The following is a 57,671-nucleotide window of genomic DNA, read 5'->3' on the forward strand; positions in this document are numbered from 1 at the left end:
TCAGCAGCCCGATGCGGCGGGCGGCGCAGACCGCATCGGTCACCGCGGCAGCGCTGTCGCATGAGATCTCCTTCGACGACCGACTCGTCGAACTCGATCACGGGTGGACGACGTACGGAGTCGTGCACACCTACACCGACCGCGCGACCCTCCTCACAGACATGAACGCCGGTCGCCTGGGAGACAACAGCTTCGACCTCGACGATTTCCGCAGTCGCGTTGTCGACGGGATCGAATCTCTGATCGTCGACGACGAGCGGACCGTCGCTGTGGTCTGTCACGGCGGGGTGATCAACGCCTACCTTTCGCACATCATCGGCGCCGAGCGCATGTTCTTCACCGAACCCTTCTACACTTCGGTGTCGCGGGTGATCGCGCTGCCGGGCGGCTACCGCCAGGTGATGTCGCTCAACGAAACCGACCACCTGCGGTAGGTGCCGGGAGCGCCGTATCCGCCAGCGGTGCCAGCGGATCGTCGCGTCAATTATTGTTCCGGGACCTCGCTGTAACCGCCGCTGTATCGGCGGTCAGTCGGGCCCGGCGGTGATGGTCAGCCAGATGGTGCGGGACAGCGCGGCGACCACCCGATCGTCGTCGGAGACGTCGCTGTCTGCGGAGATGATGTGCTGGGCGATGCTGCGTTCCACCATCCAGGTCACCGCTGCCACCGACTCGGCGGTCACCACGGCGTCGACGCGGCCCTGCGTCTGCCAGCGCGCCACCCGATCGGCGGCGAAGTCGATGAACTCGTGGGTGCGTCCGAACCAGAACTCGGCGACTTCGGTGTCGTAGGCGGCGGCCTCGCCCAGCGCGCGCATCAACGGCCAGTGCTTGCGGAACTCCGCGAACATCTCGGCGATGGCCCGCTGCACCCCGGCCACCCCGGCATCGAGCGAGGCGTCGTCAGCGAACCACGACGTCGGGGCCGCAAAGAATTCCTTCGACGCGATCTCCGCGACCTCGATCAACACCTGACTCTTGTTCGGGAAGTATTGATAGAAGTTGGTGCGCGACATGCCCGATCGCTCGGCGATCCGTTGCACCGGTAGCTCGGTGAAGCGTTCTCCGGCGCCGAGCAGATCTTCCACGGCGCCGAGCACCCGATCGGTGACCTCGGCCCGACGCTGCAGCGTCTGCCCCGTGTGCGCCCGCGTCACCGACCCCATGCGCCTGATGCTACGCCACCCTTGACACCCGGGTTGTGCAGGCATAACGTCAGCCTGACACTGTGTCGGACTGCATGTCGGGGGCCGGCCGGGAGGAGCGAGGTCATGAGCTCAACCGTCGAACAGTTCGACGCGGTGATCGTCGGGGCCCGCATCGCCGGATCGGCCACCGCGATCACGCTGGCCGAACGGGGATTGCGGGTCCTCGCGATCGATTCCGCGCGATTCCCGTCGGACACCCTGTCCACCCATCTGTTGTGGCCGACCACCATGGCCGAGATCCAGACGCTGGGCGCGCTCCCGGCGGTCGAGGCGATCGGTGCGCCCAGGATGCCGATGGCCGAGGCCATCCTCGACGATATCGGCTGGCGCACCACATACTCGCCGGTCGCCGGCATCGACTACGCAATGTGTTTGAGGCGCACCCACCTCGACCACGTCCTCCTCCAGACGGCCAGGGACGCGGGCGCCGATATCCGTGAGCAGTGCACGGCCACCGAACTCATTCGGGTCGACGGGCGGGTGGCAGGCCTGAGTTACACCGACGACGATGACACAACTCACGAGATCCACGCGCCCATCGTGATCGGCGCGGACGGACGCAAGAGTTTCGTCGCCCGTCAGGTCGGAGCGCAGACGCCGACACTTCTCGCGCCCAGCGGACGCGCCTGCTACTACGCGTACTGGTCCGACGACCGTGACGACCTGCGCCACATCGCATCCCAATGGCGAGTCGATCGGCTGCTGGGAACCGCGTTCCCCTGCGACGGTGGCGATCTGCTGTGCCTGCTGCAACCGCCGGTGGACATGATCCCGCAGTTCCGGGGACGCAAGGCCCATGACGCCTATCTGGAGGGAGTGGCGGCGTTGCCGGGGCTGGCGGCCAGGCTGTCCGGGTGTGAACTGACCTCGCGGGTTCGGGCCGGCGTCGGGATCGAGTCCTACTTCCGCCGCTCGAGCGGTCCTGGCTGGGCGTTGCCCGGCGACGCCGGCCACTTCAAGGACCCGGTGACCGCACAGGGCATCCGTGACGGACTGCGCTACGGCCGCCTTCTGGGTGAGGCGATCGCGCCGGTGCTCGGTGCACGAACCGGTGTGGATGCGGCGGAGCTCGACCGCGCGACCGCCGGGTGGGCGGCGCAACGTGACCGCGACTGCATCGACGTGTTCCAGTGGACCAACTTCCTGGCCTCGGGACTGCCGCCGTCGCCGCTGGAGTACGAGCTGTACCGGCGAGCGCAGCGACAGCCCGACTACGCCGCCGTGCTCAGCGACATCTACAACCGTGTGCAGCCGCCGGCGGCCATGATGTCGCCGTCGACGATGGCCAGTGCCGTGGTCAAGGCAGTGCGTAGGCCGGGGGTGCCGACCCGCGAGGTGGTTTCGGATCTACGTTTCCAGCAGCAACGCCTGGTGTCCGGATGGCGGGAGAAGCGACGTTTTCTGCGCGCCGAACCCGACGGAGGTCGGCTGCTCGGCGACGACCTCCCCGCCGAGCAGATACCGGTCACCGTCTGATCGGCCATCGCCAGCAACCTCCCAGCGGGCGTCGAAGGTTTCACCAGCCCTGGCCCGCATTCTCAATGGTGTCAACGAGATCCACCCCGGATCGCACACCGACGAGAAAGGCCGACGATGCCCACTCCGCATAAGACCACCAACAAGAACAAGGCCCCGCAGACCCCCGCCCGCCGCCGCCGTCGCGTGCGTCACTGGGACCAGCGCACCCGTCGCTGGCTCTGGATCTGGCAGTGACCTACCTCCGCCGATAGCTCGGGCTTCGCCCTCCCCCGCAACCCCGTCGTGGACACCACGGCGGGGTTGCCGCCGTCGCCGCCCAGCCAGTGGTCGAGTAGTTTCGAGCCGCGCGAATCTCGGTGGTCGAGTAGTTCGAGCCACCCATTCGGTGGTCGAGTAGTTGAAGCCACCCATTCGGTGGTCGAGTAGTTCGAGCCGCTAGGCGAGGAGCGTATCGAGACCACGGTCAGGCGCGTCTGCTCTACTCTCACTCCGTGAGCCGCGCCGAGCGTCCACCAGTGGCATAGTTGTCGACATATGTGCTGCGGCGTCTGGGGAAGGAGCGGCTGTGAAGCTCGGATTTCTCTATTCCCTGAGCGGCGCGCAGGCGCCGATGGAGCAGTCCATCCTCGACGGCGCGATGCTCGCGGTGCATGAGATCAATGCCGCCGGAGGCGTTGGCGGCTCCGAACTCGAAGTCGCGGTATACGACGACCGGTCGGAAGTGTCGTCGACCGCCCGAGGCGTCGATCACCTCTGCCGCACCGAGAATGTCGACGTGATCGTCGGTGGATACACCTCTGCGACCAGGCTCGCGCTCATTCCGGCAGTGCATGCTAACCGTTCACTGCTGATGTACCCCACTTACTTTGAAGGTGAGGAGACCGACCCGCGAGTCTTCTATTGTGGCGCCACACCGAATCAGTACATCGCCGACTATCTGACATGGATCGCCGAGAATCTCGGGCGACGGGTCTACGTGGTGGGCTCCGACTACATCTATCCGAGGGTCCTCGCGGAGGCGATTCGCAGGCTCGGCGTCCAACTCGACATCGAGATCGTCGGCAGTTGGTACGCGCCTCTGGGTGAGACGCGATTCGAAGCGGTTCTCGAGGACATCGCCCGCACCGCACCGGCGGCCATCATCAGCAACCTCGTCGGCTTGGACTCCACGGCGGCCTTCTACACCCAGTACCACGCAGCAGGGTTCGGTCCGCAGACATTACCGATCGCCGCGACGGTGACGACAGAGGTCGACCTCGCACAGATGCCCGCAACCGTGGGCGACGGTCACTTCATGGTCGCCACCTACTTCTCGGATCTGGACACACAGGTCAACCGCGAGTACCGCAACGCACTCGCTGAGGTGCGCGGACAGCAGTGGAGCCACGCCGCGCAAGTCGGCGCGTACAACGCTGTGCACGCGCTGGCGCTGGCTGCCGAGCAGACTCCCTCGCTGGACGTCGCCGACTTGTCTCGCGCACTGATCGGCGTCCGATTCGATCACAACCCGGAAGGCTTGCCGTTCTACTTTCGGGCCAATCATTACAGTTCCCATCCGGCATACGTCGGTCGCGCGGCCGGCGGTCGCTATCAGGTGATCGGCGAGTTCTCGCCACGCGCGCCGGAACCCTGGTGGTCAGGGAGTCGGCCACTCATCGCCTCCGGGTGACTCGCTCACGCACAACGCGAGATAGTAGTCGCACCGATCAGCGGTCGATTGAAACCCTCGTCCGGTCAGTCGCTCCACCCGGGACAGCCGGTATCGCAGGGTGTTGCTGTGGATTCCGAGTTCATTGGCTGTTGCCCCCCAGTGCCCGTCGAGCGCGAAGAAGGTGCGTAGCGTCTCGATGAGAGTGGTGCCCTTCTCTGCGTCGTAGTCGATGATCGGCGTCAGCAGCGACCGCTGAAGAACCTCGGCCAATCGTGCGTCGGAACCGAGCAGTGTTGCCGCCAGCGGTACCGGAAGCGCGATCTGCGGTACCTCCTGTGCGACAGATCGGGACTGTCGTTCGGCAAGTTGACGCGCGTTGATCAGTCCGCGCATGAGGTCGTCGCTGCTACGGATGACGTAGGAACTCACCCCGACAGCCGGCCGGACGCCGCCGCGGCGTGCCAACAACTCGACCATCTCGGTCAGACGGTCGTCGAACACTCTGTTCTCCAACGGGTTCTGCAGCTCAGAGGCGCCTGTCTTGATCAGTGCGTAGGCGGTCTGTCCATGAGCAGCGGCCACGGATGAGCTGCCGGCGACCAGGCCCAAATCTTGCAGGGCCGACACGATGCCATCGGCGTACTGTTCGGTCGATTCGATGGTTGCAGCTACCGCGCGCACTCGATCCCCTGGTACCAACCCGAACGAGGCCACCCACGGGTCGAGGGCCGCGGAGGGGACCTGCGTCGCGATCAACTCACGGATCAGTGCACGTTCGAGGTCACGCCGAGTCGCACGTTGCATCGTGACAGCGTGGACCGAGGCGTCGAGTTGGTGAACGAACTCCCGAATCCGCCCACTGTCCATCGGCCGTCGAGAATGGTTGACGATGGCGAGCGTCGCGGACGTCCGTGGGAGGGTGAGTTGCAGTGCCGGGCTCTTGCTCGAGATCGCTTCTAAGGGAGTCGGTACGAGCGCCAGCGTCTTCGCCAGCAGCTCGAAGTCCACGGCCTCCGCGTTGGTCAGTACGCAACCGTCGAGCACCAGCCACACTGTTGTTCCCGTGGTCTGGGCGAAGGCGATGATGTCGTCGACAATGGGCTGCATCAGTTCGTGCGGGCGGCCCGGGGCACTCGCCGGCTGGGCCGGCGCGAGTAGCGCGCGCAGGTCGGACACCGACGCCGAGCGCGTCAACATGTAGATCGGTAGTGACTGTGCGACGCACGCAGCCACGAACTCCGCCGACAGGCGTGCATCGTCGGTGTCGACTATGACCGCGACTGTGCCCTTGGCGCGCAGCATTCCGGGGAGCTTCTCCAGGTCGACCACAAAGGCCCAGGCCGCCGTCGGCACATAGACGATACAACCCGGTGTAGGCGTTACCGGGGTCGAAGTCACCTCGTACAGGGCGGTGACATCTGCGCGGCGCGCGCGTTCTGCAGGGGCCGGGGTGAGCGTGAGGAGACCGCCGCGGTCGACGAGTTCGCCCACCGTGGCCATGTGGTTCCTTTCGCCGTGAAGCGTCCGAGTGCCCTGCTCGATTATCGGTCGACATGCCGCGCGCAGCCACCCGAATCGTCCACCGCGGCTGTCGGCGGACTGTTTCGGTTACGTGACAGTGCGTTTCGGCACGATGTCCGAAACGCGGACGTTACTTCGCGGCCGATACATATCGGCGCTGGTAGATGCCGTACTCGTCCTTCGAGAGTGTTGCAACATCCAGCCGATGACGGTCCGCCATTGGTTGATGAGCCAATTGTTCGGCGATCAGAACCGCGGTTTCGTATGTCTCGTCCACACAACTTCGAGTGAAGCCTGAGGAAGACGACATGACCGAAGCCATCAGTCGGCCGGACAAGGTCCGGACCGCCGTCGACATCGGCGGCACGTTCACCGACGTGTTCATCCAGCGCGGCGACGGTGAGATCGTCACAGCCAAGTACCCGACGCAGAGTAACCCCATCGAGGGTGTGCTGGCCGGCATGCACCAGGCCGGCGTCAGCTGGCAGGACGTTGAGTTCTTCTCGCACGGGACGACGATCGCCACCAACGCGCTGATCACCCGCAAGTTCCCCAAGATCGCGTTGGTTACCACCGAAGGCTTCCGGGACGTCATCGAGATCCGTCGTGGTGACCGCGAGTCCTGGGACCCCTATCAGGAGGTGGCGCCGCCCTTCGTTCCCCGACGTCATCGGCTCACCGTCTCCGAACGCATCGGCTACGACGGCACCGTGCTGGAACCGCTGGATGAAGCCGGCGCTCGCGAGGTGGCCCGAGTCCTTCGTCGGCGTGAGATCGAAACCGTCGCAGTGTGTTTCATCAACTCGTTCACGAATCCGGCACACGAGGTGCGGATGGCGGAGATCCTGTCGGAGGAACTGCCCGGGGTGGCCATCACCACGTCGAGTGACGTGCTTCCGGAAATCTTTGAGTACGAACGATTTTCCACCACCGTGGCCAACGCGGCGCTCGTCCCGATCATCGGACCCTACGCGCGTACGCTCGAGGGCCGGCTCGCCGAGAACGGCTACGACAACGACGTGCTGCTACTTCACTCGGGGGGTGGCGTGATGACCCCGTCGATGGCTGAAAAGTATGGTGCGCGACTGGCCGCCTCCGGCATCGCCGCCGGTGCGATCGCCAGCAGGCACATCGCTCGGCAGTGTGGCTACGAGAACTCCATCGGATTCGACATGGGGGGCACCTCCACGGACGTCTCGCTTACCGACAACGGTGTCTTGGGCACCACCAATACATGGAGCGTCGAGTTCGGATACCCCATCTGTTTCCCCAGCATCGAGGTGCTGACCATCGGTGCCGGTGGCGGATCCATCGCCTGGCTCGACGACGCCGGGTCGTTGCGCAACGGTCCGCAGTCAGCGGGTTCGGAACCCGGACCCGCTTGCTATGGGGCCTCGGAGCTGGCCACCAACACCGACGCGAACCTGGTGCTCGGCACGGTCGGCAAGAAGCTGGCCGGCGGGGTCAAGGAACTCGATGAGACACGCGCACACGCCGCGATCGAAAAGGTGGCGGAACCACTGGGTCTCGATGTCGAGACGGCTGCGCAGTCGATCATCAAGGTAGCCAATGCGAACATGGCCGACGCGATCCGACTGATCTCGATCCGCAAGGGTCATGATCCGCGCGACTTCGCCCTGGTCGGGTTCGGCGGTGCCGGTCCGCTGCACGCGGCGTACTTGGGCAAGGACCTCGGTATCCCGACTGTCATCATCCCACCGCACCCCGGGGTCACCTCGGCGATGGGTTGCATGCTCGTCGACATCCAGCACGACATCACCAAGATGTACCTGGCTGATACTGCCGAGGCCGACCTCGCGCACCTCGCCGATTCATTCAAGGAACTGCAGGAGGAGGGCCGCGCCCGCCTCGAGGCCGAACATGTCACCGCCGAGGACATGGCGTTCGAGTACTACCTGGACATGCGTTACCTGGGTCAGTGGCGGGCAATTGCGGTGCCGGTGACGATGCCGCTGACGAACCTCGATGACGTGGTGGCGACCTTCCACGCCACCCATCTCAAGGAGCACAACTTCTCCGCCGAGGACACCGGAGTGGAGATCTACCGGATCTCGGTGCGCGCCATCGGCCTGACACCCCGCGCCGATGTAGTGCCCGCCACCCTCATCGATCCCGCCGGGTTCTCCCCCGAGCCGGTCGAGGTCCGCGACGTGCTGTTCCCCGACGAGATCGCCCGTGTGCAGACCCCCGTCTACGACCGGTCGACGCTGCCGGCCGGCGCGGTGATATCCGGTCCGTGCATTGTCGACCAACTCGACTCCACCACCGTGGTTCCGCCGCACACCACCGCGACGGTCGACGAGTGGGGAAACCTCATCCTGACCACCGCCCAGTGACCGCCCCCCCGACCCTGACAGACACGAGGTAACCACCATGGCAACATCATTGGACCCAGTGACCTTCGAGGTCCTGAAGAACGCGTTCATCAACACCGTCGACCAGATGGCCGAACAGATCCTGCGGACCTGCTACTCGTTCGTCATCTACTCACGTGACTTCTCGTCGGCGCTCTGCGACACCGAGGGCAACACCGTGATGCAGGGCACCGGCGACATCGCCGCCCACGTCGGCACTCTGCACTACACGGCGAAGGCCGTCATCCGGCAGTTCGAGGGTGACATTCACCCCGGCGACGTCTTTGTCATCAACGACGTCTACGAGGGGGGCAGCCACTTCAACGACACCCGGATCATTCGTCCCATCTACTACGAGGGTGAACTGCTCGGCTACGCCCAGGCCAACGGGCACTGGGCTGACGTCGGCGGCGCAACACCGGGATCGTTCAACGTGAAGGCGCTCGACCACATGGGGGAGGGGCTGCGGATTCCGCCCACCCGCCTGTGGAGCAAGGACGAGTTCCTCGAGGACGTCGCCTATCTGATCGCGAAGAACACCCGCAACCCGCGCGACATCATCGGCGACATGCAGGCACAGGCGGAGTCCACGCGCGTTGCCGAACGCGAGATCCAACGCCTGTGCGACAAGTACGGCGTCGAGACCATCAAGACCGCGATGGCCGAGGTGCAGGACTACGTCGAAGATCTCACCCGCGCGAAGATCGCCGAGCTTCCCGATGGAGTCTGGTACACCGAGGATTACATCGATCAGGACCCGGCGCTCGGCGAGGGACTGATCCCGATCACGATGCGCATGACCATCGACGGCGACACCGTGCACTACGACCTGAGCGATTCGCACGCGTCCATTTCGTCGATGCTCAACGCCGGCTTCGGCGGATCGTTCGCCGGGATCGTCGCGGGCACCAAGATGCAGTTTCCCGACATTCCGCTGAACTCGGGCTTCTACCGGGTGGTCACTGCCGACCTGGGTCCGATCGGGACTGTAGTGAACGCGGAATGGCCACGGCCGTGTGCCGGATTCTGTTCCGGGCCTTTCGAGAAGATCATGAACTCGGTGTTCGAGATCTGGTCGGACATCCAACCTGAACGCGCGATGGCATGCGCTTTCAATCTGGAGTACCTCCTGGTCGGCGGCAAGGATCAGCGGCTCGAGGGCAGCCCGAACTTCATGTGGTACGACTGGATGATGGGCGGCTGGGGTGCCCGCAATGGTGCCAACGGCTACAATGCTTCCGCACCGATCTTCGGAGTGCAGTACGGCACACAGCCTTTCGAAGGCCAGGAACGACTGGCGCCGGTGCTCACGACCTGTCACGACCTGGTGCCCGACTCCGGTGGCCCGGGTAAGACCCGCGGCGGCCTTGGTGCCGAGAAGGGCGGTAAGTTGTGGGCCAGTGACAACACCGTCATGTCCTACTGCTGTGATCGCGAACGTTCGGTGACCTGGGGACTGTGGGGCGGTCTGCCCTCGATCCCGCATGGCGTGTGGCTCAACAAGGGCACCGACGACGAGCAGTACCTCGGTTCCATCTTCGCTGCTGTCCCGATCAAGTCCGGTGACGAGTTCACCCGGCCGTCGGCGGGCGGCGGTGGTCTCGGCGACCCGTTGCAACGTGACGTCGAGTCGGTACTCGAGGACGTGATCGACGGGTACGTGACCATCGGTCGGGCCGAGAAGGATTACGGCGTCGTGATCAAGGAGATCGACCCCGAGGTGTGCGAGTACGAGATCGACGGCGAGGCCACCGTCCGCGCGCGACAGTACATCCGCGACAACCGGCATGACTGGATGCAACGCGATCCGCACGCTGTGGCCGAGGAGTACAAGTCCGGACTGGTCAACGAGATGGATTGCGTCCGACAGTACGGTGTCATCCTGGACTGGGGTAGCGGGGAAGTACTGACCGATACCACCGAGCAGTTCCGTGCAATGCTCCAGCGCCGCACCATCGTTCACTGGACCGACGACCCGACCATCGACTTCGTTCCTGGCACGCTGACCGTGTCGGAAGTGGCCGCGGTCTGAACCCCACCCGAGCACCATCGAACACCACCCAACGGCGGGTCGTGGCACTGACGCCATCGGCCCGCCGTTTGGGTATCCACCCGAGACCACAGAAAGATCACCATGACCACTGCAGCGCAGTCCAATCAGACGAGCGGGATACCCCCACTCGACGTCACATTCACCGACGACCCGCACGTGCTCGCCCGCGCAGCAGCGGAAGACTACTCCCTGCACATCGTCCCACGCTCATGGCGGACATCGCGGACATCGGTGTCGATGGCCTGGTTCGGCCTGATGAGCGCGATGTTCTTTGTCGTCGTCGGCGCAACCGTCGCGCTGACTGTCGGTACCATCGATTCACTGATCGGCATCGGCCTGTCGGTGATCGCCTACGGCGTGATCAACTCCATCGCCGCCAAGTTCGCGAACGAAACCGGCACGAGCGTCTCACAGTTCTCTCGCGTGCTGTTCGGCCGCGCCGGTTCTGCTTTCGCGGCAGCACTGTTCGGCATCACGATCGCCTACTACGTGGTCGCCGAGGGATCGATCGTCGCGTCGGCGCTACACGCCTACTTCGGCACCCTGCCGATGGCGTTCTGGTCGTTGGTGGTGGTGCTCTATCAGGCGCCGCTGGCCTGGCGCGGCGTCACCACCTGGCTCGACAAACTCAACGGATATCTGCTCCCGCTCTACATCGTCGGACTGATCGGGTCGGTTGTATGGGCGATCGCTGAGTACGGATACAGCAACGACTGGCTGACACATGCGCCGGAGTCGGCGGCCGACCTGGGTGTTCCGGGATGGTGGTACGCCTTCGTCATCTACATGGGTGTGTGGGTCGTGACGATGATGGCCTGGGACTATGCCCGGTTCGGACGTCCGGCCGACGCGACGTTCAACGCTCAGGTCAGCTTCGGGACGCCGTTCTACGTGGTCACGCTGCTGATCAACGCGGCCGTCGGCATGTTCCTCGCGCAGACCATCTCGATCTCAGGTGCCTTGTCGGAGGAGTCGGCGATCCTCGGCATCGTCGCCATGATGGGCTTCTGGGGTCTGCTGTGGGTCTTCGTCAGCCAGACGCGGGTGAACAGCGGCAATTTCTACTTGTCGTCCACCAACTTCCAGAACTTCTTCGCACGCACCCTCAAGTTCTCGATGCCCCGGACCTTCTGGGTCGCGGTGGTGGCCGTCCTCGTCTATCTGATGATGCTCACCGATGTGCTGTCCTGGATCACCACGTCGCTGCAGTACCAGGGTGTGCTCATCGTCGGATGGGTGGCCATCGCGCTGGCGCACATCGGGTGGATGCGTGTGAGCAAGCTGCCGGCGGATTCGCTCGAGTTCCGGCCGGGACGGGTGCCGGCCATCAATCCGGCAGGCGTCGGTGCGTGGGGCGTCGCATCGATCGTCGGCATCGTGATGGTCGCGGCGGGCGGGCCGGGCGGTGCGGTGTGGGCCCCGCCGGTGTCGTTCCTGATTGCCGGCGCCATCTACTGCGCCGCCCTGGCCTTCCGGCGCGATGGTTGGTTCACCATGGACCGCCCGCACGATCCGCGCGACGAGGTCGATGACATGTGGGAGGCCCGAGTGGAGTGCCACCGGTGCGAGGACAGTTACATCGCATACGAGATGGATCGTGATCCGTCGGCGGGCCATCGACCGATCTGCCTGGCGTGTGCGTCGGACGACCTCGAGTTCCAGCGCGCTGCTGACCGGGAGGCTGCGGCCCTGCGCTGACAACGAAGACACAACGTGGCCCGGGTCGAATCGACTCGGGCCACGCTGTTGTGGTTCCACGGGCCCGTCGTGAAGCAGTCACGGAACGAGGGTCTCGATACACCCTCGGCTAGCGCCTCGGGCTACTCGACCACCGGAGCGAAGCCCATGTTAACGAAACCCGCGTCGCAATTATTCTCCCGGTAACCACCACGCAATAGATCGGGCGTGAACTGAATGTTGTAGCCGCCCGACGGCCACACACCCCAGATCTTCGGATCGAATCCTCTTGTGAGGCAGCGTCGCCTCGACTTCCGCAACCCGGGTCGACGGCCGTGAACCGTCGCGCCTCATTCTAGGAGACTCCGTGCCTACTTTCGACGAGACCATCACCGAGAACATCGCCACGTCGCTCGGTGAGATCCCGCACCCCTCGCTGCCGAAGGGTTCCAACATCTACGGCGGCACCAAGATCTTCCCCGACTACCAGGCCGAGGACGGCGAAACCTACTTCACCCTCGTGCACGGCATCGCCCATGAATCGTCGGTGTCGTTCGTCGCGGTTCTGCAGGCCACCCGCGCACTGCGCAAGGGCTTCGAATCGGCCATCTACTTCTACGGCCCGGGCGCCATCAATTGCCTTGCCACCCGCGGCTTCCCGAAGACCGGCGATTCCGGCTTCCCCGGTGAGCAGAACATCAACGACTCGCTGGCGACCTTCATCTCCGAGGGTGGCACCGTGTTCTGCTGCCGCTTCGGCCTGGCCCTGCACGGCGGCCGCGAGGAGGATCTCATCGAAGGTGTGATCCCCGCCCACCCGCTCGACGTCCAGGACGCGATCATCCACTACGCGCGCAAGGGCGCGATCATCAACTCCACCTACATGGTGTGACCGAGCCCGAGGCAAACCTCATGACCACCATCGCCGCGGTCGCGGCCAATTTCACCCGCGACCTCGAACAAAACTACGCAACCATCGCCGACTACGTGGTGCAGGCCCGCGAGCGGGGCGTCGACTTCCTGGTCTTCCCCGAAGCGGCCATCGGCGGCTACCTCTCGTCACTCGGCAATCACGGTGACACCGTCAAGAACGCCAATCGGTCGCTGCCGCCGGCGATCAGCCTGGATGGGCCGGAAATTCAACGCGTGCAATCGATCATCGGTGACATGGTGATCGCCATCGGCTTCTGCGAGATCGCCGACGACGGGGAGACCCGCTACAACGCGGCGGCTGTGCTCGACGGCTCGCAGATCTACGGCAGCTATCGCAAGGTGCACCAGCCGCTGGGCGAGAACATGTCGTATTCGTCGGGCACCGACTACGGCGTGTTCGACACCCCGGTCGGACGGGTCGGACTCCAGATCTGTTACGACAAAGCGTTTCCCGAAGCCGCCCGGGTGATGGCACTGAATGGTGCCGAGATCATCGCGAGCCTGTCGGCGTGGCCGGCCGCCCGCACGGCCACCGCCGAGAACCTGCAGGACGACCGGTGGACCTATCGGTTCAACCTGTTCGACACGGCCCGCGCCCTCGACAACCAGGTGTTCTGGATCGCGTCCAACCAATCCGGCACCTTCGGTTCGCTGCGCTACGTCGGCAACGCGAAGATCGTCGACCCCGGCGGCAACATTCTCGACACCACCTTGCTCGGCAGCGGCATGGCTGTCGCCGACGTCGACATCGCCGGCACCTTCACCGCCATGCGTGGCGGCATGTTCCACCTGCGAGATCGTCGGCCCGACGCCTACGGCGTGCTCACCGAACTCGACGCGACCGGAACAGCACCATGGCGGGATCTGTCGCATGCCTGAGATGACGTTCACCGTCCGCTGGCCCGACGGTCAAGTGCAGGAATGCTATTCACCGAGCCTGGTGATGCACGACCACCTTGTCGTCGGGCAACACTATACGGTCGACGAGTTCACCAGCCGCGCCACCACGGCACTCGGTGAGGCCGCCGAGCGGGTGCGGGCGAAGTTCGGTTTCGCCTGTACGTCGGCCGCCGCCTCCGCCGACGACATCATCCGAACCGCGCAACACCACGAACCAGACGCCTCCGTCGAAGTCGTCCGCATGTACCCGCCCCTGCCCATTCCACTGGAGACATCATGAGCGCTCCCGCTCATCACCCCGTCGTGATCATCGGCGCCGGCCAGGCCGGACTCTCGGTCAGCTGGTACCTCGGTAACGCCGGCATCGACCACCTTGTCGTCGAAGCAGAGACCCCCACCCACGCCTGGGCCGACTCACGCTGGGACAACTTCACTCTCGTCACCCCCAACTGGCATTGCCGACTACCCGGCTACACCTACGACGGCCCTGACCCGGACGGCTTCATGACCCGCGACGAGGTGGTCGATTGGCTCGCGGGCTGGCTCGACACCTTCGATCCGCCGGTACGCACCCACACCAGGGTCACCCGGCTGCGCCGGCCCGGCCATAGCGGCTTCGAACTCACCCTGGCCGGCTCCGACGGTGTGGAACTGGTGACCTGTGACCAGGTGGTGATCGCCACCGGCGGCTACCCACTGCCGGTCATCCCGCCCTACGCGTCGTCACTCGACCAGTCGATCACCCAGATCCACTCCGAGCAGTACTTCAATTCCGAGCAGCTCCCCGACGGTGCGGTGCTCGTCGTCGGCTCCGGCCAGTCCGGGGCGCAGATCGCCGAAGACCTGCACCTGGCCGGCCGGCAGGTACACCTGGCCATCGGCAACGCGCCGCGCGTGGCCCGCTTCTACCGGGGCCGCGACTGCATGACCTGGCTCGCCGACATGGGACTCTACGACACACCCGCCCAAGAGTATCCGGGAGGCAAAGCCGCGCAGGAGAAAACGAACCACTATGTGACCGGCCGCGACGGTGGCCGGGATGTGGATCTGCGCCAGTTCGCCGCCGAGGGCATGCAGCTTTACGGCACCCTGACCGACGGCAAGGACACAGCGCTGCGGTTCGCCCCGACTCTGACCACAGCCCTGGACAAGGCCGATTCCGTCTACAACTCCATCTGCGCCGACATCGACCGCCACATCGATGCGGCCGGCATCGACGCCCCACCACCGACTCGCTACGAACCGGTGTGGACACCCGAGGCCGATCCCACCGAGCTCGACCTCACCGATGCCGGCATCACCAGCATCGTGTGGGCCATCGGGTTTCGACCCGACTACCGGTGGATCGAGGTCAGCGCGTTCGACGGCGGCGGTCGGCCCATGCAGACCCGCGGCGTCACCCAGGTGCCCGGTCTGAGCTTCATCGGTCTGCCGTGGATGCACACCTGGGGTTCGGGCCGGTTTCTGGGCATCGACCGCGACGCCCGACATGTCGCCGACACCATCATCGACGGCCTGCGCGCCACTGCTCCGCGCCTTGCCGCTGTCCGGTAGGCAGGCTATCCGATGGCACGCCAACCGATCTCTCACCTACCTGACCGCACAAGTCTGGCCCATCGACCACTCCGCAACGACGCGGGCAAGATCCGCCGGCGGTCGCTGACCGGCTGCAGCCCGGAACTGGCGACCCTGCACGTGAACGGAGTACCCGCATGACCGTGTCCACCCGAGTCGACCTCGCCCTGCTCGGTATCCGCGGCACCCCGCCGGTCAATCGCACCGGCGGCGCCGGACCGTCCGACGACGGTCACTTGCTGATCGATGGCCTCAATGCCGCGATACCACGAAACCCGAATAGTCCATTCATCTTCGACGGCGACCGCGTTCTATTCGACGGTGTCGACGCGGGTGTCGAGGTGGCGACGATCGGGCGGCCCCGATTCTACGATCTCACCACCGACGACGGGGTGCCGTATGAGCAGATCGCCAAACTGCACGGCGCCGACGTGCTGGCCACGACCGTGGTACAGACCTGCATCCGCTACGCCGAAGACCAGCGCTGCCGCTTCTGCTCCATCGAGGAATCGCTGCGGTCCGGGGCGACAGTGGCGGTGAAGAAACCCGAGCAGCTCGCCGACGTCGCCCGCGCCGCCGTCGAACTCGACGGGATCACCCAGATGGTGATGACCACCGGGACGTCGAACGGTAAGGACCGCGGCGCCAAGCATCTCGCCCGCTGCGTGCGGGCGGTGAAGGCGGCCGTGCCGGATCTCCCCATCCAGGTGCAGTGTGAACCGCCCGCCGACCTCGGCACCATCACCGACCTCCGGGACGCCGGCGCCGGCGCGATCGGCATCCACGTCGAATCCCTCGACGACGACGTACGCCGACGCTGGATGCCCGGCAAGGCGACGGTGCCCCTGGACGATTACCGCGCCGCTTGGGCCGAGGCGGTGCGGGTGTTCGGCCGCAACCAGGTGTCCACGTACCTGCTTGTTGGTCTGGGCGAGAACCCCGACGAGATGATCGCCGGCGCCAAAGAACTCGCCGACACCGGCGTCTACCCGTTCATCGTGCCGTTCCGGCCGCACGCAGGCACCCTCGCGGTCGACGTGGACCATGCTGCCGGGCCCGACCCGGCCATCGTCGAGAAGATCAGTCGCGAGGTCGCCGCGCACCTGCAGTGGATCGGGATGACCGGCTCGGAGCAACGTGCCGGCTGTGCCGCGTGCGGGGCCTGCAGCGTCCTGCAGAACGTGGGAGGCTGACCGATGCTGGACGGCACCCACACGATGATCCCGGCTCTGCGGCCATCCGGCGACCTGTCGATCTTGGCCGGCACCCGAGTCCGCCCCATGCCGCCGTACCTGATCCAAGTGGTCGACACACCCGACGAGTTGTCCTCGTATCACGCGCTGCGCCACCGCGAATTCGTCGAGCGACAGGGGCTTTTCGACCGCACCGATCGTGACGACACCGACGACGATCCACGTGCTGTGGTGCTCGCCGCCGTGACCGGCGACGGCACGCTGATCGGGGGCGTGCGGGTGGCGCCGTGCACCGCCACCGACATCGGCTGGTGGTCGGGCAGCCGACTCGTTGTCGCCGACCCGGCGCACGCCGCCGGTATCGGCGCCGCGCTGGTTCGCGCCGCATGCGCCTACGTGGAGTCCGTTGGGGTGGTGCGGTTCGACGCGACCGTGCAGGACCGCTACGCGGGGATGTTCCGCACCCTCGGCTGGGAGGACCGCGCTGCGGGCCCGACACTCGCCGGACGTGCCCACCGCGAGATGCGGTGGCCCATCGGGCACATCCAGCAGACCGCCGACTCCACCAAAGCCATTCTCGCCGACGTTCTCGCTCCACTCGGTCGGCAGCCGGGAGGATTGGGTCCCAGTGGCTTCCGCGGCGACGACGGTGTGCCGGTACCCAAGTCCGACGTGATCGCTGCCTGCGACGCCATCCTGCCGGCCATGGTCGACCGCGACCCGGAATGGGCGGGCTGGTGTTCGGTGCTGGTCAACCTCAACGATCTCACCGCGATGGGTGCCGCACCCCTGGGCTTGCTCGATGCCGTTGCCGCGCCGACCCGATCACATCTGACCCGCATCATGCGAGGTGTCGCCTCGGCCGCGCAGGCGTGGCGGGCGCCCGTGCTCGGTGGGCACACCCAGGTGGGTGTGCACGCGTCGCTGTCGGTCACGGCGCTGGGTCGCACCGCGAGTCCGGTCCCGGCGGGCGGCGGCCGGGTCGGCGACACCGTCTCGCTGATCGCCGACCTCGGCGGCGGCTGGCGACCCGGCTACCACGGACGGCAATGGGACTCCAGCAGCGCACGATCCGCCGACGAACTCGCCGACATGGCCGGACTGATCCGACGACTGCAGCCGGCCGCGGCCAAGGACGTCAGCATGGCCGGCGTTGCCGGGACTCTCGGCATGCTGGCCGAGGCGTCCGGGACGGGCGCCGAACTCGATGTCGCCGCGATCCCGCGGCCCACCGACGCGAGTATGGGTAACTGGCTCACCTGCTTCCCCGGTTACGCGATGCTGGTGGCAGATCGGCATGCGCTCGACACCGTTCCCGGGCCCACCGTCGGCGCATCGTGCGGACGGCTGACCGGTGACCCGGGTGTGCGACTACGCTGGCCCGACGGTGAGGTCACGGTCGCCGTCGCATCCACGGTCACCGGATTGGGCGCCGCGTGAGTAGAGTCCGATGACATGACCACGGTCACGCTGGGCGCCCTCGCGGCGCATTTCGGACGCGATGTCGACCGCGGCGTATCCAAAGCGGTGGGCATCATCGAAGCCGCCAGGCGAGATGGGGTCGATCTGCTCGTCTTCCCGGACGCCTCGATCGGCGGCTACATCGGCGACCTGCGTCGGCCCGACACCACCGAGTTGCCGCCGACACTGGATCCCGACGGTCCCGAACTCGCGGCCATCGCCGCAGCCGCCGGTGCGATGACAGTCTGCATCGGGTATACCGAAGCGGCAGAAGGCAAGCGCTACAACAGTGGCGTGTGCCTGTCCGGCGACGGCGTTCTCGGCAGGCATCGCAAGGTGCATCAGCCGGCGGGAGAGTCGCTCGCCTACGCTGCCGGAGAGTCGTTCTGCGCCTTCGATACCCCGGTGGGTCGAATGGGCATGCTGATCGACTACGACAAGACCTTCCCGGAATCGGCCCGCACGCTCGCCCTGGATGGTGCGCGGATCATCGCCACCCTCAACGCCTGGCCGGCCAGTGTCACCGACCGGGCGGCACGACTGCCCGCCGACCGTCAGTCACGGTTGTTCGACCTGTACGACTGTGCGCGCGCCGCCGAGAACCAGGTGTTTGTGGTGTCGTCGAACCTGACCGGTGTCACCGGCTCCCTGCGATTCCTGGGGCAGGCCAAGGTCGTCGGGCCGGGCGGCGATGTCCTGGCCAATACCCGATCCAAGGGCGGCCTGGCCAAGGTGGACGTGGATGTGACCGCCGAGATCACTCGCGCCCGCAAGGTTCTCAACCACCTCGCGGAACTCAAGAGCGAAGCCTACGGACGCCGATGACCATGCGTATCGCCCTGCTCACGTACTCCACCAAGCCGCGCGGCGGCGTCGTTCATACGCTCAACCTCGCCGAGGCGCTGAGCCGCCACGGCGCCGAGGTCACAGTGTGGAGTCTCGCCCGCGGCGGCGACGACGGCTTTTTCCGCCAGATCGACCCGACGGTGACGCAGCGGCTCATCCCGTTCGCCGACGTTGCCGACAAGACCATCACCGAGCGGATCGTGCGCTCCATCGAGACCCTGCGTCACGCGTTCGACCCGAGCGCCTACGACATCGTGCACGCGCAAGATTGCATCAGCGCCAACGCTGTCGGAACATGCATCCGCACCATTCATCATCTCGACCAGTTCACCACCCCGATCCTGGTGGAATGCCACGAGAAGGCCGTCGTCAACCCGTACGCGCACATCTGTGTGTCCCGGGCGGTCGCCCACGAGGTGCACGGCGGTTGGGGATTATCGCCGACGGTGATACCGAATGGCGTTGACTACCAGCGGTTCCACGATGCGGCTGCTCCCGCCGCTACGGAGGATCGTCGACGATGGCGCGAGCGGCTCGGGCCGTATGTGCTCGCGGTCGGCGGTATCGAACCGCGCAAGGGCAGCATCGATCTTCTGGAGGCCTACGCCGCGCTGCGGCAGCAGGATCCCGATCTGGCTTTGGTTTTCGCGGGTGGTGAAACGCTGTTCGACTACCGTGACTATCGGGCCGAGTTCGAGCGTCGGCAAGCCGAACTCGGGGTGGAGCCGGTCGTGCTGGGCCCGGTGGCCGACGACGCCCTGCCCGCCCTGGTCGCCGGGTGCGAGGTCTTCGCATTCCCGTCGACTAAGGAAGGTTTCGGTCTCGCGGCCATGGAGGCGCTGGCCGCAGGTCGTCCGGTGGTCGCCCGCGAACTCCCCATCCTGCGCGAGGTGTTCGGCGACACCGTCACCTATGCCGCCGACCTCGACGCGCTGGCCACGCAGCTACACGCGGCGCGCACCTCCCATCCCGGCCGGCGCGCAGCCGGTGAAGCGCTGGCCAGGTCGCTCACCTGGGACAACGCCGCCCAAGCGCACCTCGAGTTCTATGCGGCGCATCCCTACCCTGTCGGTGGCCGTGGTCTCGATACAGTCCTCGCCTAGCGGCTCGTCCCTACTCGACCACCGAATGGGTGAGTCACTTCCGTCGGTGGTCGATCTCGATACGCCGCTCACTACGGTCGCGGCGTCTCGAACCGTTCTCGTCGGTGGTCGAGTAGTGTCGAGCCGCTAGGCGAGAGACGTATCGAGACCACGTGAGCCACCTCCGAGATCACCCCTGCGCCAACAACACCGGCACCAGCTGCTCGGCAGCGGTCCACGCCCCGTGGTGGCCGACCATGTTCACCTCGAGCTCGGGATCGGTCAGGCTGCGGGTGAGGATCGTCGTACCGCGCGCCACCGCCACCAGGTCACCGATCCGTTCGGCCACGGCGTCGGTCACCTCCACCCCGAACCACTCCTCGTCAAGCACCTGCTCACGCGCCACCACATGCGCATCGTCGCCCAGCGCGTCGGTCCAGAACGACTGCACATCGTCGCGGGCGCCCGGCCGGGTGTACACCTGACGCACCCGCATCTCGCCCGCGACGGCCTCCACGCCCTTCAACATCTCGTCGGTGGTGTCGATGTCGAATCTGTTGTCCGCCTGGATCATCCCGTGATCACCGGTGACGACCAGCGTGGCGTCGCGGCCGAGCGCGGCGGCCAGGTCGGCCACCATGCGGTCGGCCACAGCCAACGCCTTGACCCACTGCGGAGATCCGGGTCCGAAGAGGTGGCCGGCGGCGTCGAGGTCGGGCCAGTACGCGTACACGAACCGGTGCCGTGGACTCTGCGGCGCGAGCGCCTCACCCACCCCGGCGAGGATCTCGGCCGGGTTCTGCGCCGGCCGATAGGTGCCCTCTACTCGAAATGCTGCCCGACTGAAACCGGATCCGCGGTAGAGCCCCGGCATCACATAGGTGACCTCGACGCCACGCGCCGCCATCTCCGGCAACAATCCCTCGATGGGTTGGATCTGTTCGGGTACATAGGTTCCCAACGCCGAGCGGCCGTCGGAGCGGTCCAGGGTCCAGCGTAAGGCGTTGAGCAGCTGCCGGTTCGGTGCCCGGGTGGCCGCACGGTCGGTGCGAAACGAGTAACCGATCACGCCGTGACTGCCGCACGAAGCCCCGGACATGAGGCTGGTGATGCTGGACGCGGTGGTGGCCGGGAAGCCGGCGCGGATGGTGGTCGAGCGCAGCGACGTGAGGGTCGGCGCCACATCGGCGTGCGCGGTGAGCAGACTGTCACCGAGGCCGTCGATCAGCAGCAGCACCACATCCTTGCTCCCCGGCACCGGTACCGCCGCCGACAGCTGACCGTTCAGCGAGTCGTCAATCGCGGGCAGGACGTCGGCCAGCGTGGCATAGCTGCTCCAGCGCCACGGGTGGAGCTCGTCGATCACTTCATTCACAGACGACACGGTAACCACAGATCCTGTGCACAACGCACGCTCATCACGAATTTCGTCGTCGTCGAGTCCTACGCTGGGGGCCATGTCCGGCTATCAACCCATCGGCACCAACGGGGCTGACCACCTCACTGCCTTCGACGAGCGCACTGTCGATCGCGGCTCCGCCTATGCCGACCAGGGGCGCATCGCCGGTATGAGCTGGTCCGACGACGAGCTGGTGCTGTCCGGGTTGTGTCAAGGATCGGGCGGCCACAGCTATCACACCACCATCGAGTTCACCTCCCACGAGCGCACCCGCCGACTCGACACAACCGAGTGCAGCTGCCCGGTCGGGTTCTTCTGCAAGCACGCGGTCGCGTTGCTGTTGACGGCCTTCGACGAAGAGCGACGGACCGCACACCCACCTACGCCAGTGGCGCCTGCGTCGGTTGCGCACCTGCCGGCGCAGTGGCGGACCACGCTGAGCGCACTTGTCCCGGTCGAGCCGGAGCAGACCGAACCCGACCCGCTAGGCATCCTCGTGGAACTGCCGCCCACCCATCGGTATGCGCCCAATCCGGCGCCCACTCTGCGGCTGGTTCGGCGCGGCACCAGCGGAAAGTGGGTTCGGACCGGCATCAACTGGCGCACGGTGTCGGGCGCCGCATCGGGCGCATTCAGCGCGAGGTCGCCGGCCGGCTATGACCCCGCCCAGCATCGGGCCGTAGTCGCGATCGCGCGTGCCGTCGCCGAGGGCGGGATGAACGTCGACACATTGTCGCTGACGTGGGCGCCCGCCGACATCTGGACGATGCTCGCCGAGGCACAGGCCGCCGGGGTGGCACTGGTCGCGGATCGGTCAACGGGCGCCGACCGGGTCGAGGTATTCGCGGGTGCGCGCATCGCGTTACGCATCACCGCCGTCGACGACGGTGCGTTGGTTTCCCCGTATCTGCAGGTCGACCACGAGCAGTGGGACCAGTCGCCAGTGGGGCTCATCGGTTCTCCGATGCCGCACAGTGCGTTCACCGTCGCTGACGGTGTGTTGCTGATGGGACCGTTCGAATGCCCCACCCACCGTGGCGCCCTGGACAGTCTGGTTGCTTCCGGTGGTATCACCATTCCCTACGACGACATCGACGAGTTCGCAGCCGAGCTGCTACCCGAACTGTCGGCGCATGTACCGGTCGACATCGTCGACGACGCCATCGCCGCCCCGGTCATCGACGGTCCCACACCCCTGTTGACGGTTCAGGTCGGCGACGAGTCGGCGCTCGTGCATTGGAGCATCCGCTACACGATCAACGGGCGGCCGCGCGACTTCGAGGAGCGGGAGTCGCCGGCGGCCAGCACCTTGCGTGATGTCGATGCCGAAGCGCAGGCCTGGAGGGATGCGCGCGCTGCGCTGGAGCTCGTTGCGATGCGCTGCTCACGGTGGTTGCCGCAGGCCACGCGATGGGTACACAGCGATCTGCGTGGTGGCGCCGGCGTCGACGCCGATCTCGACGCCGTGGTGGCCGAGGACACCGAGACCGCTGTCCAGAAGGCCAGCACCCGGCTGCTTCGGCGAACCTTCACCTACTCGATGCTCGACACAGCCGTCCTGATCGGTGAGCTCATCCCAGAGCTGGGCGACAACATCGCCGTCGAGATCACCGGCAACGCCACCGATTTCCGGCCCGCCGAGAACGAACCGGAGATCGCGATCTCCGAGGAGGAGACCACCGCCGGCAACGACTGGCTGAATCTCGCGATCACCGTCACCGTCGACGGGCACGACGTCCCGCTGGGTGTGGTGATCCGGGCCATCGCCGCGCGTGCCACCCACCTGCTGTTGGCGGATGGCACCTACTTTCCGCTCGACGACCCAGGCCTGCGGCGGCTCGCCGAACTGATGGACGAGGCCCACGAACTCGGCGAGGTCGACAACGGGCACGTGCGCCGCGACACCTATCACGCCAGCCTCTGGGACGAACTGCTCAGCCTCGGTGTGGTCGATGATCAGCTCGCCGAATGGCATGAGCGCGTGCGTAAACTGGCCACCGCCACCCTGCCCGGTCCAGGTGGACCACCCGCCGGTCTGAACGCTGAGCTGCGCGACTACCAGGCCGACGGCCTCGACTGGCTCCGCTTCCTCTGGCACAACCGGCTCGGTGGCATCCTCGCCGACGACATGGGACTGGGCAAGACGGTGCAGGCACTCGCACTGATCGCCGAGGCCTCCGCCGAGGTCCCCACCGGCAGCTTCCTGGTGATCGCGCCGACAAGTGTGGTGGGGAACTGGGTCAGTGAGGCACAGCGGTTCGTGCCCGATCTGCGGGCTGTCGCGGTCACCGCCACCGAAGCCAAGAGCGGAGTGAGCTTTGCCGAACAGGTCGACGGCGCACACATCGTGGTCACCTCGTACACACTGCTGCGCTTGCAGTTCCAGCAGATCAGCCAATTCCAATGGACGGGCGTCATCTTCGACGAGGCGCAGTTCGTCAAGAACCACAACAGCAAAACCCATCAATGTGCACGTCGGCTTGGGGCCGAGATGAAGCTGGCCATCACCGGCACCCCGATGGAGAACAACCTGATGGAGCTGTGGTCGTTGCTGTCGCTGACCGCGCCCGGGTTGTTCCCGTCGCCGAAGGTGTTCGGCGACTATTTCCGCAAACCCATCGAGTCCGGACAGAACCCGGGCCGGCTCGAGCAACTGCGGCAGCGTATCCGGCCGGTCATGTTGCGCCGCACCAAGGATCAGGTGGTCGGCGACCTACCGGCGAAACAGGAGCAGGTGCTCGCCGTGGGGTTGGCCGCCAAACACGACAAGATCTATCAGACTCGCCTCAACCGGGAGCGGCAACGGGTGCTCGGTCTGCTCGGGGATTGGGAGGAGAACCGGTTCGCGATCTTCCGGTCGCTGACCATGCTGCGACAGCTGAGCCTGCACGCTGGGCTGGTGGAGGACAAGCATCGCGACGTGGCGTCGGCGAAGATCGACTACCTCGCCGAACAACTGCCCGAGTTGATCGCCGAAGGCCATGCGTCGCTGGTGTTCAGCCAGTTCACCGGCTTCCTCAGGCTGATCCGTGAGCGGCTCGACGACCTCGGCATCGCCTACAGCTACCTCGACGGCTCGATGTCGGCGGCCCAGCGCACGGCCCAGATCGACGCCTTCACCGACGGCACCGCGAAGGTGTTCCTGATCAGCCTCAAGGCCGGCGGTTTCGGCCTCAACCTCACCGAAGCCGACTACTGCTTCGTGTGCGATCCGTGGTGGAACCCGGCCGCCGAGGCCCAGGCCGTCGACCGCGCCCACCGCATCGGGCAGACCCGACCGGTCACCGTCTACCGCCTGGTGTCCAAGGGCACCATCGAGGAGAAAGTGGTGGAGTTGCAGGACCGCAAGCGCGCCCTGTTCGACGCCGTCGTCGACGAGGGCGACCTATTCGGCACCGTCATCAGCGCCGCCGACGTCCGTGCCCTCGTCGGCGACGACGCATCTGTGGGCGACCCTTCGTGACGGACCTCCGCAGGCTCCGGTCCTCCTCAGGTATCGGGGGTTGCGCCAACCCCGCCCCACCGAACCACCCTGCCGCCACCCGGTATTCAAGCTCCACCAGATGGTGTGCGGGCACATGAATCGCACATTGCGCGACCCGGCTCCGCCGTCGTCCGCGCCGCAGATAGATCAGAACCTGACGATGTCCGGCCGGCAGCGGAAGCTCGATGCGCCCCCACCGTCCCTGCAGCAATTCGTGACCGTCGACCACCACATGAGCACCGCCCAGCGGCGCGGGAAGATGTGCAGCCGCCAGCCGGCATGTGATCGCCACACCCTGATGCAACTGTCGCGGTGCCCGACCGGGCCGACGCACCGGTTGGGACGAGGCGACGTGCGGTCGACGCGCCCACGCGCGGGTGGGGAGCGGTCGTCGACCGAGGTCGGCGGCAGGTCCCGTCGTCGGTGGCGGGGCGTACGGATGGGCGGTCATGTCGCGCAGCACCGTACGGGACCGCTGCGCGGCACCGTGGGAGGCCCGCCGTCACGTCGGTCGCACGAATGATGTCCACCGACGAACTGCCAGCTCCCGACTATGCGGGCCCCAGATCCCCGCGCCACTGCCCGGTGATCTCATCCACCTTCGCCCCGGTGGTCGGTGCGAATCGACTCTCGTCGAAGCGCGGCTCGCCATGCAACGTGAGGTCGTAGTGGGCGAGTTGGTCGCGTACGGGGTCCTTCATCTCGGCGAAGACCAGGGTGATGTCCTGTGCGCGCAGGAAGTCGTCGAGCTCCACGATTTCGTCGACCGCGGTCGCGTCGATCTCGGTGATGGGTTCGGCGGCGATGATGACGGTTTGCAGGTCGCGGTGCGCGCGCATCACTTCAGTGCGCACGTAGTCATCGAAGATCCCGCCGTTGGCGAAGAACAGCGGCGCGTCGAACCGCAGTATCAGTACACCCTCGATGCGTTCGGCACTGGGGTGGCGGCTCACGTCGTGGTATCCGCGGACGCCCGGCACCCGTCCGAGTTCGGTGCGATAGGGCCGCCACGCCTGGTTGATGAACGCCAGGAACGACAGTCCGATGGCCACCAGAATGCCCTGCAGCACGCCGATCAGCGCGACACCGAGGAACGCCGCAACCGACAAGGCCCCCTCGATCCAGTGCATCCGGAACAGCGTCACCACCCCGCGGATGTCGACCAGCGTCAGCGCAGCCGAGATCACCACTGCGGCCAACGCCGACGACGGCAGGTACTCGGTGATATTCGGGGCGGCAAAGATGAATACCACGATCATCAACGCGCCGACCAAAGGCGCCAGCTGTGTTCGGGCACCAGATGATTCGGCCACCGGTGTCCGCGACGACGATGCCGAGATGGCGAAGCCGCTCAGGAAGCCGGTGGCGATGTTGGCGGTACCGATGGCGGCCATCTCCTGACTGCCGTTGACCGTGGTGCCCGCGCGCGCCGCGAAGGTCCGTGACAGCACACTGGTGTCGGCGAACGCGATCAGCGCGATGCCGATGGCCGGCCCGATCAGGTTGATCACGTCGTCGAGGGTGACACCACCGAGCGCGGGGGTGGGCAGACCTCGTGGCATCGCTCCGACCACCGGGACGTCGTCGGACCAGCCGAACACGGCGACCACCACGATCGCACCGATGACGGCGATCAAAACTCCCGGAAAAGCTCTGCGCCACAGCTTGAGCAGCAGGATCACCCCCAGGCAGGACACACCGATCGCGGTCGACAGCCCGTCGACCTCGCCGTCAGCGATGCCGGTGACGAAGTCGACGGCTTCTTCCAGCGCCGAGTCGCCCTCGATGGAGAAACCGAGCAGCTTGGGCAGCTGACTCAACAACACCACCAACGCGATGCCGTTGAGATAGCCGATCCGGATTGGTTTGGACAGCAGATCGGTGACGAACCCGACGCGCAACAGCCCGCCGATCACCAGCACGATGCCGACCTCGATGGCCAACACGCCGGCAAGGGCCACGCGTTCTGCGTCGAAGGCGGCCAACGGGATGATGGCGGCGGCGATGATCGGTGCGAGAGAGGAATCCGGGCCCAGCACCAGGATGCGCGACGGACCGACGATCGCGTAGGCGATGAGTGGGATGATGGTGGCGTACAGGCCGGTCACCGGCGGCAGGCCGGCCACCTCGGCGTACCCCATGCCGGCCGGGATCAGCAGGGCGGTGAGCACCACGCCGGCGACGAGATCGCCGCGCAGCCAGGAACGGTCGTACGACTTGAGGGTGGCCAGTCCGGGTAGGTAGCGGTCGAGTCGCGAGGACGCCATGGCAGGCATTATCGCCTACCGCGCACCTGCGGCGGACAACATCGTCAACCGGTCGCGATCAGCGTCACCGACAGCTCTTCGGCGACTCGGAAAGCATCGTCGAGGACGCCCATCCCGTTGGTGACCAGTGCGCCCTCATGGATGAGCAGCAGCCGCTCGCCGACGTCCGCCGACGACCCGATCCCGGCGTCGACGGCGACTTGCGTGAACAGGTCGAGCATCCAGTGCTTCTGGCCGATGATGATCGAATACGCGGGATGCTCGGGGTCGCTGATCTCGGCATGAGCGTTGATCATGCTGCAGCCCTTTGGGCTTCGGTCGACAGCCCAGTCCCGGGTGGCGCCGTAGATCACCCGGAGGCGTGTCCCCGGCGCGTCGCCGGCCTGCGCGAGACGTTCATTGACCAGTTCTCGCCACGCGAGGTCCCGCGCCCGTAGGTACTCGACAACGAGTTGCTCCTTGGACCCGAACCGGTCGTACAGGGTGCGTTTGGTGACGCCGGCACGCGAGGCTATCGCCTCGACCCCCACGGCGTGAATGCCCTGTTCATAGAACAGTTCGGAAGCGGCGTCGAGGATCATCCGCGCCTTTGGTGTCCAGTCGACCTCGATACTCACCTTGCACATACTACACCGATCGGTAAAGTCGCGAACATGATGACTTCACCGATCGGTAAAGCTGCTTCGTGGGTGACACCGGCCCTTTCGGTGCTCTTCGTTCTCTGTTGGTCGTCGGGATTCATCGGCGCCAAGCTCGGCGCCGCCGATGCGCAGATGACCACCGTCTTGGCATGGCGGTTTGTGGTGGTCAGCGTACTTCTCGTGGTGGTGGGCGCCCTGGTGCGACGTGGGGCAGCACCACCTCGCCGTGCGGCGCGCGTCTACGGCCATCAGGTCGTCATCGGCGCGCTCTCACTGTTCGGCTACGCCGCAACCGTGTTCTGGGCCATCGGGCTGGGCGTCAGCACCGGGACCACTGCGCTCATCGACGGCGTGCAGCCGCTGGTGGTCGCCGCACTGGCCGGGCCGGTCCTCGGCACCGCCGCGACAGGACGGCAGTGGTGGGGTTTGCTCGTCGGAGCCGCGGGCGTGGTGATCGTGACGTGGACCGATGCGGCGAGTGCGGCCACCGACGCGCCGTGGTGGGCTTATCTGGTGCCGCTCATCGGTATGGGGTGTCTCGTTGCGGCAACCTTTTTGGAGCGGCGAATCGACTCGCCGATGTCGGTGTGGGAGGCGTTCACCGTGCATTGTGTGACATCGGCGGCGTTGTTCGCCGCGTTGGCGATCGCGACCGGCGCCGTGGTTCCGCCGATGCAGTTGGACTTCTGGCTCGCAATCGGGTGGCTGGTGGTGTTCTCGACCTTGGGCGGCTTCGGCATGTACTGGGTGCTCGTTCGCCGGGTCGGCGTGACATCGACGAACACCCTGATGTTCCTCATGCCGCCGGTGACGGCGGTCTGGGGAGCGGCGATGTACAGCGAACCACTCACGTGGACAACCATCCTCGGGCTGAGTATGGCACTCGGTGCCACCTGGGTGGTCAATCGCGGCGGCCGATGCGGTGGTGAACGGTCGGATGCCGAACCGTCTGACACGGCAGCGCCTTACGACGCCGCCGCGTCGAATGCGTCGATGAGCTCGGCCGATAGCCGCCCGCGTGTCGACACCTCGTAGCCTTTCTCCTGTGCCCACAGCCGGATGGCCCGATTCCGTTGCCGCACCTCGGCGCGTGTGGACACCCTGGTCGGACCATCGGTGGCCGGTACGCGCGCAGCCATCTGGACGTACTCCGCGATACCCACCTCGAACTTGGCGACATTCGCGGAGCGGAGGTCCAAACGGTAGCGAACCGGCCGACGGCCGGGTAGCTTCACCTCGAACTCGACACGGTTGAAGTCATCGGGATCGATCGGTTCTCCATCCATGTCGTCGACGATCTCGATGCGTTGTATGCGGACCAATGTGGCGACCGCCTCCCCAGTGTCATACTTGATCGCTGATTCAGGATAGTACACATCTGCGAGGCGGGAGAGTCCGCTGCCGCGAATACGGATGTCCACAGCGGCGACGGGGCTCGAGTGACATGATGCGAGAGTCCGTCACCCAAGACCCCACCGGGAAGGTGAGAATGCCGCCTCAACTGCACCTGAGCAGCATGCGACCGCGCGACCCGGCCGAACCCGGCCGCTCCGCCAGTCCGCTCGAGTTGTTCTTCGACCTCGTGTTCGTGGTGGCAGTGGCCACCGCGGCTGTGCAACTGCATCATGCGTTGACAGAGAATCACGTGGCCGACGGCCTCGTGTCCTACGCGATCGTGTTCTTCGGGATCTGGTGGGCGTGGATGAACTTCACGTGGTTCGCCACCTCATTCGGTACCGACGACTGGCTCTACCGAGTACTGACGTTCGTGCAGATGGCAGGTGTGTTGGTGCTCGCGGCGGGAATCGAGCCGACCTTCACCGACCGCGATTTCACGCTTCTGGTGGTCGGCTACGTGATCATGCGATTCGCGATGGTGGCCCAGTGGCTACGGGCGTCGCGCACGTCGGTCGAGTTCCGGCGGACCTGCCGGCGTTATGCCGCGGGCATTGCAGTCGTGCAGTTTCTGTGGATTCTCTGGCTCTTCATTCCTGAAGGTCCGGTGGCCTCGGTCGTCTTGGTGTTGTTGATCGCCGGCGAACTCGCCGTGCCCGTCGTCGCCGAACGGGCGGGCAACACGCCGTGGCATCCGCATCACATCACCGAACGCTACGGCCTGTTCACCCTGATCCTGTTGGGCGAGAGCCTGTTGGCCTCGGCCAACGCGATCATCGAGGCGCTGCACGGTGAAGAAGAACTCGCGCCACTGATCTCGCTGGCGATTCTGACCTTCATCGTCACTGCTTCGCTGTTCTGGATCTACTTCTGGCCGCCGCACCATCGCGCCATCGGCTCACTTTCGCAGTCGATCCGGTACGGCTATGTGCACTACTTCGTGTTTGCGGCGGCGGGTGCGTTCTCGGCGGGTATCGAGGTGGAGATCGACGTGCTGACCCATCACAGCGAACTCACCGAGACCCAGGCGTCGTTCACCGTCACCGTCCCGATCGCCATCTTCATTCTCGGCATCTGGTGGATAGCGTTGCGAGCCAACGCCGACCGTGTCGTCAACACGGTGGTCCCGGTGGGTGCGCTGCTGGTGCTGTTCGACCCGTTCATCCCGGTACCGGTGACCCTGACCGCGGTGCTGCTGATCGCCATCGTCGTCGTGCTGGTGCTGCACCCACCGGTGGGCGAGTGCAATTCGGAACGAGCAGAGCAACACTGACGACAAACAAATCACCGCAGAGGCGGTCGCGGTGGTAGAAGCTGAACAGGAGCCCGCGTGCGGCGATTCAATAAGTCCACGATGACCGGAGTGGTCGGGGCGATGGTGATGGCCGCCGTCGCCTGTGGCTCGGATGGTTCCGAACCACCGGCCGGCGGCCAGCACAGCGCAGTCGCGACCTCGGGTGCCGATGCGGGTGAGGTGACCGTCACCCGCATCGAGTACCCCACCGTCGACGATGCCGACACCGAACAGAACTGGGCCGACCTCTACCTGCCCGCCAATGCGCAGGAACCCGACACCGTCCCGCTGGTCGTGCTGATCCACGGCGGTTCCTGGCAGAGCCACTTGGGTGCGGATCTGTTCGACCCGTTGGCTCGCGACCTCGCGGCGCGGGGGATGGCGGTCTACAACGTCGAGTATCGGCGCGTCGGATCCGGTGGCGGGTGGCCGACCACCTTCCGCGACATCGCCAGTGCCCTCGATCATGTGGTCGACGTGGACAAGCGTTACCCGCAACTGACCACCGACGATGAGCTCGTCGTCGGGCACAGTGCGGGTGCGCAGTTGGCGGTGTGGGGCGGAACCCGACACAAACTGGAGAACGACGAAGTCGGTTCCCGTCCGGAGTTCCGGCCCACCCGAGTCGTGTCGTTGGCCGGTCCCCTGGACATGCGCTACGCCGCGACACACGGTGATGACCGCATCGTAACCGTGCTCGGCGGCACTCCCGGCGAGGTGCCCGACAGGTACACCTCGGTGGACCCGATTCAGAACATCGATCCGGACACGCCGGTGATCGCGATGCACGGCTCCGCCGACACCGTTGTGGCCCCGGTCAATTCGCGCCGCTATGTCGAAGCCGTGGAGCGCGAGGACGGGACCGCCTCGCTGGTCCTGCTCTCCGACATCGACCACGCGGCGATCGTCTCATCGGATGCGCCGTCCTACGAGCGGGTGCTCGATGTCATCAGCGCGACCTCGGAGGCGTCGCTGGACGAGCTGACCGAGGAATAGCTGCCATGCAGCGGCTGCGGTCCATCGTCAGGGGAGCCGAGTCCTGAGCAAAGACCTCGGATGTCCTGTCAGCAATCTCCCAGCCGGACCCGATGTGCTGACCAGGTTCGGGGCGCATCGTTGTTCCTGTCAGAGAGGCGCCGGCGTGAGGCCGGACCGAACAGGAAGGGCAACGATGCCGACTCCCGCCAAGAACACCAACATCGCCCCGCAGCGCCGCCGTCGTCGGGTTCGCCAGTTCGACAAGCGCCTGCGCCGTTGGATTTGGGTGTGGAAGTAAACCCCGACCCGCCACACCCAGCTGCCACGACCCCGGTGCCCACTCTCCCTGGCGCCGGGGTCGTGGTGTGTTGCATGCCGACTCGGTCAGTGAAGGCTGCCGCGGCGATCGTGCATAGTGAGGCACGGTTCGACGACTCGAGCGGGGTTGCGGCGGGGCGAACACCAGGTCTATATGTGGCTCAGACCGTCTCGGCGTCAGCGCGCCAGGTGACGGTCACCGGGACGGTGTCGTCCCACGGTTGGCGGGTCACCAGGTCGGCTACGTTGACGTAGCCACGTTCGAGTTCACCGATCGCCGGGTCCACGAGCCGATACTGCTGGGTCTGCCGGTGGATGGGCTGCCCGTCGAGCAGCACGACACGTACCTCGCCCGGCTCGAACCGGCAGCGGCTGTGTAGCGCGGCGATGAGCTGCTCGTTGCACATGTGGCCGTCGCCGAAATTCCACCCCATCGCCGTCGAGCAGATGCGTTCGCCGTCGGTCAGCACATACGACGACTCGTCGTGGGGCGCCATTGCGCGATGGGCGAGCGTGAACAATGCCCGGCCGTGACTGTTGAAGGAGCGGAACGCATATCCCATGTACAGCGGGATCTGCGCCGCCTCGGGGGAGCCATAGAACCGCTCGAGCTGCGCGGCCGGCATCGAGGCGATGGCGACGATGCCGTTCTCGATCTTCGCCGACGCCGACGGCTTCATGCACCACAGGCTGGTGTCCCAGTTGCCGGCGTAATAGCGCATGCCGGGCAGGAACGACACGGTGCGTGGCGAGAGGTTACCGAGGACCACAGTGCCCGCCGACACCGCGAACAACACGATCGGCCAGGGGGATTGGAGGTCGGTGAGGCCGATGTCGGCGTGGCCGACGAACAGCGCCAGCACGCCGAACATCATGAAGACGTTCCATTCCAGCGGCACCCCCATCGGAATCGAGGACAGGATGCCGAAATGGAAGATCAGCATGACGGTGGCTGCCACCGCGGTGATCCAGCCGCCGTGGGAGAAGAACAGCGCGATCGGGACCAGACCCTCGACGGCGGTGGAGAAGTGGGCGATCCAGCGGGAGCGTCGTCCGGGGCGCAGGTCGTCGGGGAAGTTCTCGAAGAACTTGCGTTTGATCGCCGGCGACCGCCAGATCGGGTTGTTCGACATCATCGTCGAGATCACGAACGGGAAGTGCTTGTTCAGTTTCGACGTGGCCGCGCCCAGCCAGATGCACAGGAAGATCAGTTTCGCGCCGATGATCATGTCCGCGCCGGCGAACAGGAACGTCACCGTGAGGGCCGCGTACACCTCGCCGCGGGCCGCGAGGAAGACGGTCTTGTCCCGCAGGCCGAGGACCGCGAGCAGTATCAGGATCGTCCAGATCTGCCACACCGGCAGAACGCCGGCGGTGGTGTCGAGCGCGGGGATCGGTCCGGTACCGGAACCGAACAATGCCACTAGCAGCATCAGCAGGAAGGCGCCGTAGAGCACCGCGTCGAGGGGTCGGCGGGTGTCGCCGCGGGTGAGCGGGATGCGTGCCGGCCACGGCGGCTGGCGGATGGTGCCCGGTCGCAGCCAGTAGAGGACCGATCCCATCGGCGGGAAGAACCGGTTGTTCAGCGGCCCGAATCCGCAGCCGAGGCCGATGACCTCGAACAGCATCGTGTACAGCACGACCTTCTGGAAGACGATCGGCTCGTTGTACCAGGCGGTGACATCAAAGAACCCGTCGATACCCGGGGTCGCGACGACGAGGATCCACCCGACCAGGACGTAAGCCACGATCTTGCCGACATAGAACAGGTGCAACGCCACCGGTGTCCCGAACCCGACCTCGGCCCAGTGTTTCGCCATCGGGCGGATCTTCTCCGCCCGCGTCCCCTGACTCCACGTCGGGAAGTCGATCTCAGGGGTGTTCTGCTTCAGGAATCCCATCGTTGGCAAGCTAGCAAAGCAAGCAGTTGCTTGGTAGCGCTATGCGGATGTCGTGGCTCAGAGCGGCAGGCACGTGTCTCAACCCGCCCTGTCCTGGGTATCCGGTCACCATGACCACTCCGAGTCCGTACCGCCGTCAACTCCTCGCGACGTATCTGCGCATGCACCTCGTCGGCGCGGGCGCCGGCATTCGATTGGCCGAACTGCTGGCCGGTGATCCCTGGACCGACGGCCGGCTCGACCACCTACCGGACGAACTCGCCGACGAGGCCACCTTCTCTCGGGGTTGGGCGGCGTCGGTGAGTGGTTTGTCCGAGTCGTGGGTACCGCCGACGTTCGCTCTCACCGCCGGGGTGCGCCGCGTCGTGGCCCCGTTGCGCCCCACCCGCGGGCGGTTTCGGCGCGTCCTCGCGCTTGAGGCGATGCGGTCACTGGTACTGGCGAAGAAGGCGATGTGGGAACTCGGCATCGCCCTCGGCGACGACGTCGTCGACCGGGACACCGTCGAGCAACTCCGCATGCATGACGAGGATGCGAAACGGCAGGCGCGAACCCTACAGGAGCTGCACCAGCGGGCATCCTCGGAGGTATTCACCTGACCGACGGCGCAGCGTGCCGCAGTCAGTCTTAGACCGCCACTACGCTCGATGCCGGATCTGAGGGAGCGTGATGATGAAACGACGGGCGATGGCGGTGGCGGTGATGCTGGTCGGCGCGGCGGCCTTGAGCGGGTGTGGCGACTCCGACGACGACGTGGGTGTCGCCACCGTGACCAGCACGCTGGTTGTCACCCCCAGCACTGCGGCGAGTAGCCAAGCCGCCGGATCACCGGGCAACACCAACTGTGTCGAGGACGGCATGGACCCGGCCACCTGGAACACCGCCGCCGACACCGCACCGCCGCTCGCCCCGGTCACCGACGGCGGAGTCACCGACGTGACCCCCAGCGCCGGAGACTGTTTCGACACCATCGTCATCCGTACCGACACCGACTCCGACGTCGGCTTCAACGTCCGCTACGTACCGCAGGTCACCGAGGACGGATCGGGTCGACCCGTCCCGCTCCGCGGTGACGCGTTCCTGCAGGTCTCGGTGTCCGCGCCGGTGCTGGACCCACAACTGACCGACACCTTCGACTTCACGGCCGACGATCAGTACCGCACACTGCGCGAGATCGCTTTCGCCACCTCCTTCGAAGGTGTCACCACGCTGGGCGTCGGGGTTGACCACACCACCCCGTTCGCCGTCGAATCCCGTCGCGCCGACGACGGCACCACCGACATCGTCATGTACCTGGCGCATTGACCGACATCGGCGGGTGACAATCCTCAGCGCGACGCCAGCAGCGGGGTGTGCAGATCGTAGTAGGAGATGTCGCCCATCAACCGCATCTCCTCTTCGAACAGCGGCCGCAGATCGTCGGGCATCTCCATCTTCTCGCCCTCGCGGGCCGCGGCCTCGGAGGTGAAGTAGATGGCCTCCACATACGAGTCACTGCCGTCGCCACACAGCAGTCCGCCGATGATGTCCGGGCGACCCTCGTGCACCCGGTCGGACACTTCGCCCATCAGCTCGCGCATGCGGCCGACGTCGCTGGAGTGGCCTTCCATGATCTGGACGAAGCCGGCGTCGTCGGAACCGCCCTGCATCCACTCGGTGACATCCGTGCAGTCCATGAACGTGACCGGGCCGTCGAAGCACTGCTCGGTCTCGGCCCACCAGGTGCCCTGTTCGGGACGTTCGCTGTTGCGTTTCGCGGCCTCTTGGGATTCGAACCGAGCCAGCGCCACGAAGGTGCCGTCGTCGGTGATGCCGGCGGTGGTGCCGAGGTAGCCGGTCGCGCCCGGCTTCAGTTCGGTGTCCCATCGGTCGAGGCAGCGTTGCAGCCCGTCGGCATCGGATACTTTTCCTTGGAAGAGTTGAATGAACATGATTGCCTCCGTGCGGATTTCCGCAGTGAGATCATCTGGTGGTGGCCGACCCGTCGCAGGTCCCGTCGCACACCGACGGCCCATGGCCGCAGCCACTCCACCGATAATCGTGCTCTCCCGCACGGGACGGCGCAAGGGTGTCCGAGGACTTGCGCAGGGCGTCGCAACATCTGGTCCCTGAGGAGCCCGGAGCTTGCGGAGGGCGTCACGAAGGGTCACCCCCCCACACCACAAAAACGTAGCGTGGAGGCACCGATTCTGGACGGAGACCATGACCGACCCCGACGACCCGGACCCCGACGACCCGGACCGTGGCAGACCATTGGACCCCACCAGTCGTGAGAGCGTTCTCGTCATCACGCTCGCGCTGGCCGGGCTGATGATGACGCTGGCGACGTCGACGCTGCCGGTAATCGCCGACGTACCGCGCAGCGGGGTCTTCGCAGTGGTGGACGGCGCGGCAGATACCGCCGGCTATCTGGCGATGGCCGCGATTGCGGCGCGACCGCCCGTGCGCTGGGAGCTGGTGCGCCGCGTCGGTTGGGCGATGATTGCCGTGGCCGTGCTCGGTGGGGTGTGGGCGGCTGCGGCCGGTTCCGGCGCAGACTTCCTGCTCGCGATGTCGGGGTTGATGGCGGCGGTGGTGATCGTGGTCAGCCACCTCGTCGCGAGTCGCTGACCGTGCTCATCGGGTGGCGTCGATGACCGCGTCCGCCGCGTCGAGGAACTCGCCGAATCGGGTCATCCCGCCCGCCCGCGCACGATCGACATCTCCGCTGACGGCGAGTTCGCTCGCGGCGACGTCGGCCGACTCGGTGGCACCGGTCATCAGGATCTCAGGAGCCTGGAACAACACCGCGGACCCGGTGTCGACGACGGCGAGCGCCGCCTGCTGCGCGGGGGTCGTCGGCACGGCGATCTGTGGTGGATTCGGCACGATCGGTGCCGTGAGGGCGTCGAGCACACGCGCCCGGCCGGTGTCGACGCGTGCTCCCACTGCCGCCGAATCTGCGCCCGACCACGCGACGTCGGCCACGTCGAGTATCTCCACCACCGCCACCTCGAGGGCGTTCTGTGCGCGAGGCAACACCAGGTTAAGGTCGTTGTCGATGATCCCGCTCATCGCCGAGCGGGCCGGTGCGGTGACCGTCGCCGCCGCGATACCCGTTGCGCGCTCGAGGGAATGGCCGTTCGAGCGGGCCGAGTCGTACACACCTGGAGCCTGCACCAGCGCCCGCGGGACGTCGACGACGAAGTCGACGAGATGCGGACAGATCAGCGAGCAGTAGGTGAGTTGATTGTCGGCGAAGGCCACGATCAGCGACCCGGGCGGGGGAGCGGGTCTGATCGGCGCGGGCGTCGCAGCCGCAGGCTCGGCAGGCAGTGCGAGGAATCCGGCCGCCGACAGCACAGCCATCAGTAACGTGCGAGCAGTGGCGGACCACACCGTCGGGAACTCCTGGCCGGACGACAGATGCCCCGAGTGTGCGACGCCGATGCTGAAACCGCGCTGAAATACCCGGGTCAGGTATTCGGCGGCACGTCCGCGGACGCGGTCTTGCGCAGTGCGAAGAGCTTGCGGATGGTCGCGAACGCGATGATGGCGAGGATGATGTCGACCAGGATGAACAGCATCGCGCCGAGACCAATGTCGTCGCCGATCGTGTTGGTGAACAGCCCGAAGTCCCACAGGCCGTGCAGGACCATCGCGAAGATCAGCGTCCCCGACACGCGCCGTGCGAGGTAGAAGAAGTACCCGGCGATGGCGGTCGTCAGCACCTGCGGGATGGCGCCGACGCCTTCGGAGAAGAGGTTGGTGGCGTGCGCCAACCCGAACAGCACCGACGTCCACAGCGCAACCATGGGCTCGCTGTAACCGGCGTCGCGGAAGCTCACCACACCGATGCCGCGGAAGATGCCCTCTTCGCTGAACCCGACGGCCAGGGTGCCGAGCAGCAGCAGGATGGTGAAGGTGAGACCCTTGTCGGCCAACCGCGAGTAGGCGGTTCCGGCGACGATCGCGAACAGCATCACCGCCGGAAACAGCCACACCCACCGGGGTAGGCGGTTCTCCTCGACGAACACCGGCCGCCACCAGCGCAGCACTCCGACCGCGATCAGCACGATCAGACAGCCCAGGCCGGTGGTCACCCACAATCCGCGGGTGATCTCGGAGACGGTTTCGAAGTTGCCGTACTCGGCGCCGTCCGGGGTGGTCAGCAGCGGCACCGTCTGGATGATCGCCAGATATCCGATGGCCAGCACGATGAAGCCCCATATGGGGAGTCGTCGTCTGCCCTGAATCGGCTCAGCGGTCATCGGCGGCGCTCCGATCGTCGTTGCGGTGTGCGTTGAACGTACCGGTGCCCGCAACGTTCAGCGCACTCAGGACCGTCGACAGTCGGCGGGCTACTGCCGACCACCCAACAACGCTGATGTGCCATCGATCGCGACCACGGTGCCACCACCGCCGGACGCCTCGGAGGTACCCAAACACACCGCCGGCACCGGTGACGTCGGATGGGCTCTATCCGGGGGCCGACAGCACCGTCCGAGTCCTCGACATCGTAGGTGCCGTCGACGCAGACACCAGGCACCGATGCACCGTCGTCTGAGGTGGCGCCCACTGAGTCCAGTGCACCGAGCAGATTCGGAGTCAGTGACGCCTGCGCCGGGATGGAGGAACGCCACAGGGTCGGTGGATTTCCTTGGTCGACTGGCGATGGCTCAGTTGTGGAGTACACTCATTATTGAGTCCACTCATTATCTCTTGGAGGTTCGAGCCATGACGACCCTGTCGCCCCAATCCGGTGGCCGCAGAGCGCGCAACATGCGTGACAAGCAGGACCGGATCTTTCGTGCCGCTGCCGAACTCTTCGCGGAGCGTGGATTCGAGGACGTCTCGACCGGCCAGGTATCCGAGCGGGCCGATGTCGCGATCGGGACCGTCTTCCGGTACGCGTCGTCGAAGGGTGAGCTCCTGCTCATGGTGCTCAACGACATGCTTCGGACCGCGCTCGAGGCCGGCGCGGAGCGTGGCGCCGTCGAGAGCGAGACCGCGGAAGCAGTCACTCAGATGGTGCTGCCGATTGTCGAGTACGCGCACCGCCATCCGACGAATGGGCTCGCCTACCAGCGTGAACTGCTGTTCGGGAGTTCCGACGACATGTATCGCGCCGAGGGTTTGGATCTCATTCTGCGACTGCAGGATCGGATTGCTCGACGGATGATCGACGACGCCCGGCAGCGGGGCCTGAGCCCGGATCCGCAGCTCGCCGCGCTCGCGGCGAACATGGTATTCGGGGTCACCCACCTCGCAATCGCCCGCCCCTCTACGCGGACGCACACCGACCGCGATCCGATCGAGGACATCCGGGCGCAGGCCGGTGTTGCGGTGGAGGGATTCTTCGCCCGTCTGACATTTGAGGATCGCTGACATCTCACTACACAGAGAAGGAAGAACAGATGCGTTACACCAGTGGCAATTACGAGGCGTTCGTTCGGCCGCGCAGGCCGGCCGGAGTCGATGAGAAGACCGCGTGGTTCGTCGGTGCAGGATTGTCGTCGCTGTCGGGGGCGGCATTCCTCATCCGCGATGCACAGATGCCAGGAGACAGGATCACCATCGTGGAGCGCTTGCCACTTCCCGGCGGTGCGCTCGACGGCATAAAGCATCCCGAGAAGGGTTTCGTGATTCGCGGTGGTCGCGAGATGGAAAACCACTTCGAATGTCTGTGGGATCTCTTCCGTTCGATTCCCTCGCTCGAGGTCGAGGACGCGAGCGTGCTCGACGAGTTCTATCGCCTCAATCGCGACGACCCCAACTACTCGCTGCAACGTGCGACCGTGGACCGCGGGAAAGACGCACACACCGATGGACTTTTCGCGCTGTCCGACAAGGCGCAGAAGGACATCGTCAAGGTCTTCCTCGCCACCCGGGAAGAGATGGAGAACAAGCGGATCGACGAGGTCTTCTCCGACGAATTCCTTGCCAGCAACTTCTGGCTGTACTGGCGCACGATGTTCGCCTTCGAGGAATGGCATTCGGCGCTGGAGATGAAGCTCTACCTGCACCGGTTCATCCATCACATCGGCGGTCTCCCCGACTTCTCCGCGCTGAAGTTCACCAAGTACAACCAGTACGAATCGCTGGTGCTGCCGCTGTACACGTGGTTGCTCGATCAAGGCGTCCAGTTCCGTTTCGACACCGAGGTCACCGACGTCGATTTCGACATCCGCTCCGGCCGCAAGCAGGCGTCGTACCTCCACTGGATCGACGAGAATGGCACCGAGGGTGGCACCAGCCTCAGCGAGAACGATCTGTTGTTCATGACGATCGGGTCGCTGACCGAGAACTCGTTCAACGGAGATCACCATCATCCGGCCGAGCTCGACGAAGGCCCTGCTCCCGCGTGGGATCTGTGGCGGCGTATCGCCGCGAAGGACGATTCATTCGGTCGCCCCGATGTTTTCGGTGGCCATATCCCGCAGACGAAGTGGGAATCGGCGACAGTCACCACCGTCGACCCCCGCATACCGGGCTACATCGAGAAGATCTGCAAGCGAGACCCTTTCAGCGGCAAGGTCGTCACCGGTGGGATCGTGACCGCCAAGGACTCACAGTGGCTTTTGAGTTGGACGGTGAACCGCCAGCCGCATTTCAAGGCACAGAAAGCCGAGGAGATCGTCGTATGGGTGTACGCGCTCTTCGTCGATACCCCTGGGGACTACGTGAAGAAGCCGATGCAGAACTGCACGGGCGAGGAGATCACGCAGGAGTGGCTCTACCACCTCGGCGTCCCTGTCGAGGACATCGCCGAACTGGCCGCCACCGGCGCCAAGACGGTTCCCGTGATGATGCCTTACGTCACTTCATTCTTCATGCCCAGGCAGGCCGGGGATCGACCCGACGTGGTGCCGGAGGGGGCAGTCAACTTCGCCTTCATCGGCCAGTTCGCCGAATCGAAGGAACGTGATTGCATCTTCACCACCGAGTATTCGGTGCGCACACCGATGGAGGCCGTCTACACCCTTCTCGACGTCGAGCGGGGCGTGCCCGAGGTGTTCAACTCGACCTACGACATCCGCAGCCTCCTCGCGGCGACCAGTCGTGTTCGCGATGGTCAAGAGATCCGCCTCCCCGGACCCGAGTTCCTCCGAAAGCGACTGCTGGCCAAGCTCGACCGAACCGAGATCGGCGAGTTGCTCAGCGACAGTGATCTGATCTGACATCGAAGGACCACACCATTGATCTTGCTGTCACCCGAACCGATGACGTTCGGCGCCAAGTATCGTAGGCTGTTGCTCGCCGTGGTGCTCCTGGGCGGGCTCACCCAGTTCGCCCTGGGTACGTTTTATCTGGCAGTCGGCCATTCGCCGTCGCCGCGCGAGATGCCCATCGGCATCGTCGGGTCAGACCAGCAAACGGCACAGCTGACGGCAAGTCTGGAGTCCGACGGATCGTTCGATGTCACCGGGTATCCGACACTCGATGCACTGACGGACGCCGTGGAGAAGCGGACCGAGGCGGGCGGCTTAGAGGTGACCCCGGACGGCGTCGTCGCCGTCACGGCCGGGGCGGGCGGAGCGCTGCCCGCCACGGCCGTGAAAGCAGTTGCCGCCGAAGTCAATGAACAGAACGGGATGTCGCAGACCCTGCCGGTCGATGTGGTCGAACTCTCCGACGAGGACATCAACGGATCGTCACTGGGCTACATCCTCCAGGTGATCTCGCTCGGTGGCAGCATCGCCTCGCTCGGGCTGGGACGATTGATGCCGCGTGTGCCGCAATCGTTGCGCCGGGGCGTCGGTCATGTGGCCGCGCTCGTCGCCTACGCGGTGGTTTCGGCTGCCATCGTCCTGCTGTTCTCGTCGTTCTTCGGCGTCGGCGGCTCGTCGGATACCACGAAGCTCTTCTGGACATACACGCTCGTCTCCCTGGCGATCACCGGGTCCACCGCAGGATTCGTCACGCTGTTCGGGCCGGTGGGATCGCTGTCTGGTGCGTTCTATTTCCTTGTCGGCGCAACGATTTCCGGCGCGTCCATCCCGTGGGACTTCCTCCCGAGATTCTGGGCGGTGCTCGGCGAGTGGCTCCCAACCGGAGGAGGCGCTGAGCTCATCAGAAACTCCCTCTACTTCCCACAGGCCGGCAACGGTTTCGCATTGCTCTGCCTCGGTCTCTACGCAGGGGCCGGCACACTCGTCGTTCTGGTTTGGAACATACTCGGCAACAGAAGTTCTCGTCGCTCCGTCATCGACGTGGACCCCATACACCCGATCAGACACAACCACCATCACACGCAAGGAGAACCATCATGACGATCGAGAATCTGACCGTTCTGGGCACCGGGGTGCTCGGCTCACAGATCGCCTACCAGGCAGCGTACGCTGGCTTCCACGTCACGGCGTGGGACATCAGCGACGACGCCGTCACCGCGGCCGGCACGCGATTCCAGCAGTTGGCCGACACCTACGAAAGTGATGTGGAGGGCGCGACTTACGCAAACAAAGCTCGTCACACGGCCACGTCGATCACGCTCACGACCGACCTCACAACCGCGCTCGCCGAGGCGGATCTCGTCATCGAGGCGGTGCCCGAGGATCCCTCCATCAAGCGGGACACATGGACGCGGGTCGGAGGATCGGCCCCCGAGCACACGATCTTCGCGACGAACTCGTCGACGCTGTTGCCCAGCTCGCTCAAGGATTTCACCGGCCGACCGGAGAAGTTCCTCGCCATTCATTTCGCCAATCACATCTGGGCACAGAACACTGCCGAGATCATGGGCACCAGCGACACCGATCATGCGGTGTTCCAGACCGCTGTGGACTTCGCCGAACGCATGGGCATGGTGCCGGTGGAACTCAAGAAGGAGAAGGCGGGTTACGTCCTGAACTCGCTGCTGGTGCCGCTTCTCGACGCCGCCGCGGAACTTCTTGTCGGTGGGTATGCTGACATCGAGACTGTCGACAAGACCTGGCGGATCGGTACGGGCGCGCCACTCGGCCCGTTCCAGATCTTCGACATCGTGGGTCTCACGACCGCCCGCAACATCGCTGCGGCATCAGAGAGTCCGATCCAGCAGCAGTTCGCCGATTACCTGAAAACCAACTACATCGACAAAGGAAAGCTCGGAACATCCACCGGCGAAGGCTTTTACACGTACACGTAGTAGTGACCTCACGCCGCGATATCGAACACAGAGCTTCCGTATCGAACGTTGCTATCGGGACTGCGAGCGCTTCTTTCTTCCGCGAACACCGTCCACCTGACCGGATCGGGGAATGCGGACCGATCTCGACAAGGTGAGTGTCGCCATTGCATTGATCTCCGCCTTCGACGGACCAAAAGCGTTGCATGACACGCTGACCGAGGGCGGTACCGAGCTGTTCGCGTCGGGTGCGGAAGCTCTCGGTGCGATGATGGTTGCCGGGGCCTGGCTCAGCCGATGCCGATTGTCTTCCGTCGCGTCGATGGAGCGGTAGACGTGGATGGTGCTCCGATTCACCGCACTCGCTGGGACGGCACATCCCCGTCCCCGCGCAACACCACCACCCGCAACGCCGCGCGCAACTGTTCGGTGGTTGCCCGCCACGCCTGCTCCTCGTGTCGGCAGGCCGCCGCTTCGTCGGCGTCGCCCGCGAGGTCGGCCTCGGCCGCCGACTTCATCCACTCCAGGTACTGCTCCTGGCTGGTGCGGATGTAGTCGAGGATGGCCGACTGGTCATGGCGGCAGATCGTCGCGACCTCGTGCGGGTCGAGGGTGGAGCCGTCCTCGTCGAGCACGATCAACGTCTGTAGCGGATCGGGCAGCGCCTCGTCGTGCGCGGCGGCGCCGGAGCCGGCCAGTGCGCTGATGATGCCGGGCGCGGTCTCGGCGGTGAACTGCAACCAGTGCCCGACGGCTGCAGTGAGGTTCTCCCGGTGGAATGCGGTCATCGGGACCGATGAGAACGCCATCAGCGATCCCTGGTGCAGGACCAGCGTGATACCCGGCCAGCGCACCGATTCGGTGGCGATGAACTCCGCGGCGATCGCCGTGTCGGGCACCTCGTCGACCAGCGTCGCGACGAACTCGATGGTCGGCTCCTCGGTGAGTACCCGCAGCCACGACGCGAGCGACCCGGTGGGCAGCGGGATGTCGCCGTCGTCGTCGACGGTGATGCGGCGGCCGGCGATGTCCTGCAGCGCGGACACGATCAACCGCAGCAGGTGCTCGCGCGACACCGGGTGTGCGCCGACGGCGATGGACGCTTCGCGGATCATGGGAAGGTCCTGTTCGAGGAAGGACGGGTGCACGACCTCCCAGTTCTCGCGCAGCGCGTCGACGGCGACCTGCGCCAACCGGTCGACGTGGCGGCGGCTGACCTCGACGATCAGCCGTCCGTCGCGCAGCAGCCGCCACCCGGCTGCCGTCAGCGCGTCGAGCTGCTCGGCGTGGACGTCCGGTGCGGGGTGCAGGTCGGCGACATGCGCGGTGCAGCGGATGCGGTGCGCGCGGGTGACGGTGAACGTCAGGGTGCCTCGCGGGCCGTCGGGGGACTGCTGGACCTGCACCATATGATGCTCGTCGTCGGCGCGCAGCTGTGCGGCCCGGTCGGCCAGGTCGATGCGGAACGCACGCCAGGCGTCATCGACAGATGCGTCGAAATCGAAGTCGCGCATGGCATCTCCTCTCGTCAGGCGTGCGACGTGACCGGTGCGGCGGCAGTGGTGGGCCGCTCGCGGGACGGTGTCGCGGTGCTTCTCGGTGTCTGAACCATAGGGGAGGTATCCGACAGGATGACGCGATCGTCTCGGTGGGATACGCCCTCGGAACGCGGGCTTGATTCCGGTGGCGGTGTCATTGTTGCATCGCGCAACGATGGGTGTCGCGTTACATCCGCAGGTCAGGTGAACCGTCGCCGCGGCGAGGTCGATGGAATCGCTGTCGAGGCCACGGCGTTAAACACAGCACAAACAGGCTCTGAACAGGGGGGATCAACGTGGATCGACACCCAACAGGGCCGAACCGAGGTGACCATGACCACGCAGACCGCGCGCGGGCCGGCCAACGCTGCCGACCTGCTGCTACCCAACGACGATGCGTTCTACGACGTCCCGTCCGACCTGGACCGTATGCGGCCCGGCGACCTGATCCGGTCACGCCAAGTGGAGCTCAAGGACTACTGGGCGTCGCATCACCGTAGCCAGGCGTGGCAGTTGCTGTACCGCTCGACCGACCTGCACGGCGGCGCCGGTGTGGCGGCGACCACCGTGGTGCTGCCGCGCAAGCCCGCGCCCGCCGGCCGGTTCATGCTGCTGTCGTTCCAGTGCGCCATCGACGCGGTCTCGAGCCAATGCTTTCCGTCGTATGCACTGCGCAAGGGTGCCGACTCGGTCCGAACCATCGCGCCGTTCGAATTCCTGGTGGTGCGTCGTGCACTGGCCAAGGGCTGGGCGGTCTCCATCCCAGACCACGAGGGCATGGTCGGTGCGTGGGGCGCGCCCCGTGAACCCGGCTACCGCACCCTCGACGGCATCCGCGCCGCCCTGGCATTCCCGCATCACGAACTGCCCGCCGACACTCCTGTCGGTCTCTGGGGCTACTCGGGTGGTGGGATGGCGACGTCGTGGGCAGCGGAGGTTGCACCGGACTACGCGCCCGAGCTCAACCTGATCGGCGCGGTGCTCGGGTCCCCGGTCGGTGACATGGCCTCGGCGCTGATGCGGCTCAACGGTGGCCTGCACGCCGGGCTGCCGGTGATGGCGATCGCCGGCCTGCGCCGCGTCTATCCGCAGCTGGAACGGGCGATCGGCGAGCATGCCACTGAGAAGGGGCGACGGCACCTCGACGAGATCGCCCGGCTGCCGGTGCTCGATGCCGTGCGGCAGTTCCGCCACCACGACATCGACGACTACCTCGACATCCCGCTCGCCGACCTGCTCGCCCAACCCGACATCGTCGAGATGATGGACGACCTCCAGCTCGGCACCCACGCCCCGACGATCCCGCTGCTGGTGGTGCAGGCGGTGCACGACGAGGTGATCGCCGTCGACGACATCGACGGTCAGGTCGCCCGCTACCGCGAGCAGGGCGCCACGGTCACCTACGTCCGCGACCAGCTCAGCGAGCACTACTCGCTGCTGCCGCTGTCGGGGCCGATGGCGGTGGGGTGGTTGGCGGATCGTCTCGAGGGGCGGTCGGCGAGCGATCGGACCGTGAGTGCTGTTGCCGGACAGCGTCGTCCGCGGTGGACGATGAAGTTGACCGGACGGGGACGGTCGGTGGAGCCGACCCCGCACAACGATGGGGAACAACCTGCTGCGTAGCGGGTATGGCCCACCGACACCCATTCGCGGTGGCCGCGTCGAGCACGACGCAGCGAGCCGGCGAGCGCGTATGCTCATATGCATGGCTGACAATACAAAAGGCTGCGACAACCCCGACTGCACCTGCGGGCCCGACTGCCAGTGTGGCGAGAACTGCACCTGCGGGAAAAAGTAGCGACTAGGAGTTCGCCGCGCGAAACCGCCCCGGGCTGTGCCCGGTGAGGCGGCGAAATGTGCGGCTGAAATGCGACATGTCGAGGTATCCGACGGCTGCCGCAACATCGGCGACCGACAGGTCGGTCGTCAGGAGAAGATTCTTGGCTCGCTCGACACGAGCTTGATGCAGCAGGCCGGTTGGCGTGTGTCCAGTGGCACTCACCAGTTTCTGCATGTTGCGCAACGACATCCCGGCCGCAGCCGCAACGTCGGGCAGGCTGAGGTACGGGTCGTGCAGCCCATCGGAGATGATCTGGGCGATCCGCGCCAGATCCCGTTCCCGCTGCGTCAACGCGGGGCCAATGGAGGTCGTCTCACTCAGCGCTGCGGCGAGCATGTCGACCGTGGCCGACCCGAACGAAGCTCTCGTCGACTGCGACATGGACTCGTCGCTGCCGGCCAGGTCTGCCAGCAGACGTCCCAGAACAGCAGGCGCCCCCAAGGGTTCATATGTTCGCGCAACCGCGTGGCCGGCAAGTCGTGCCGGCAGCCGAGATTCCATCAGCGACGTCGGAATACGCACCGCCACTTGATGAAACGGAACAAGTGAATGAAATACAAAGGGTCGGTTGAGGTTCACCATCGCGAACGCGCCGCGCCCTAGTTCTGCCGTCCGATCGCATTGGGTGACCTCCACCGCGCCGTCGGTCACCATCAGCAGCAGGTAGCCATCCTCTCCGCTGTCGCGGATCATGGCCGGTGACCGGACGACGGTCTGGACGTCGGACCGGATCGCGCTCACGTGGAGCCGACCAAACGCGCGCCCGCCCCACTCGGCGTCGTAGCGCTCGGTGGGTTTGTCCCAGGTCACGTCCATCTCGCCGTAGAGCTGGCCGATCGTGCGCGCCCAATTCGGCTCGCCCTTCGGTTGAATCGAGATCACCGGTTCGTAGCTCGACGACATCGTCGGTGTCGGCCGTGCGCAATCCGCCATGTGACTGTTCGTTCTCAGCCATTCCGCGCCACACCTCCGCCTCTTAGTGTTCTACGTCACAGGGATGTGGCTCGGCCAACATACACCGAAACGTCACGGTCCCGCGAGTGGCTGTCATTTCGGCACCCACGCAACAGATTCGACCGATGACCCGGCGATCGGGCACATCGTCGGTCCGTACCAGGAGGTTTGTTCCGTGACATCAGCACCCGCAACAGTGAACCCGGCAGCAACCGCATCCGAGGAGAACGACGTCCGCCCCATGACCGGCGCAGAGTATCTGGAATCGCTGCGGGACGGCCGGGAGATCTATTTTCGCGGAGAACGCGTCGACGATGTGACCACGCATCCGGCATTCCGGAATTCGGCGCGCTCGATCGCCCGGATGTATGACGCTATGCATCAGCCCGACGCGCAGGGTGTGCTGGCGGTACCGACCGACACCGGAAACGGTGGCTTCACCCATCCGTTCTTCAAGACGGCGCACTCGGCGGATGATCTGGTCGCCGCCCGCGACGCGATCGTCACCTGGCAGCGAGAGGTGTACGGCTGGATGGGCCGATCACCCGACTACAAGGCATCCTTCCTGGGCACCCTGGGCGCCAATGCCGACTTCTACGGCGACTACAAGCAGAACGCGCTGGACTGGTACAAGAAGTCGCAGGAGCGGATGCTCTACCTCAATCACGCGATCGTGAACCCGCCGATCGACCGCGACAAGCCTGCCGACGAGACCGCCGACGTGTGCGTGCATGTGGTCGACGAAACCGATGCCGGCCTGATCGTCTCCGGCGCGAAGGTCGTGGCGACGGGGTCGGCCATCACCAACGCCAACTTCATCGCGCACTACGGACTGCCGTTGCGTAAGAAGGAATACGGCCTGATCTTCACCATCCCGATGGACTCGAAGGGCCTGAAACTGCTGTGCCGGACCTCGTATGAGATGAACGCCGCGGTGATGGGCACCCCCTTCGACTATCCGCTGTCGAGCCGGTTCGACGAGAACGACGCCATCATGGTGCTCGACCGGGTACTGGTGCCGTGGGAGAACGTCTTCGCCTATGACGTCGACACCACCAACAACTTCGTGATGCGCTCCGGCTTTCTCAACCGCTTCATGTTCCACGGCTGCGCCCGCCTGGCGGTGAAACTGGACTTCATCGCCGGCTGCGTGATGAAGGGCGTGGAGATGACCGGCTCCGCGGGATTCCGCGGGGTGCAGATGCAGGTTGGCGAGATCCTCAACTGGCGCGACATGTTCTGGGGCCTCTCGGATGCGATGGCCAAGTCGCCCGACGAGTGGGTCAACGGTGCGGTGCAGCCGAATCTCAACTACGGCTTGGCGTACCGAACCTTCATGGGTGTCGGCTATCCGCGGGTCAAGGAGATCATCCAGCAGGTGCTCGGTAGCGGTCTGATTTATCTCAACTCCCACGCCGACGATTGGGGCAACCCGGACATCGAGCCCTATCTCAACCAGTACGTCCGCGGCTCCAACGGCATCGCCGCCATCGACCGCGTGCAGTTGCTCAAACTGCTGTGGGACGCTGTCGGCTCCGAGTTTGGGGGACGCCACGAACTGTACGAACGCAACTACGGTGGCGACCACGAAGCCGTTCGCTTCCAGACCCTGTTCGCCTACCAGGGCACCGGGCAGGATCTGGCACTCAAGGGCTTCGCCGAACAGTGCATGTCGGAGTACAACGTCGACGGTTGGACCCGACCGGACCTGATCAACAACGACGACCTCGCCATCGTCCGGCGCTGAGAGGGCTGCCATGAGCACTATTACCGACCACACCCTCGAGCTGGACCCGACACCGCCGCGGATGCGGAAGGCGCTCGGACGGTTCGCCAGCGGGGTCACCATCGTCACCACTGCCGAAGGGCCAGGCGAAGAGTCCGTGCACGGCATGACCGCCAACGCATTCACCTCGGTCTCGCTGGACCCGCCGCTGGTGCTCGTGTCGATCGCCAACCGGGCGAGGATGAACGACAAGATCACCGAGACCGGCCGCTACGGTGTGTCGATCCTCGCCGGCGATCAGGAACCGCTGTCGCTGCATTTCGCCGGTGCCGCGCATGAACCCGACTTGGTGAGATTCACCTGGCGAAGAGGGGTTCCGCTATTGGATGGGGCGTTGGTGCACCTGTCGTGTACGGTCACCGACTCGCATCCGGCGGGCGACCACACGCTGCATGTCGGTCAGGTGGAGGAACTCTGGTACGACAACGGACGGCCGCTGCTGTTCTACACCGGCAGCTTCCGCGCCCTGGATTTGCAGGGTACCTCCGACGGCTGGGGGTTCTAGGACATGGCCGCGTTGCAAACCGTCCAGAAGATCGGCCCGGTCCTCGACCTGTTCACCGTGCAGCGGCCGGAGTGGGGGGTCACCGAGGTCGCCGGTGAACTCGGGCTGCCGCGATCGAGCGCTCATGCCTTGCTGGCGTCACTCGTCGACATCGGCTTACTGCAGTGCAGATCGCGCGGTCGTTACCGGATCGGCTGGCGGGTGGTAGAACTCAATCAGACTCTGCAGGGCACCGTCGACGTGAAGACCTGCGCGGCACCGATTCTGCAGGCCTTGTCGGAGGAGTACGGCGAGACCACACATCTGGCGATCATGGAGCGCTACCGCGTCATGTACGTCGACAAGGTGCTGGGCAACCACGTCATCAATGTGAACGGCGCACGAGTCGGCGCCCACCTGGACGCGCACTGCAGCGCCGTCGGCAAGGTGCTGCTGGCGCACTGTCACACCGCCGAGATCGAACGCAACATCACCGACAAGCCGCTGCGCCGATTCACGTCGTCGACCATCACCGACCCGGCCCACCTGCAGCGCGAGTTGGGGGCGGTGCTGCGCAACGGCTGTGCCTACGACTCCGGGGAAGCTGTCGCCGAGGTGCATTGCGTCGCCGCGCCCATCCGCGATGAGATGGGCGTGGTGGTCGCCGCCATCAGCATGACCGCGCCCGAGACCAGGTTCAAAGCCGGCCACCACGAGTATCGGCGGGCCGTCATCGCTGCAGCCGGGGCCATCTCGAAGTCGCTCGTGGCCGCCGTCGACAAGCCGTTCGGCCAGGACCGTGACGACCCCAGCCTGCGCGCCGTCGCCGGCTGACCCTTCCACAGAAAGCAGATCCGATGACCGTTGATGTGCAGTGGGCGGCCGACGCCCTGCTGACGGCCTACCGCACCCGCCAACCGATCTCACCGATCGCCGCACGCTTCGCCGACGCCCCGCTGTCGACGGCCTACGAGATCGCACTCGCCCAGGTCGAGTCGTGGGTAAAGGACGGCGACGTGGTGAAAGGGCACAAGGTCGGGCTTGCCTCCCGCGCCATCCAGCGCCAGATGAATGTCGACCAACCCGACTTCGGCCACCTCACCGCGGGAATGTTCCACCTTGAACACCAGCCGATTCCCGCGGACACATTCATCCAACCGCGCATCGAACCCGAAGTGGCGTTCGTACTGGCCAAGCCGCTGCGCGGACCCGGCGTTACCGTCGCGGAAGCTGCGGCGGCCGTGGACTTCTGCCTGCCCGCGCTGGAGATCGTCGACTCCCGCATCCAGGATTGGCAGATCGGCATCTTCGACACCGTCGCCGACAACGCCTCCTCCGGTGGCGTGGTACTCGGCAGCCGCCCGGTCCGGCTCGCCGATGTCGACCTACGGCTGGCCGGCTGCACCCTGCACGTCAATGGCGAGCTCATCGCCACCGGCGCCGGCGGGGCTGTGCTGGGTTCACCCCTCAACGCTCTGGTGTGGCTCGCCAACACCGTCGGTCCGCTCGGCGTGACACTCGAACCCGGACACGTCGTCCTGCCCGGATCGATGACCAAGGCCGTGCCGATCGCCCCGGGTGATGCGGTGGTCGCCGACATCGCCGGCGTCGGCAGCGTCACCGCAGTTCTCGCAGGAAAGGAAGACCGATGACCACGGAGACCGCCAAAGTGTGGAGTGCGGCCCGCGTTGCCGACATCCTGCTGACCGCCGAACGCACCCGCACCGCCCGCATGTCCATCCAGGCCGAATGGCCTGATCTCGATCTGGACATCGCCTACACCGCACAGGATGTGGCATTGGCCGACCGGTTGTCGCGGGGTGAGGTGATCACCGGCGTCAAACTCGGCCTCACCTCACGCGCCAAGCAGCGGCAGATGGGTGTCGATGTGCCGTCGGTGGCATGGCTGACCGACGCGATGGTGCTGCCTGCCGGTCTGCCGGTGCCGCGTGCCCAGCTCATTCATCCACGGGCCGAACCCGAGATCGCCTTCGTGCTCAAACGACCACTGAAGGGACCGGGTGTGACGGCCGCGCAGGCGCTTGCCGCGGTCGACACGGTCGTCGGCGCCATCGAGATCATCGACAGCCGCTACTCCGGCTTCAAGTTCACCCTCGCCGATGCCGTCGCCGACAACAACTCGTCGGGTGTGTACGTGACCGGACCCGTGCCACGTAGACCCGCCGACCTGGACCTCGGCCTGGAGGCATGTCTCCTGGAAGTCGACGGTCACGTCATCGACAGTGCCACCGGCGCAGCGGTTCTGGGCCACCCGGCGGAGGCGCTTGCGTTCGCCGCGAACACCATGGGCGCTCGTGGCCACACGCTCGAGGCCGGCTGGACGGTACTCACCGGCGGCATGACCGATGCGGTGGCCGTGCCCGAAGGCGCGCGGGTGGCCGCCCACTTCACCTCGCTGGGCTCGATCACGATTGCGGGAGGGTGACATGCCGTTCATCGATGTGACGCTGGCACAAGGGCGTTCTGACGAGCAGATCCGCGCGCTCATCCACGAGCTGACCGCGGCTGCCCAACGAGCCGTCGGTGCGCCGGCGGCCAACATCCGCGTGGTGGTCCGGGAAGTGCCACCGACGCACTTTGCCGCCGGCGACGTGACGATCGCGGAGCGGGCCGCGACGTCGGCGAATGATGCCCCGTCGAACAGTCAGGACCCGGCGGTGCGGTAGCGGCCCGGGCTGGTGCCAAAATGCTTGCTGAACGCCCGGCTGAAGTGCGACACGTCGCGGAAGCCGAGTTGTTCGGCGATGTCGGCAACCGGCAGGTCGGTCTGCAACAACAGCGACCGCGCACGGTCGAAACGCCGCGCGTACAACCAGGTTCGCGGGGTGGTGCCGGCGGCGCTGAACAGTTTGTGGATATACCGCACCGACATGCCGACCTCGCCGGCCACATCGGTGAGACGGTGATCGGGATTGCTGATCTCGCGCACCATCACCTGCTGCACCACGCGCAGGTCGGCATCATGTGCGCGTTCGATGAGTGTTGCCGCCGGAACTCGTGTATTCACCGCTGCGGCAACCACGTCGAGGACTGCCGACGTCACCGCGGTCAGGTCGCCGGCGGTGAAGTCGTCGTCGTGTGAAGCGAGGTCCACCAACAGGTTCGACGCCACCCGATCGATGCCTTTCTCAGCCGAGAATCGTTGGCCGAGTGAGTTGTCCAGTCGGTTCTCGGCAACCTGAGGGGCGAGCAGATCACGGCCCAGCCGTACCACGATCTGCTCGAAAGTGGTCTCGCCACGCACCACGAACGGCTGTGCGGAATCCACGAAACCGAACGCACCTTCACACAGCACACCGCTTCGCCCGGACTGCGCAATCGTCGCGGTCCCTTGAGTGATGAGACATAGCAACAGATCATCACCGGGATCGGACTCGATCATCGACGGCGTGCGGACCACCGTGTGCGGGTCGGCGCGCACCACACTCACCGAGATACTGCCCACCGGTCGCGCGACGATGTCCGCGGCAAAACCGTCGCTACCCGAGGGCCAGTCGACAGCCATCTCGCAGTAGGTGGAATCCAACGTCTGCGACCACAGCGCGCGCTGCTCGGTACTCGTCAGATCGCGGGTACTCAACGCCACGGTCGCCGGTTCAGGGTCCGTGCGCTCGCGGTCAACGAACGGTGCACTATCGGTCATTCTCTCTCCTCCGATCTGACCATAGTGTTCCAGATCACAGGGTTCATCAAGCCCGGTCGCCGTCATCACCGGATCGTCCGCCGGTCGATTCCGATGTCGATTCCGCATATCCGAACGGAGAAACCCATGACCACTGCGCAATCTCTGACTCCCGCATGGATCGAAGACATCACCATCGAACAGCTGGAGAACGATCCACACCAGGTGTACGAGCGGCTGCGGGCCGAGGCGCCCATCGCATACGTCCCGCAGTTGGGTCTGCACATCGTGTCCACCCGCGAACTGTGCATGGAGATCGCCAAGGACTCGGAGAACTGGCCCGCAGTGATCTCACCGGCCGGCGGGCGCACCTTCGGGGAGGGCGCCATCCTCAACACCAACGGTCCGGAGCATCAGAACCTGCGCGGCATGGTGGAGCCACACCTGCAGCCCGCCGCGGTGGACGGTTACATCGACGACCTGGTGCGCCCGTTCGCCCGGGAACGGCTGGCGGCCATCGAAGACAACGGCACCGCCGACATCGTCGCGGAGTACTTCGAACCGGTCAGTGTCCGGTCCCTGGGCGATCTACTCGGGCTCAACGACGTCAGCACCGACAAACTGCGCGAATGGTTCCACAAGCTCAGCGTCTCGTTCACCAACGCCGACATGACCGCCGACGGCGAGTTCGCCAACCCGGACGGCTTCATCCCCGGTGACGAGGCGAAGGCCGAGATCATCGCGCACCTCGATCCGAAGATCGATCACTGGATCGAGAATCCGGATCACACCGCGATTTCGCACTGGCTGCATGATGGGATGCCCGACGGTCAGACCCGCGACCGGTCGGTGATCTACCCGAACCTGTACGTGTTCCTGCTCGGCGCGATGCAGGAACCGGGCCACGCCATGGGCACCACCCTCGCCGGACTGTTCAGTCGGCCCGAACAGCTCGAACGTGTCATCGACGATCCGACGCTGATCCCGCGCGCGGTGGGGGAGGGTATGCGGTGGGTCGCACCGATCTGGTCGGCGGCGGTGAAGGTCGCCACCGATGAGGTCACCGTCGGCGGCGTGACGCTGCCCGCCGGGTCGCTGGTGATGCTGTCCTACGGGTCGGCCAACAACGACGAGCACGCCTACGACGCGCCCACCCGCTACGACCTGGACCGCACAGTGATCCCCAACATGACCTTCGGCGGCGGCGTACACGCCTGCGCCGGCACTTACTTCGCCAGCGCCGTGGTGCGCATCGCGCTAGAGGAACTGTTCGAGACGATCCCGAACATCGAACTCGATCCCGACCACGAGGTCAGCTTCTGGGGCTGGGGCTTCCGCGGCCCCAAGGAACTGCACGTCACCTGGGAGGTGTGAGCGATGACCATCACCATGCCCGCCGGCCCGCCGCACCGAGAGGCGACCATGAGCACGCACCGAGTGGAGATCAAGGGATCGGCCGACGCGTTCGACGTCGCCGACGGGCAACCCATTCTCGACGCCGCCCTGCGCGCCGGCGCGTGGATTCCGCATTCGTGCACGCAGGGTACCTGCGGTACCTGCAAGCTCAAGGTGCTGTGCGGATCGGTCGATCATCGCGAGTCGCCCGAGTACACGCTGACCGGCGCCGAACGCGCCGACGACCTCGCCCTGGCCTGCATGGCGACCCCGCAGTCCGATCTTGTCGTCGAGCCGACCGGTGCCGTCGACGACGGAGTGCCGCACCATCCGCTGCGCGACTACCTCGGCGAGGTCGTCGAGCTGTCAGATGTCGCGGCGAACACCCGCCGTCTCGTCGTCGACCTCGACGAGGACATGGCGTTCAACGCCGGCCAGTACTGCGAGCTGATCGTGCCCGGGCACGGCGTCGGCAGACAGTACTCGATGGCCAATCCGCCCGGTGAGCAGCGGCGACTCGAGTTCCACGTGAAACGAACACCGGGTGGGCTGGCCACCGACGGTTGGATCTTCGACTCGCTCGCGGTGGGCGACCGCATCGACCTCCGCGGTCCGCTGGGCCAGTTCAACCTGGTCCACCAGCAAGCCGAACCGGCCATCCTCATCGGCGGTGGAACCGGCCTCGCGCCGCTCAAATCCATTGTGCGACACGCTCTTGACCGCGAACTGGTGCCGGAGATGTACCTCTACCACGGTGGTCGCGGCCGTGCGGACCTGTACGACGTCGAGTTCTTCACCGACCTCGCCGCGCAGCACGAGCACTTCCATTACCGCCCGGCGCTCAGCGACGAGTCATGGGACGGCGCGACCGGCCTGGTCACCGACGTCGTGGTCGGCGACTTCCGCAGCTGTAAAGGCATGAGCGCCTACCTGTGCGGTCCGCCCGCCATGATCGACGCCGCGGTGAAGTCGCTCAAACGTCGCCGTATGGCGCCGCGGCTGATCTTCCGCGAGGAGTTCACCCCCGCCGCATCCGTCGCGACACCCTGACACCCACCCGAGAGGCACACCGATGTATCAGCTCACTGTCATCTACAACCAGCCCACCGACCCGGTGGCCTTCGACGAGCACTACGAGACCAAGCATGTGCGCCTGGTTAAAGCCATCCCCGGTGTCGAGCGGTTCTCGATGGGCCGGTGCGAATCACTCGACGGCAACCTGCCGGCCGCCTACGCGATTGCGACACTCACCTTCACATCGAAGGACGCGTGCGCCCAGGCGCTCGGCTCCGACGCCGGGCAGGCCGCTGCCGGTGACGTCCCCAACTTCGCCTCCGGCGGTGCCACGATGTACTTCGTCGACGAAACCACCACCGGCCCCTGACCGCCGATCGATCTCGATACGCGACTCACTCCGTTCGCCGCTACTCGATCAGCAGGAGAGACGCCCCCAACTGCTGGTCGAGTAGTTCGAGGCGCTAGCCGAGAGCGTATCGAGACCAGTGCCGCCCACAGTGGATCTCGATACGCGACTCACTCCGTTCGCCGCTACTCGATCAGCAGAAGAGGCGCCTTCAACTGCTGGTCGAGTAGTTCGAGGCGCTAGCCGAGAACGTATCGAGACCAGTGCTACGGCCAGCGATCGACCTCATCCCCGACGCCTCTTCTTCGAGAGCCGCGGAAGGTCGTCGAGCCTGCCTTCGATCAGCGCGAGCCGCTTCGCCCGTGACCAGTTCTGGATGCGCTTCTCCAGCGCGAACGCAACATCGATCGATTCGCACTCGTGGTAGTACGCCAACCGCACAGGCAACCGAGCAGACGTGTACACCGATCCTCGACCCGAGTTATGTTGCGCTAGTCGTAGTTCGAGATTCCGCGTGCTCCCGACGTAGAAGCTGCCATCGGCACATTCAAGGATGTAGACGAACGCCCCCATACGTCGACTATGCAGCCTGGAGCCATCGGTGCCGGATACTCATCCACAGGTGGTACTGGTCTCGATACGTCTCCTCGCTGCGCTCGTCGACTACTCGACCAGCAGGGAGCTGCCCCGAGCAGTTCGAGGCGTTCGATGCAAGGGCGGGCCCACTGCTGGTCGAGTAGTTCGAGGCGCTAGCCGAGAGCGTTTCGAGACCAGTGCCACCCACAGTGGATCTCGATACGCGACTCACTTCGTTCGCCGCTACTCGACCAGCAGGGAGCTGCCCCGAGCAGTTCGAGGCGTTCGATGCAAGGGCGGGCCCACTGCTGGTCGAGTAGTTCGAGGCGCTAGCCGAGAGCGTATCGAGACCAGTGCCACCTTCCGAGGTCTCGATACGCGACTCACTTCGTTTCGCTGCTACTCGACCACCAGTTGGTGCGACTACCTACGCGCTGCGATCTCCGCCGCCCGCAACGCGCTTGCCGGGGTCCCGCCGATCGACCAGTTCTCGGGCGCGACTTCGACGATCTGTCCGCGCACCTGCTTCCGCTCGACCCCGAGTACGTCGACCACCACATCGGTGAGCGCGCTCGCCAACTCCTGACGTTGCTCCACCGTCCGCCCGGCCAACACGATGGCGGTGAAGTAGGGCGACACCGCAGCGCCCTCGTCGACGAGTCGCCCGCCGACCGCGACAGCTGTCGGCTCATAGTGCACGACGAAGACGCGGACACGGTCGATCGGCGAATCCAGCACACGCGCATAGGTTTCGCTGGCTGCTAGGGCAAGGCGACGCTCCTCGTCGGCGCTGAAGGTGTTGCGGGGCAGGTGAAAGTGGGCGACAGGCATGTCAGGTCCTTGGGGTCAGAGGAGTGAGTGGCGTACGCCGCCGTCGGCTGCGAGGGTGGCACCGTGCAGGACGGCAGCCTCGGGTGCGAGCAGCGTTTCCACGAGCCAAGCGATCTCGTCAAGGGTGGGCAGCCGACCGAGCGAGGTCTTGGCGCGGTAGTCGGCCCACACGTCGTCGACGTTGCGCCCGGACTCGCCGGCTTGCGTCTCGACCAGCGATCGTAGCCGTGGCGTGTCTATCGGTCCGGGTGCGATGGTGTGGGTGACAACACCTTTCGGGCCGTAGAGTTTGCTGATCTGACGCATCAGGTTGAACAACGCGGCATTCGCGGTACCGGGACCGGCATCGAGCGGACCCGGCTCGGCACCCAGCGACCCGGCGATCGCCACAAAACTCGACCCATTCCGCAGATGATCACGCACCGCGTGTAGCAGCCGCACCGTACCGGCCACCTTGATGTTCGCGGCCAACGCAAGCGCCGACGGCTCGATCGAATCGGCCGACCCGCGCACCGGAAGGCCTGCGGCGAACAGTGCCAACCGAA

Annotated in this window: 52 protein-coding genes (2 of these 52 running past the window's edge); 36 read left to right on the forward strand and 16 right to left on the reverse strand. The window is 65.7% G+C overall.

Annotated elements, in window-relative coordinates; all coding sequences use genetic code 11:
- Positions 1-434, forward strand: the 3' portion of a protein-coding gene (locus VX037_RS08945; RefSeq protein ID WP_235721514.1) for a histidine phosphatase family protein. It extends 151 nt beyond the left edge of the window; only the last 434 of its 585 coding nucleotides appear in the window; the start codon falls outside the window, past its left edge; the stop codon is at positions 432-434.
- Between the two features lie 93 nt (positions 435-527).
- On the opposite strand, the gene VX037_RS08950 is transcribed toward VX037_RS08945, so the two are convergent.
- On the reverse strand, positions 528-1,166 hold the full coding sequence (locus tag VX037_RS08950) for a TetR/AcrR family transcriptional regulator (protein WP_235721515.1): 639 nt from the start codon (positions 1,164-1,166) through the stop codon (positions 528-530).
- A gap of 105 nt (positions 1,167-1,271) precedes the next feature.
- Between VX037_RS08950 and VX037_RS08955 the strand changes: the two genes are divergently transcribed.
- Both VX037_RS08955 and VX037_RS08960 read left to right on the forward strand, forming a co-directional pair.
- On the forward strand, positions 1,272-2,684 hold the full coding sequence (locus VX037_RS08955) for an NAD(P)/FAD-dependent oxidoreductase (protein WP_328713951.1): 1,413 nt from the start codon (positions 1,272-1,274) through the stop codon (positions 2,682-2,684).
- 568 nt (positions 2,685-3,252) lie between these two features.
- Positions 3,253-4,356 (forward strand): transporter substrate-binding protein, encoded by a 1,104-nt coding sequence (locus tag VX037_RS08960; protein WP_328713953.1) that lies wholly within the window; start codon positions 3,253-3,255, stop codon positions 4,354-4,356.
- Here VX037_RS08960 and VX037_RS08965 read toward each other — a convergent pair.
- Entirely contained in the window at positions 4,324-5,838 is a 1,515-nt protein-coding gene (locus tag VX037_RS08965; protein ID WP_328713955.1) for a PucR family transcriptional regulator, read from the reverse strand. The genes VX037_RS08960 and VX037_RS08965 overlap by 33 nt on opposite strands.
- Positions 5,839-6,167: 329 nt before the next feature.
- Here VX037_RS08965 and VX037_RS08970 point away from each other — a divergent pair, with 329 nt between their 5' ends.
- From VX037_RS08970 to VX037_RS09020, 11 genes are all read left to right on the forward strand, one after another.
- Entirely contained in the window at positions 6,168-8,216 is a 2,049-nt protein-coding gene (locus tag VX037_RS08970; protein WP_328713957.1) for a hydantoinase/oxoprolinase family protein, read from the forward strand.
- Positions 8,217-8,253: 37 nt separating this feature from the next.
- Positions 8,254-10,266, forward strand: coding sequence for a hydantoinase B/oxoprolinase family protein (locus tag VX037_RS08975; protein WP_328713958.1), 2,013 nt, complete (start codon positions 8,254-8,256; stop codon positions 10,264-10,266).
- Between the two features lie 102 nt (positions 10,267-10,368).
- Positions 10,369-11,985: a purine-cytosine permease family protein gene (locus VX037_RS08980; RefSeq protein ID WP_328713959.1), complete on the forward strand. Its 1,617-nt coding sequence runs from the start codon at positions 10,369-10,371 to the stop codon at positions 11,983-11,985.
- A 346-nt stretch (positions 11,986-12,331) separates the two neighbouring features.
- On the forward strand, positions 12,332-12,856 hold the full coding sequence (locus VX037_RS08985) for an MSMEG_0572/Sll0783 family nitrogen starvation response protein (protein WP_328713961.1): 525 nt from the start codon (positions 12,332-12,334) through the stop codon (positions 12,854-12,856).
- A gap of 20 nt (positions 12,857-12,876) precedes the next feature.
- A complete protein-coding gene (locus tag VX037_RS08990; protein ID WP_235721518.1) occupies positions 12,877-13,776 on the forward strand; it encodes a carbon-nitrogen hydrolase family protein in 900 nt (299 codons plus the stop codon).
- The gene (locus tag VX037_RS08995; protein WP_328713963.1) at positions 13,769-14,077 is read left to right on the forward strand and encodes an MSMEG_0570 family nitrogen starvation response protein; all 309 of its coding nucleotides are present in this window, start codon (positions 13,769-13,771) and stop codon (positions 14,075-14,077) included. Before VX037_RS08990 ends, VX037_RS08995 begins: the two co-directional genes overlap by 8 nt.
- On the forward strand, positions 14,074-15,351 hold the full coding sequence (locus VX037_RS09000; protein WP_328713965.1) for an MSMEG_0569 family flavin-dependent oxidoreductase: 1,278 nt from the start codon (positions 14,074-14,076) through the stop codon (positions 15,349-15,351). The genes VX037_RS08995 and VX037_RS09000 overlap by 4 nt, the downstream gene beginning before the upstream one ends.
- Before the next feature lie 158 nt (positions 15,352-15,509).
- Complete coding sequence (locus tag VX037_RS09005; protein WP_328713967.1) at positions 15,510-16,565, forward strand: MSMEG_0568 family radical SAM protein; 1,056 nt, start codon at positions 15,510-15,512, stop codon at positions 16,563-16,565.
- Positions 16,566-16,568: 3 nt separating this feature from the next.
- The gene (locus VX037_RS09010) at positions 16,569-18,005 is read left to right on the forward strand and encodes an MSMEG_0567/sll0787 family protein (RefSeq protein ID WP_328713969.1); all 1,437 of its coding nucleotides are present in this window, start codon (positions 16,569-16,571) and stop codon (positions 18,003-18,005) included.
- A 15-nt stretch (positions 18,006-18,020) separates the two neighbouring features.
- On the forward strand, positions 18,021-18,851 hold the full coding sequence (locus VX037_RS09015; protein WP_328713971.1) for a carbon-nitrogen hydrolase family protein: 831 nt from the start codon (positions 18,021-18,023) through the stop codon (positions 18,849-18,851).
- Positions 18,852-18,853: 2 nt separating this feature from the next.
- The gene (locus VX037_RS09020; RefSeq protein WP_328714063.1) at positions 18,854-19,975 is read left to right on the forward strand and encodes an MSMEG_0565 family glycosyltransferase; all 1,122 of its coding nucleotides are present in this window, start codon (positions 18,854-18,856) and stop codon (positions 19,973-19,975) included.
- A gap of 169 nt (positions 19,976-20,144) precedes the next feature.
- Here the strand turns inward: VX037_RS09020 and VX037_RS09025 are convergent, their stop codons facing one another.
- Complete coding sequence (locus VX037_RS09025; RefSeq protein ID WP_287016202.1) at positions 20,145-21,329, reverse strand: alkaline phosphatase family protein; 1,185 nt, start codon at positions 21,327-21,329, stop codon at positions 20,145-20,147.
- An 82-nt stretch (positions 21,330-21,411) separates the two neighbouring features.
- Here VX037_RS09025 and VX037_RS09030 point away from each other — a divergent pair, with 82 nt between their 5' ends.
- Positions 21,412-24,816, forward strand: coding sequence for a DEAD/DEAH box helicase (locus VX037_RS09030; protein ID WP_287016201.1), 3,405 nt, complete (start codon positions 21,412-21,414; stop codon positions 24,814-24,816).
- A 572-nt stretch (positions 24,817-25,388) separates the two neighbouring features.
- Here VX037_RS09030 and VX037_RS09035 read toward each other — a convergent pair.
- Positions 25,389-27,104, reverse strand: a complete 1,716-nt coding sequence (locus VX037_RS09035) for a SulP family inorganic anion transporter (protein WP_287016200.1) — start codon at positions 27,102-27,104, stop codon at positions 25,389-25,391.
- Between the two features lie 44 nt (positions 27,105-27,148).
- On the reverse strand, positions 27,149-27,685 hold the full coding sequence (locus VX037_RS09040; protein ID WP_287016205.1) for a TetR/AcrR family transcriptional regulator: 537 nt from the start codon (positions 27,683-27,685) through the stop codon (positions 27,149-27,151).
- 72 nt (positions 27,686-27,757) lie between these two features.
- Here VX037_RS09040 and VX037_RS09045 point away from each other — a divergent pair, with 72 nt between their 5' ends.
- Complete coding sequence (locus VX037_RS09045; protein WP_328713973.1) at positions 27,758-28,780, forward strand: DMT family transporter; 1,023 nt, start codon at positions 27,758-27,760, stop codon at positions 28,778-28,780.
- On the opposite strand, the gene VX037_RS09050 is transcribed toward VX037_RS09045, so the two are convergent.
- Complete coding sequence (locus VX037_RS09050) at positions 28,711-29,166, reverse strand: histone-like nucleoid-structuring protein Lsr2 (RefSeq protein WP_328713975.1); 456 nt, start codon at positions 29,164-29,166, stop codon at positions 28,711-28,713. The two genes, VX037_RS09045 and VX037_RS09050, sit on opposite strands and share 70 nt — an antisense overlap.
- Positions 29,167-29,234: 68 nt before the next feature.
- Between VX037_RS09050 and VX037_RS09055 the strand changes: the two genes are divergently transcribed.
- Both VX037_RS09055 and VX037_RS09060 read left to right on the forward strand, forming a co-directional pair.
- Entirely contained in the window at positions 29,235-30,413 is a 1,179-nt protein-coding gene (locus VX037_RS09055; protein ID WP_328713977.1) for a low temperature requirement protein A, read from the forward strand.
- A gap of 81 nt (positions 30,414-30,494) precedes the next feature.
- Positions 30,495-31,430: an alpha/beta hydrolase family protein gene (locus tag VX037_RS09060; protein ID WP_266061964.1), complete on the forward strand. Its 936-nt coding sequence runs from the start codon at positions 30,495-30,497 to the stop codon at positions 31,428-31,430.
- Positions 31,431-31,891: 461 nt separating this feature from the next.
- Here the strand turns inward: VX037_RS09060 and VX037_RS09065 are convergent, their stop codons facing one another.
- The gene (locus tag VX037_RS09065) at positions 31,892-33,631 is read right to left on the reverse strand and encodes a DUF3556 domain-containing protein (protein WP_328713979.1); all 1,740 of its coding nucleotides are present in this window, start codon (positions 33,629-33,631) and stop codon (positions 31,892-31,894) included.
- A 110-nt stretch (positions 33,632-33,741) separates the two neighbouring features.
- On the opposite strand from VX037_RS09065, the gene VX037_RS09070 reads away from it, so the two are divergent.
- The gene (locus VX037_RS09070) at positions 33,742-34,230 is read left to right on the forward strand and encodes a hypothetical protein (protein WP_235721532.1); all 489 of its coding nucleotides are present in this window, start codon (positions 33,742-33,744) and stop codon (positions 34,228-34,230) included.
- Positions 34,231-34,300: 70 nt separating this feature from the next.
- The gene (locus VX037_RS09075) at positions 34,301-34,936 is read left to right on the forward strand and encodes an AMIN-like domain-containing (lipo)protein (protein WP_235721533.1); all 636 of its coding nucleotides are present in this window, start codon (positions 34,301-34,303) and stop codon (positions 34,934-34,936) included.
- A gap of 23 nt (positions 34,937-34,959) precedes the next feature.
- Here the strand turns inward: VX037_RS09075 and VX037_RS09080 are convergent, their stop codons facing one another.
- Positions 34,960-35,562: a hypothetical protein gene (locus VX037_RS09080; RefSeq protein ID WP_266061971.1), complete on the reverse strand. Its 603-nt coding sequence runs from the start codon at positions 35,560-35,562 to the stop codon at positions 34,960-34,962.
- A gap of 271 nt (positions 35,563-35,833) precedes the next feature.
- On the opposite strand from VX037_RS09080, the gene VX037_RS09085 reads away from it, so the two are divergent.
- Positions 35,834-36,241 (forward strand): hypothetical protein, encoded by a 408-nt coding sequence (locus tag VX037_RS09085; RefSeq protein ID WP_235721535.1) that lies wholly within the window; start codon positions 35,834-35,836, stop codon positions 36,239-36,241.
- A gap of 6 nt (positions 36,242-36,247) precedes the next feature.
- On the opposite strand, the gene VX037_RS09090 is transcribed toward VX037_RS09085, so the two are convergent.
- Both VX037_RS09090 and VX037_RS09095 read right to left on the reverse strand, forming a co-directional pair.
- Positions 36,248-36,979, reverse strand: a complete 732-nt coding sequence (locus tag VX037_RS09090) for a hypothetical protein (RefSeq protein ID WP_235721536.1) — start codon at positions 36,977-36,979, stop codon at positions 36,248-36,250.
- A gap of 107 nt (positions 36,980-37,086) precedes the next feature.
- The gene (locus tag VX037_RS09095) at positions 37,087-37,881 is read right to left on the reverse strand and encodes a CPBP family intramembrane glutamic endopeptidase (protein ID WP_235721537.1); all 795 of its coding nucleotides are present in this window, start codon (positions 37,879-37,881) and stop codon (positions 37,087-37,089) included.
- A gap of 466 nt (positions 37,882-38,347) precedes the next feature.
- On the opposite strand from VX037_RS09095, the gene VX037_RS09100 reads away from it, so the two are divergent.
- The 5 genes from VX037_RS09100 to VX037_RS09120 all read left to right on the forward strand — a co-directional run bounded on the left by VX037_RS09100 (position 38,348) and on the right by VX037_RS09120 (position 43,050).
- Complete coding sequence (locus tag VX037_RS09100; RefSeq protein ID WP_235721538.1) at positions 38,348-38,998, forward strand: TetR/AcrR family transcriptional regulator; 651 nt, start codon at positions 38,348-38,350, stop codon at positions 38,996-38,998.
- A 29-nt stretch (positions 38,999-39,027) separates the two neighbouring features.
- Positions 39,028-40,791 (forward strand): oleate hydratase, encoded by a 1,764-nt coding sequence (locus VX037_RS09105; RefSeq protein WP_235721539.1) that lies wholly within the window; start codon positions 39,028-39,030, stop codon positions 40,789-40,791.
- Positions 40,792-40,809: 18 nt separating this feature from the next.
- Positions 40,810-41,883, forward strand: coding sequence for an ABC transporter permease (locus tag VX037_RS09110; protein WP_266061976.1), 1,074 nt, complete (start codon positions 40,810-40,812; stop codon positions 41,881-41,883).
- Complete coding sequence (locus VX037_RS09115; protein ID WP_235721541.1) at positions 41,880-42,737, forward strand: 3-hydroxyacyl-CoA dehydrogenase; 858 nt, start codon at positions 41,880-41,882, stop codon at positions 42,735-42,737. Before VX037_RS09110 ends, VX037_RS09115 begins: the two co-directional genes overlap by 4 nt.
- 112 nt (positions 42,738-42,849) lie before the next feature.
- Positions 42,850-43,050, forward strand: coding sequence for a hypothetical protein (locus VX037_RS09120; RefSeq protein ID WP_235721542.1), 201 nt, complete (start codon positions 42,850-42,852; stop codon positions 43,048-43,050).
- 19 nt (positions 43,051-43,069) lie between these two features.
- Here the strand turns inward: VX037_RS09120 and VX037_RS09125 are convergent, their stop codons facing one another.
- Positions 43,070-44,230 (reverse strand): TY-Chap domain-containing protein, encoded by a 1,161-nt coding sequence (locus tag VX037_RS09125; protein ID WP_235721543.1) that lies wholly within the window; start codon positions 44,228-44,230, stop codon positions 43,070-43,072.
- A 357-nt stretch (positions 44,231-44,587) separates the two neighbouring features.
- Here VX037_RS09125 and VX037_RS09130 point away from each other — a divergent pair, with 357 nt between their 5' ends.
- Positions 44,588-45,877 carry a lipase family protein gene (locus VX037_RS09130; protein ID WP_235721544.1) on the forward strand — a complete coding sequence of 430 codons (1,290 nt, stop codon included), beginning with the start codon at positions 44,588-44,590 and terminating at the stop codon, positions 45,875-45,877.
- 178 nt (positions 45,878-46,055) lie between these two features.
- Here VX037_RS09130 and VX037_RS09135 read toward each other — a convergent pair whose 3' ends face one another.
- Positions 46,056-47,027: an AraC family transcriptional regulator gene (locus tag VX037_RS09135; RefSeq protein WP_328713981.1), complete on the reverse strand. Its 972-nt coding sequence runs from the start codon at positions 47,025-47,027 to the stop codon at positions 46,056-46,058.
- A gap of 262 nt (positions 47,028-47,289) precedes the next feature.
- Between VX037_RS09135 and VX037_RS09140 the strand changes: the two genes are divergently transcribed.
- The 6 genes from VX037_RS09140 to VX037_RS09165 are packed head-to-tail and all read left to right on the forward strand — an operon-like array spanning position 47,290 to position 52,005.
- A complete protein-coding gene (locus tag VX037_RS09140; protein WP_287016204.1) occupies positions 47,290-48,795 on the forward strand; it encodes a 4-hydroxyphenylacetate 3-hydroxylase family protein in 1,506 nt (501 codons plus the stop codon).
- Positions 48,796-48,814: 19 nt separating this feature from the next.
- On the forward strand, positions 48,815-49,339 hold the full coding sequence (locus tag VX037_RS09145; RefSeq protein ID WP_235721984.1) for a flavin reductase family protein: 525 nt from the start codon (positions 48,815-48,817) through the stop codon (positions 49,337-49,339).
- 3 nt (positions 49,340-49,342) lie between these two features.
- Entirely contained in the window at positions 49,343-50,152 is an 810-nt protein-coding gene (locus tag VX037_RS09150) for an IclR family transcriptional regulator (protein ID WP_235721546.1), read from the forward strand.
- Between the two features lie 23 nt (positions 50,153-50,175).
- Entirely contained in the window at positions 50,176-50,970 is a 795-nt protein-coding gene (locus VX037_RS09155; protein WP_235721547.1) for a 2-keto-4-pentenoate hydratase, read from the forward strand.
- Positions 50,967-51,764, forward strand: a complete 798-nt coding sequence (locus tag VX037_RS09160) for a 2-keto-4-pentenoate hydratase (RefSeq protein WP_328713983.1) — start codon at positions 50,967-50,969, stop codon at positions 51,762-51,764. Before VX037_RS09155 ends, VX037_RS09160 begins: the two co-directional genes overlap by 4 nt.
- Before the next feature lies 1 nt (position 51,765).
- Complete coding sequence (locus VX037_RS09165) at positions 51,766-52,005, forward strand: 2-hydroxymuconate tautomerase (RefSeq protein ID WP_235721549.1); 240 nt, start codon at positions 51,766-51,768, stop codon at positions 52,003-52,005.
- On the opposite strand, the gene VX037_RS09170 is transcribed toward VX037_RS09165, so the two are convergent.
- Positions 51,984-52,982: an AraC family transcriptional regulator gene (locus tag VX037_RS09170; RefSeq protein WP_235721550.1), complete on the reverse strand. Its 999-nt coding sequence runs from the start codon at positions 52,980-52,982 to the stop codon at positions 51,984-51,986. The genes VX037_RS09165 and VX037_RS09170 overlap by 22 nt on opposite strands.
- A 126-nt stretch (positions 52,983-53,108) precedes the next feature.
- On the opposite strand from VX037_RS09170, the gene VX037_RS09175 reads away from it, so the two are divergent.
- From VX037_RS09175 to VX037_RS09185, 3 genes are read left to right on the forward strand one after another with little or no spacing between them, the layout of a single operon-like run.
- The gene (locus VX037_RS09175) at positions 53,109-54,335 is read left to right on the forward strand and encodes a cytochrome P450 (protein ID WP_266063240.1); all 1,227 of its coding nucleotides are present in this window, start codon (positions 53,109-53,111) and stop codon (positions 54,333-54,335) included.
- Between the two features lie 3 nt (positions 54,336-54,338).
- On the forward strand, positions 54,339-55,406 hold the full coding sequence (locus VX037_RS09180) for an NADH:ubiquinone reductase (Na(+)-transporting) subunit F (protein ID WP_372512455.1): 1,068 nt from the start codon (positions 54,339-54,341) through the stop codon (positions 55,404-55,406).
- A gap of 22 nt (positions 55,407-55,428) precedes the next feature.
- Positions 55,429-55,740: an EthD family reductase gene (locus VX037_RS09185; protein WP_266063239.1), complete on the forward strand. Its 312-nt coding sequence runs from the start codon at positions 55,429-55,431 to the stop codon at positions 55,738-55,740.
- A gap of 264 nt (positions 55,741-56,004) precedes the next feature.
- On the opposite strand, the gene VX037_RS09190 is transcribed toward VX037_RS09185, so the two are convergent.
- From VX037_RS09190 to VX037_RS09200, 3 genes are all read right to left on the reverse strand, one after another.
- Positions 56,005-56,292, reverse strand: coding sequence for a GIY-YIG nuclease family protein (locus tag VX037_RS09190; RefSeq protein ID WP_235721553.1), 288 nt, complete (start codon positions 56,290-56,292; stop codon positions 56,005-56,007).
- Between the two features lie 426 nt (positions 56,293-56,718).
- Entirely contained in the window at positions 56,719-57,126 is a 408-nt protein-coding gene (locus tag VX037_RS09195) for a tautomerase family protein (protein ID WP_266063237.1), read from the reverse strand.
- 15 nt (positions 57,127-57,141) lie between these two features.
- Positions 57,142-57,671: the 3' portion of an SDR family NAD(P)-dependent oxidoreductase gene (locus tag VX037_RS09200; RefSeq protein WP_328714064.1), read on the reverse strand. Its footprint extends 223 nt past the window's final position; the window shows 530 of its 753 coding nt (coding positions 224-753); its start codon lies off the right edge, out of view — the gene reads right to left on this strand; it ends in the stop codon at positions 57,142-57,144.

The sequence above is a fragment of the Gordonia sp. Z-3 genome (genome assembly GCF_036233855.1).
Classification (GTDB): Bacteria; Actinomycetota; Actinomycetes; order Mycobacteriales; family Mycobacteriaceae; genus Gordonia; species Gordonia tangerina.

Excerpts from the sequence above, each read along its gene's own strand:
- VX037_RS08975 (WP_328713958.1), top strand. The coding sequence starts at position 8,254 with ATGGCAACATCATTGGACCCAGTGACCTTCGAGGTCCTGAAGAACGCG.
- VX037_RS09175 (WP_266063240.1), top strand. The coding sequence starts at position 53,109 with ATGACCACTGCGCAATCTCTGACTCCCGCATGGATCGAAGACATCACC.
- VX037_RS09045 (WP_328713973.1), top strand. The coding sequence starts at position 27,758 with ATGATGACTTCACCGATCGGTAAAGCTGCTTCGTGGGTGACACCGGCC.
- VX037_RS09135 (WP_328713981.1), bottom strand. The coding sequence starts at position 47,027 with ATGGCGGATTGCGCACGGCCGACACCGACGATGTCGTCGAGCTACGAA.
- VX037_RS09070 (WP_235721532.1), top strand. The coding sequence starts at position 33,742 with ATGACCACTCCGAGTCCGTACCGCCGTCAACTCCTCGCGACGTATCTG.
- VX037_RS09090 (WP_235721536.1), bottom strand. The coding sequence starts at position 36,979 with ATGGCTGTGCTGTCGGCGGCCGGATTCCTCGCACTGCCTGCCGAGCCT.
- VX037_RS09130 (WP_235721544.1), top strand. The coding sequence starts at position 44,588 with ATGACCACGCAGACCGCGCGCGGGCCGGCCAACGCTGCCGACCTGCTG.
- VX037_RS09000 (WP_328713965.1), top strand. The coding sequence starts at position 14,074 with ATGAGCGCTCCCGCTCATCACCCCGTCGTGATCATCGGCGCCGGCCAG.
- VX037_RS09005 (WP_328713967.1), top strand. The coding sequence starts at position 15,510 with ATGACCGTGTCCACCCGAGTCGACCTCGCCCTGCTCGGTATCCGCGGC.
- VX037_RS09105 (WP_235721539.1), top strand. The coding sequence starts at position 39,028 with ATGCGTTACACCAGTGGCAATTACGAGGCGTTCGTTCGGCCGCGCAGG.
- VX037_RS09060 (WP_266061964.1), top strand. The coding sequence starts at position 30,495 with ATGACCGGAGTGGTCGGGGCGATGGTGATGGCCGCCGTCGCCTGTGGC.
- VX037_RS09150 (WP_235721546.1), top strand. The coding sequence starts at position 49,343 with ATGGCCGCGTTGCAAACCGTCCAGAAGATCGGCCCGGTCCTCGACCTG.
- VX037_RS08965 (WP_328713955.1), bottom strand. The coding sequence starts at position 5,838 with ATGGCCACGGTGGGCGAACTCGTCGACCGCGGCGGTCTCCTCACGCTC.
- VX037_RS09075 (WP_235721533.1), top strand. The coding sequence starts at position 34,301 with ATGATGAAACGACGGGCGATGGCGGTGGCGGTGATGCTGGTCGGCGCG.
- VX037_RS08970 (WP_328713957.1), top strand. The coding sequence starts at position 6,168 with ATGACCGAAGCCATCAGTCGGCCGGACAAGGTCCGGACCGCCGTCGAC.
- VX037_RS08950 (WP_235721515.1), bottom strand. The coding sequence starts at position 1,166 with ATGGGGTCGGTGACGCGGGCGCACACGGGGCAGACGCTGCAGCGTCGG.
- VX037_RS09115 (WP_235721541.1), top strand. The coding sequence starts at position 41,880 with ATGACGATCGAGAATCTGACCGTTCTGGGCACCGGGGTGCTCGGCTCA.
- VX037_RS08980 (WP_328713959.1), top strand. The coding sequence starts at position 10,369 with ATGACCACTGCAGCGCAGTCCAATCAGACGAGCGGGATACCCCCACTC.
- VX037_RS09160 (WP_328713983.1), top strand. The coding sequence starts at position 50,967 with ATGACCACGGAGACCGCCAAAGTGTGGAGTGCGGCCCGCGTTGCCGAC.
- VX037_RS09015 (WP_328713971.1), top strand. The coding sequence starts at position 18,021 with ATGACCACGGTCACGCTGGGCGCCCTCGCGGCGCATTTCGGACGCGAT.
- VX037_RS09040 (WP_287016205.1), bottom strand. The coding sequence starts at position 27,685 with ATGATCCTCGACGCCGCTTCCGAACTGTTCTATGAACAGGGCATTCAC.
- VX037_RS09030 (WP_287016201.1), top strand. The coding sequence starts at position 21,412 with ATGTCCGGCTATCAACCCATCGGCACCAACGGGGCTGACCACCTCACT.
- VX037_RS09120 (WP_235721542.1), top strand. The coding sequence starts at position 42,850 with ATGCGGACCGATCTCGACAAGGTGAGTGTCGCCATTGCATTGATCTCC.
- VX037_RS09190 (WP_235721553.1), bottom strand. The coding sequence starts at position 56,292 with ATGGGGGCGTTCGTCTACATCCTTGAATGTGCCGATGGCAGCTTCTAC.
- VX037_RS09095 (WP_235721537.1), bottom strand. The coding sequence starts at position 37,881 with ATGACCGCTGAGCCGATTCAGGGCAGACGACGACTCCCCATATGGGGC.
- VX037_RS08990 (WP_235721518.1), top strand. The coding sequence starts at position 12,877 with ATGACCACCATCGCCGCGGTCGCGGCCAATTTCACCCGCGACCTCGAA.
- VX037_RS09170 (WP_235721550.1), bottom strand. The coding sequence starts at position 52,982 with ATGACCGATAGTGCACCGTTCGTTGACCGCGAGCGCACGGACCCTGAA.
- VX037_RS08955 (WP_328713951.1), top strand. The coding sequence starts at position 1,272 with ATGAGCTCAACCGTCGAACAGTTCGACGCGGTGATCGTCGGGGCCCGC.
- VX037_RS09180 (WP_372512455.1), top strand. The coding sequence starts at position 54,339 with ATGACCATCACCATGCCCGCCGGCCCGCCGCACCGAGAGGCGACCATG.
- VX037_RS08995 (WP_328713963.1), top strand. The coding sequence starts at position 13,769 with ATGCCTGAGATGACGTTCACCGTCCGCTGGCCCGACGGTCAAGTGCAG.
- VX037_RS09185 (WP_266063239.1), top strand. The coding sequence starts at position 55,429 with ATGTATCAGCTCACTGTCATCTACAACCAGCCCACCGACCCGGTGGCC.
- VX037_RS09195 (WP_266063237.1), bottom strand. The coding sequence starts at position 57,126 with ATGCCTGTCGCCCACTTTCACCTGCCCCGCAACACCTTCAGCGCCGAC.
- VX037_RS09010 (WP_328713969.1), top strand. The coding sequence starts at position 16,569 with ATGCTGGACGGCACCCACACGATGATCCCGGCTCTGCGGCCATCCGGC.
- VX037_RS09080 (WP_266061971.1), bottom strand. The coding sequence starts at position 35,562 with ATGTTCATTCAACTCTTCCAAGGAAAAGTATCCGATGCCGACGGGCTG.
- VX037_RS09155 (WP_235721547.1), top strand. The coding sequence starts at position 50,176 with ATGACCGTTGATGTGCAGTGGGCGGCCGACGCCCTGCTGACGGCCTAC.
- VX037_RS09140 (WP_287016204.1), top strand. The coding sequence starts at position 47,290 with ATGACCGGCGCAGAGTATCTGGAATCGCTGCGGGACGGCCGGGAGATC.
- VX037_RS09020 (WP_328714063.1), top strand. The coding sequence starts at position 18,854 with ATGCGTATCGCCCTGCTCACGTACTCCACCAAGCCGCGCGGCGGCGTC.
- VX037_RS09125 (WP_235721543.1), bottom strand. The coding sequence starts at position 44,230 with ATGCGCGACTTCGATTTCGACGCATCTGTCGATGACGCCTGGCGTGCG.
- VX037_RS09065 (WP_328713979.1), bottom strand. The coding sequence starts at position 33,631 with ATGGGATTCCTGAAGCAGAACACCCCTGAGATCGACTTCCCGACGTGG.
- VX037_RS09055 (WP_328713977.1), top strand. The coding sequence starts at position 29,235 with ATGCCGCCTCAACTGCACCTGAGCAGCATGCGACCGCGCGACCCGGCC.
- VX037_RS09100 (WP_235721538.1), top strand. The coding sequence starts at position 38,348 with ATGACGACCCTGTCGCCCCAATCCGGTGGCCGCAGAGCGCGCAACATG.
- VX037_RS09035 (WP_287016200.1), bottom strand. The coding sequence starts at position 27,104 with ATGGCGTCCTCGCGACTCGACCGCTACCTACCCGGACTGGCCACCCTC.
- VX037_RS09085 (WP_235721535.1), top strand. The coding sequence starts at position 35,834 with ATGACCGACCCCGACGACCCGGACCCCGACGACCCGGACCGTGGCAGA.
- VX037_RS09165 (WP_235721549.1), top strand. The coding sequence starts at position 51,766 with ATGCCGTTCATCGATGTGACGCTGGCACAAGGGCGTTCTGACGAGCAG.